This window comes from Mycoplana sp. ABR4_002, from assembly GCF_056159645.1.
In genome coordinates this window covers 2,957,406-3,014,217 of the sequence record NZ_JBSWVO010000001.1, presented here as the reverse complement: position 1 = coordinate 3,014,217, position 56,812 = coordinate 2,957,406, and the positions used below count along the sequence as shown (strand labels likewise).

Here is a 56,812-nt window from a genome sequence, read left to right as displayed (position 1 = left end):
GCGGTCGCGACGCCGGAGGCCGACGAGATCATCCCGGAGATGAGCGAGGCGATCGAGATTCAAGGCGCCGCCGTCGAAATCGCCACGATCCCGGTTCCCGACGTCCGGCCGGAAATCACCGACCAGCCGCCCGAAGTCCTGAAGCCGCTGCAGGAGGAGGCGAGAGAGCCGGTTGAGACGCCGAAGAAGAAGGTCGAGAAGAAGAGAAAGCCCAAGGCCGGCGAGAGGGGCAATAGCACGCAGGCGGCCAAGAAGGGGCAGGTCGACGGGTCCGACAAGGTGAAGACGGCGTCGCTCGGCGGCCAGAAAAAGGGCAATGCCTCGACCGCCGGCAATGCGGCGGTCAGCAACTATCCCGGCAAGGTGCGCAACAAGATCAACCGTGCCAAGCGGCGCGTGGCCGGCGCCAGCAGTGGCGTCGTCACCGTGCGCTTTGCCGTCTCGGCCTCCGGCCAGGCAAGCGGCATCCGGGTGGCGGCCAGTTCAGGTCAACCGGAACTCGACCAGGCCGCAGTCGACGCGGTGCGCCGAGCGGCGCCGTTCCCGGCGATTCCCGCGGAGGCTGGCCGCTCCTCCTGGCTGTTCAACGTTCCGATCGCCTTCAAGCGCTAGCACAGGCCGCCCATGGCATCGTCTGGCGTCCGGCGTCCGTTCCGGCGCCGCGAGCACGCGCGCTGTCGGCAAGGCGTGCGATATAAGATGACTAGAAAAGTCATGTTTATACTTTACTATAAGACTCATGTTTTGTAGGGTCGCACCGTTCCAATCACATTCGCCGAAACCGAGCACGAGGACAGTAGCATGCGGACAGCCAGGGATGGTCAGAGCGAGGTGGCACTGAGGGCGATGATCACGTCGCGCGATGCGCGCATTGCCGCGCTGGAAAAGGAAGTGGCCGCGCTCAAGGTGCGGCTGGCGACGACCGGCGCTACCGAAGCCGGACCGCACTCCGGGCGCGCGCCGGCGGCCGAAGCGCGCCCGCAGCGGCCGGTCGAGGTTGCGCGGGTGAAGCGCCGCACCATCGAGATCGACAGACGCGGCCGGCACGAACGTCCGGTGCACCGGCAGGGCGCCGAGGCGGAGTCGGGGCAGGACGCTTCGGCCAAGGCCTCGCTCGAAGGGCGCAGCTTTCTCTATGTCGGCGGGCGCGACTGCCAGGTCGCGCACCTGCGCCAGATCGCCAGCGCTTTCGGCGCCAACCTGATCCATCACGACGGCGGCCTGCGCGAGGCCGTCTCGCGCATCGACAACGTGCTTCCCTCCGTGGACTGCGTGTTCTGCCCGATCGACTGTATCAGCCATGACGCATGCCTGCGGGTGAAGTCGGGCTGCAAGAAGTGGGAAAAGGCCTTCGTGCCGCTCCGCAACGGCAGCAAATCGAGCTTCGAACGGGCCCTGCAGAGCCTCAGCGAAGGAAATCCAGTTCAATGAATGACGGCAAGCCGGATGGTTTCATGATGATCGGCCTGCACAAGCTGGCCGCGCAGAACGGGGAAGGCCTGATCCCGGAACTCCACGCTCTGCTGATGGCCGATAGCCGCCTGCGGGCGGACAACCGGAATGTCACCGAGTTTCCGGTCCGGGAGGCACGCCCCCCGGCTCGCCAGGTGCCATTCGAGGCGATCGGCGCGCCCTCGCCGCGGGCCACGGACAACGTTCTCGCCTTTCCGCAGCGCTCCGAACGGCCGCGGCTATTGAACGGCTCCCGCCAGGTAGCGGACTCATAATTTCGCATCCACAGTCTGGCCGAGGTGAGAGCGACGGCAGCAAGGAAGTTGGCGGCGCGCTTGTCGTAGCGGGTGGCAACCCTTCTGAAGTGTTTGAGTTTGCAGAAAAACGTTCGACGAGGTCGCGCGGTCGGTAGAAGCCTGGGTCGACGGGTCTCTGGACCCTCGCGGCCGCGCCGGGTCGGGATGTGGGCCTCGCCGCCACGCTCTCGGGCAAGGTCGATCAGGTGCTGCCAGTCGCAGCCACGATCGGCGATGACGACCGACGCTGAAGGAAGCCCTTCGAGCAGGCCGGGCGCGGCGGCCTTGTCGGATGCCTGCCCTAGCGTCAGCGCGAGCCGAACCGGCAATCCCCGTTCGTCTATCACGACATTGCTGGTCAGTCCTCCACGAGAGCGGCCGATGGCGCGATCCGGGCCCCCATTCTACCGCCGGCGGCGTGCTGGTGGGCGCGGACAATGGAGGAGTGGATCAATGGCATCGACTGGCGCGAAGCGGCTGCGAGCGCCTCGAAGACCCGCAGCCACACGCCCGCCTTGGCCCACCGGTGTAGCGGTTGTAGGCCGTCGTCTTAAGGGCCGTAGCGCTCCGGAAGGTCGCGCCACAGTGAACCGGTTCGCAAGATACGGAGGACCGCGTTCAGAACGTGCCGATCATCCGCCCGCGCACGCCACGGGGCTTGTTGGGCAGAAGCGGCGCCATCAGCGCCCATTGCCGATCAGCAAGGTCGAACCGTGTCATTCAAGCTCCTCCTTCGGAATTTGAACCTTGAACGGCCCTCAAAGGGTATCCCGTTCTTGAGTACAGTAGCTAGAGCCGACACAGGCTGTGCGCCGGCGGCGGCGCCAGTCCGGTTCAGCCGTCCCGGCGGTGCATCGCGGCGCCGGCGGCGACTGCAATCCAGCCCGCCATCATCAGCGCGCCGCCGGTCGGTGCGGCCATCGGGAACAGTCCGTGCCCGGCCGCGTGACGCATGGCGAGGTCGCCGGCAAACAGCAGCGTCCCCAGCGCGAGCAGCAGCGCGGCGACGGGCGCGGTGCGCATCGATGGCCAGGCCGCATAGAGGGCGACGAGGGCCGGGGCGTGCGCCAGGCACATTGCCGACGCGCTGCCCAGAAGGCGCGGGTCGGTGCCCGCATGCGAGGCGAGCGCTGCGCTTGCCACGCCGGCCAGGCCCAAAAGGCCGGCAAGGAAAAGGGTGGCGCGGCGCGCGATCGAGCCGGCCATCGACTACGCCTGTTCCCGGTTGACCATGTGGTGCGCCAGCCGCGTCACCGGCTCGAGAATGATCGCCCGCAACGGCGCGCTCGGCACGGCCTCCTCCAGCGCCCGGTTGAAGCACAGCAGCCAGCCGTCACGCTCGGCGGCGCCGATCGAGGCGACGAAATGGCGGCGTCGCAGCATCGGATGGCCACGCTTGTCGGTGTAGAGCGGCGGCCCGCCGAGCCAGCCGGTCAGGTACTCGTAGAACTTCTCTTCGCTGCCGGCGAGATCGGCGGGATGGACGGCGCGGCAGGCGGCGGCCTCCGGAAGCGTGTCCATCAAACCGTAGAACCGGCGGGTGAGGGTGCGGACGGCCGCATCTCCGCCAATCGCCTCGTATAGGCTGACCGCTTCTGTCGTTTCGCCACGCACCGTAGACTCCCGCTGTTGCCGTAGAGATAGTCGAGGTGGCGCGGCCCGGCAATGCCAACGCGGCCACTGTGACAACGGAGCGCGGATGCGGGGGTCGGCGCAGGTCGCCAGAAAAATTTGTCCGTCCAACCTTCTCGAGGCTCTTGCATTAAAACCGTCCAGACGGTATGTTTATAGACATGAGCAACGCCCATCACCGCAAGAAGCAACCCGAAGCCGTGCGCCAGCTCCTGCTGGAGGTGGCCGCAGGGCTGTGCCTGGAGAAGGGAGCGGCCGGGCTGACCCTCGACGCGGTGGCAACGGCAGCCGGCGTCAGCAAGGGCGGCCTGCTGCATCACTTCCCGAGCAAGGTGGCGCTGCTGGACGGATTGCTCGACGACCTGATCGGTCGGCTGGACGCCGCCATCCACGAGGCCATGCTGGTCGACCCCGAGCCGCACGGCCGCTTCACGCGCGCCTATCTGAAGGTGTGTTTCGTGCCGGGCGGAATGGCGGAGGTGGAGCGCTGGAAGGCAATGACGATGGCGCTCCTCGGCGAGCCGCACCTGCGCCAGCGCTGGCGCACCTGGATCGAGGAACAGTACGGCCTGCATGCCGGCACGGACGCCTCGATCGATTGCGAACTGGTGCGCTTCGCCGCCGACGGACTGTGGCTGGCCTCGCTGCTCGACAGCCACCCGACCGATCCGGAGCGAGACCGGGCGCTGATGGGTCGGCTGGTCGAACTCACCCGATCCTGACATCAACCTTGACCCGCCGCGGGCCGGAGACTGCCATGAACCTGACGCTCGTCTATTCCGTTCTCGTGATCGCGATCGTGTTCGAGGTGCTCGGCACCTCGGCGATGCAGGCGGCCCAGCATTTTTCCCGGGCGCTGCCGACGCTGATGATGGTCGTCTGCTACGCGCTTGCCTTCTATTTTCTCTCCTGGAGCCTGCGCTACGTCCCGGTTGGCATCGCCTATGCGATCTGGAGCGGGCTCGGCATCGTGCTGATCTCGGCCGTCGGCTATCTGGTCTTCGGCCAGACGCTGGACCGCGCCGCGGTCATCGGTCTCGGCCTGATCATCGCCGGCGTTCTGGTGCTGAATCTGTTCTCGAAGTCGACGTTCCATTGATCGCCTCCGGTTTGCCCTTGCCAAGTCCGGAAAACCCTGCAAGAAATGCCATCCAAAGCGGTTTGGAAAGCCTGCCGTCGCGGCGGCAGGCGCCTGTTGGGCGTTGCGGAAGGATACGGACATGGCGATACGGACGGTCGTCTGGGGCGAGAACATTCACGAGCAGACCAACGAGGTCGTGCGCTCGATCTATCCAAAGGGCATGCATCATGTGATCGCCGAGGCGCTGAACGCCGAAGCGGGGATCGAGGCGACGACCGCGACGCTGCAGCAGCCGGATCACGGCCTGCCGGCGGAGCGCCTGGACGGTGTCGACGTGCTGCTTTGGTGGGGGCACAAGGACCATGGTGCGGTGTCCGACGCTGTGGTCGAACGGGTGGCGCAGCGGGTTTGGGAGGGGATGGGGCTCATCGTCCTGCACTCCGGGCATTTTTCCAAAATATTCAAGCGGTTGATGGGAACACCCTGTGCGCTGAAGTGGCGCGAGGCAGGCGAACGCGAACGCGTCTGGGTCGTCAATCCGCGCCATCCGATCGCGGCCGGTCTGCCGGAGAACTTCGTGCTCGAGAACGAGGAGATGTACGGTGAGCCGTTCTCGGTGCCGGAGCCGCTTGAGACCGTGTTCGTGTCCTGGTTCGCCGGGGGCGAGGTGTTCCGCTCGGGCCTGACCTGGCGGCGCGGCGCCGGCAACATCTTCTATTTCCGCCCCGGCCACGAGACCTATCCGACCTATCACGACGCCACCGTGCAGCAGGTGCTGCGCAATGCGGTCAAGTGGGCCCACAATCCGCAAGGCCGCTATACCGCCGTTCACGACGCGCCGAACGTGCCGGTTGAAAGCGCTTTGGAACCGATCGTCGAGCGCGGGCCGCGACTGCATCAGGCCGGCGAAGCCGGCTATCGCTGAGGAGCGGCCATGCGACTGCTTGTTCTTGGTACCGGCGGCATGGCCAGCACCCATGCCGAGCATTTCGCCGCCATCGACGGCGTAGAGATGGTGGCCGCGGTCGACCTCGATCCCGCGCGCGCCGGCGCCTTTGCCGGGCGGCACGGGATTGCGCGGACCTTTCCGACGCTGGAGGCCGCGCTCGCCTGGGGCGAGTTCGACGCGGCCACCAATGTCACGCCCGACCGGGTCCACCACCCGACGACGCTGGCGCTGCTTGGCGCGGGCAAGCATGTCCTGTGCGAGAAGCCGCTGGCGGAGACCTTCGCGAAGGCCGACGAGATGGCGCGCGCCGCGGAAGCCTCGGGTCTGGTGGCGATGGTCAACCTGACCTACCGCAACGTGGCGCCGCTGCAGAAGGCGCGCGCGCTCGTGCTCGAGGGTGCGGTCGGCCGGGTCCGGCATGTCGAGGCCTCCTACCTGCAGAGCTGGCTGGTGTCCAGGGCCTGGGGGGACTGGCGGACACAGGACCAGTGGCTGTGGCGGCTTTCCACCCGGCACGGCTCGAACGGCGTCCTCGGCGACGTCGGCATCCACATTCTCGACTTTGCCAGCTACGGCAGCGGCAGCGCGGTCGAGACGATCTTCGCCCGCACCAAGGCCTTCGACAAGGCGCCGGACGGCCGCATCGGCGACTACGATCTCGACGCCAACGACAGCTTCACCATGACCGCGGAATTCGAGAACGGCGCGATCGGCGTCGTCCATGCGAGCCGCTGGGCCACCGGCCACCTGAACGAGCTGCGGCTGCGCATGCACGGCGACAAGGGCGCGCTGGAGGTGATCCACACGCCCGACGGATCGAGCCTGCGCGGCTGCCTCGGCGAGGATGTGGAGACCGCGACGTGGCGGCCGATCGAAGCTGGCACCGTGCCGACAAACTACGAGCGCTTCGTCGAGGCGGTCCGACAGAAGCGCGCGGTCGAGCCCGGCTTCCGTCACGCCGCCAACCTGCAGAAGGTGCTCGACCTGGCGATGGAGGCGGAACGGGCGCGGCGTGAGCTGTCCGTCTGAACGGGGTGCTTTCCGGCGTTAGCCGGTCGCGCCTTGCCCGCGCAGTACAGCGCCGAGGCCGTGCAGATACTTCATTCCGGTGTCGCACAGCATGGTGACGATCGTCGCCGCCGGGCCGAGCCGCTCGGCGAGCCGCAGCGATGCGACCACGTTTGCGCCGGTCGAGGTGCCGGCAAACAGCCCTTCCTCGCGGGCGAGCCGCAGCGCCATCGCCGTCGCGTCCCCGGTCGACACGCGCTCGATGTGGTCGGCGATGCCCGGCTGCCACAGCGGGACGACGAAACCGGCGCCGATGCCGTCGATCTTGTGGGCGCCCGGCGGCTCGCCGGACAGCACGGCGGATTCCGCCGGCTCGACGGCAACGGCGCGGATCCTGTCGTCGCGCGCCTTCAGGGCCTCGGCCGTGCCGCGCAGCGAGGCGGCGGTGCCGACGCTCTGGACGAAGGCGTCGACCCGGCCGCCCGTCTGGTCCCAGATTTCCTCGGCCAGGGCGCGATAGGCTGACAGCTGGTCGCGGTTGCGCATCTGGTCGGTCCAGTACGCTCCGCTCGCCTCGGCGACGACACGCGCGGCCTCGATCATGTCGCGCGTCAGCTTTTCGGTCATCCGGCCGCCGTCGCTCGGGAGGACCTGCAGCCGCGCGCCAAGGGCGGCCATATGGTCGAGCTTTTCGCGCGCGAAGGCGTCGGAGGTGACGATGTGAAGCGGGTGGCGCCTGACTGCGCAGACGAGCGCCAGCGAGACGCCGGTGCTGCCGCCGGTGTATTCGACGACGGTCCCGCCTTCGGGCAGCCGCCCGTCACGCTCCGCTGCCGCGATCATCGCCAGCGCCATGCGGTCCTTCATGCTGCCGGTCGGGTTCTGGCTTTCCAGCTTGAGCAGGATGCGGGCGCCGGAGGCGGGCCCGATCCGGCGGAGCGGGACCAGCGGCGTGTTGCCGACGCAGTCCAGAATGTCACGTCGTTGCGAATTCATGGTTTCCCCCGGTGTGAGTGTCGGCGACGGCCGCGGGTGCTCGCCTGGTCTGCGATGCGCGGTCAGGCCCCGTCCGGGTGCTCGCCCAGCCAGGCTTTCAGCGCCACCGCATTGTTGTGCCGCTCGTCGCGGGCGGCATAGAGGAGCGTGACGATGCCCTGCCGCGCCCAGTCGCGGAGCTGCGCCAGGGCGGCCCCGGCCAGCGGCGCCTGCAACTCGGTGGCGTAGGCGAGGCGAAACGCCTCCCAGTTTTCGGGGTGGCCGTGAAAGCGCTTGCGCAGCTCGTCGCTCGGGGACAGGTCCTTCAACCAGAGATCGATCTGCGCCTTGTCCCGGGCGAGGCCGCGCGGCCACAGGCGGTCGACCAGGATGCGGACGCCATCGCTCGCCTCGGGCGGCTCGTAGACGCGTTTCAGGCGGATGGTCACGGCTTCTCCTTCGCCTCGCTCCAGATCCTGGCCGTCGCGGCAGACTCGCGCGGAGACGCCGATCTGCGCCGCAGGGTACTTTCATTGTATCTGCATATATTGTAGATGCATATATCCATGAGCACGAGAGATCAACCGCCGAAAACGCTGCGACGCGACGCCGGGATGCTGGTGGAGGCCTGCGCCGGCTGGAACAGCCGGCTGGCGGCGCGGCGCATCTCGCAATTCCTCGACCGCGAGATCGCCGGCTGCGGACTGACGACGGCGCAACTCGGCCTTCTGGCGCAGATCGCTTCGGTGGCCGACGACACGCTCGGCAACCTCGCCCGCCGCACCGGGCTCGACCAGTCGACGCTCTCGCGCAACCTGCGCACGCTCGAGAAGGAAGGGCTGGTCGAGATCACGCTCGTGCCGACGGATCAGCGGCGCCGCTCCGCCTGGCTGACGGAGACCGGGGCGCGACGGCTGGAGGCCGCGATCCCCGTCTGGCGCGCGGCGCAGGAGAAGCTGGAGCGGCACATCTCCGCCGAACTCGCCCGCGCGTTGGCGGGGGAGACGGAGGGGCTGGCCTAGCGGCGGCTGCCGGACGGCGCTGCCATGCCGATCGCCGAAACGACCGGTGTGACAGCGCTGACCGTGCCGATGCTCCCGGCAACACCGGTTCCGTTCGGCCACTCAGCCATTGCCGATGATCTTGAACGCCTGTCGGATCTGCTCCCTAGCGTCGCCATCTGCCGGGCAGGTTCCCTTGTGCGCCAGCAGATCCGGGTCGATCTGGCGGTCGGCCAGATAGCGAACGCTGACGATGCAGATGATCGTCGCCGCGGCCTGCGCTACTTCGGTTCTGCTGGCGGTACCCGTTTGCATGCCCTGGCCGCCGGCGAGCGAGGCGATGGCGGGCTGAGCCCCCGCGCCGATCAGTGGCTTGCCGCCGGCCACCGGAGCGCCGGTGCCGATGATCTTGTTCGCCAGAAGGAGGATTTTCTCCGCAGCGTCTTGATCACGCGCCGTCGGCGCCGCGTCCGCGGTGCCGAGGCTGCCGGCCAGACAGGCGATGGCCGACGCCATCTGCCGGTTGGATGCGTTGGCGCCGTCCTTGAGATAATCCTCGGCCAGCAGGCATCCGCCGCGGGCAAGCGCCACGGTTGGGCCGAGCACGACGGTGGCAAGGGCAAGGGTGGCAGGGATCAAAAGCCCGAACATTGACGTCACTCCCTTTCAGGCATGAGTTCAGCTTGAGACTTGGGTCTGGATCGCGCGGGAGGTTGGTTCCGGTCGACAGGCCGTTGGGTATGCCCGCGACGGCATACAATCTACCACAACGCCTGCTTTATGACATGACGCATGCTGCGTGCAGGCGCTGGTCTTGCGCACCCTCCGGCTGCTCCATCCGGCGCCTGCCTTGGTTGAACCGACGCGCGCGGCAGCCGCCCGCTGCACTCCGTTGACATCGCGAACGATGGGAGGACAATGTTCAACATGCGGCACCACCACAACAGAAGGGGCGCCTACGATGACGATTGCCAAGAAGCTCCAGGACTACATCGACCGCGAGGGGATCTCCTACGATACCGTCGCCCATCACCGGACCGCCACCACCAGCCAGTCGGCGCAGGCGGCGCACGTTCCCGGCAGGCGCCTGGCCAAGAGTGTCGTCGTGCACCACGAGACGGGCTACGTTCTGGCCGTGGTTCCCAGCACGCACCGCATCGAGCTGTCCACCCTGCAGGACGTGATGGACCGGCGTCTCGGGCTGGCGTCGGAGGAGGAGGTCAGCACGCTCTTTTCCGATTGCGACGAGGGAGCTGTGCCGCCGATCGGCCAGGCCTACGACATGCCGGTGATCCTCGATGAGAGCCTCGACAATGCGAGCGACGTCTATTTCGAGGGCGGCGACCACCGGACGCTGGTGCATGTCAGCGGGCCGGCCTTCCGCACCCTGACGAAGAACGCCCGGGTTGCCCGGATCAGCCATCCCGCCTAGTCGGGAGAGTGCGCCGGCCCTGCTCGGGCAGATGCCGGCCAACGGCGACCGCAGCGGCGCTCCGCGGTCGTCGTGCGCCCGCGCACTTCCGCCCCCACCGTCGAAGACGAAGTCGCTGCTTTCCGATGGCGAATCGCGTAGGCTGCTGCCAACTCCCGCGGCGGCTTCGAGACGATGCCGCTATCGGGCGACATACGGCGAGACATGGGGAACGAAGTGAGATCGACGGGACTGTTTACCTTGGCATGGGTCTCGCTGCTGTTTGCCGGCAATGCCGTGGCCGCGGACGCCATTGTGGCGGGCGAGCCGGAGCCGATGGACTATCTGCGGCGGTGTGACGCCGCCTACGGGCTTGGCTATTTCTTCATCCCCGGGACCGAAACCTGCCTGAACGTGCATGGCTATCTGCGCGTCGACTTCGAGGGCGGCGATCCCAACGGACAGGACACCCACCCAGGCGGCGGCGGCGATTCCTGGTTCTCGCGCTCCCGCCTCAACCTGCGGGTCAGCACCGGATCGGATACCGAGTACGGGGCGCTCAAGACCTACGCCGAGATCGAGTTCAACCGCGACGACAACACCGATGCCTACGTCACGCCCAAGGCGCTGACGGTCGAGATGTCCGGCTTTCTGGTTGGCTATGCGGACACGCTGTACACCGAATTCACCGACGACGCCGGCACCACCATCAACGAGTACTACGAGATCGACTACGGCGATTTCGAACGTACCCAGATTCGCTACACCTACCGCTCGGATGCCGGCTTCAGCGTCGCGGTCGGTGTCGAGGACGACAGCAACCAGAGCAACGATCGCGTCTATGACTTCGACGTTGCCGACGACAACTACATCCCGGACCTGGTCGCCGGCGCCGGCTACCTCGGCGAGAAGTTCAAGGCGCGCCTCGTCGCCGGCTACGACGAGTCGATGGAGGAGGGGGCGATCAAATTGCGCCTCGACGGAGAGTTCGGGCCGCTGTCGCTCTTTGTCATGGGCGGCTGGAATACCGATGGCGACCGCATCAACAACTATGCCCTGTGGGACGGTGACTGGGCCGCCTGGGTCGGTGCGATCTACAAGGCGACGGACAAGGCGACGATCAACGCGTCGATGAACGTCGACCAGGGTGGCGACTTCGAAGCTGCGCTGAACCTGGCCTATGCCGTCGTGCCGGGATTCTCGATCATTCCGGAAATCGACTATCGCGAGGATGAGGTCGACGACGCGGCCAATGGCTGGGGCTGGGCCCTCCGCTTCCAGCGCAACTTCTGAAGCCCGCAGGAACTCCGGCTTTATCTGACATCGCTTCCGTGGCACCGGCGCCTTCGGTTTGAGGCGCCGGCGGTTGTTGGCCATGCCCGTCCAGCCGCCAGGCGGGGCCCTTGCGAAAGAGGCGGAGCGACCGCAACTCCGACGCAATCACGCGTAAAATACGTGTATGCCCGACTTGCCAGGGGCTCCTCGATCAAGCTGATTGACGATTGTCATGGATTCTTTGCTTGCGTCGCCTGTTGCCCGATGACTAGAATTGCCCACCTTGGCGCCGCAACGGAAACATGCATAGCATCTATCGCTTCCGCTTAGGTAGAAATCTAGCATAGACGGAGAAGTTGTACTTATTGCAATTGCATTGCTGCGATGCCGCATGGCAACCATGAAGTGAAGAAGGGAAATACGCATGAGCAGTCCTTCCCAATTTCCTCCCCAGGGCGGTTTTTCGTCACAGTTCGGCCCGATCGGCTCCGCGATGGATTATGCCTTTGATGCAGCGCAGCGAAGCGTGCTCTTCTGGGACGTCATGCGGCAGCGCGGGAACCAGTACCGCGCCCATGCCGCGAAGACCGCGCCGCACGTTTTGAACTACAAGCCGGAACTCGTCATCGACGGACGCACGCTCGAACGACCGGTCAACTACGGTCTCGTGCGCATCGTCCCTCCGGCGGGAGTGGTGGTCGACGACAGCCGGCGGCCGTTCGTGGTGGTCGATCCGAGGGCTGGGCACGGACCGGGCATCGGTGGGTTCAAGGCGGACAGCGAGATCGGTGTTGCCCTGCGCGCCGGCCACCCCTGCTACTTCATCGGCTTTTTGCCCGACCCGGTGCCGGGCCAGACCATCGAGGACGTGGCACGGGCCGAGGCAGTCTTCCTCGAGAAGGTCATCGCGTTGCATCCGAACGCCGATGCCAGGCCCTGTGTCGTCGGCAATTGCCAGGCCGGCTGGGCGGTGATGATGCTGGCGGCTCTTCGACCCGAACTGTTTGGCTCGCTCATCATCGCCGGAGCGCCGCTCTCCTATTGGGCGGGCGTTCACGGCAAGAACCCGATGCGCTACAGCGGCGGCCTGCTCGGCGGCAGCTGGCTGACGGCGCTGACCAGCGACCTCGGCGAGGGCGTGTTCGACGGCGCCTGGCTGGTGCAGAACTTCGAGAACCAGAACCCGTCCAATACCCTTTGGGCCAAGCAGTACAACCTCTACTCCCGGATCGACACCGAGGCGCCGCGCTACCTCGATTTCGAGCAATGGTGGGGCGGCCATGTCAGTCTCAACGCCGAGGAGATCCAGTTCATCGTCGACGAGCTCTTCATCGGCAACAACCTTGCCTGCGGCCGCGTCAACACGTCCGACGGAGCCATGGTCGATCTGCGCAACATCCGTGCGCCGATCGTCGTCTTTTGCTCGAAGGGCGACAACATCACCCCGCCGCAGCAGGCGCTCGACTGGATTCTCGATCTCTATGACGACGTCGACGAAATCCGTTCCTATGGGCAGACGATCGTCTACACCGTCCACGAAACGGCGGGCCATCTCGGCATCTTCGTGTCCGCCGGGGTCGCCCGCAAGGAGCACGGCGAGTTCTCCAGCAACATCGACCTGATCGACGCGCTTCCGCCGGGACTCTACGAGGCGACCTTCGAGGCCAGGACCGACGAGACGCACGGCGCCGACCTTGTCGCGGGCGACTGGATCATGCGTTGCGAGCCAAGGACGCTCGACGATATCCGGGCGCTTGGCGGAAACGATGCGGAGGACGACCGCCGCTTCGAAACGGCGGCCCGGGTCTCGGACATCAACCTGGCGCTCTACCGCACGTTCCTGCAACCCTTCGTTCGCCAGTTGCAGCCGGACGGCTCCGGCGAACTGATGCGCCAGCTCCATCCGCTGCGGCTGCAATACGAGGTCTTCTCCGATGCCAATCCGCTGATGGTGACGGTTTCCGATCTCGCGGTGGATGTGGCCAAGGATCGCCGGCCCGTCGCCGCGGACAATCCGTTTCTGGCGCTCGAGCAGGCCGCCTCGCGCCAGATCGTGGCGGCGCTCGACGGCTGGCGCGACCTGATGGAGGCCGCTTCCGAGGCGACCTTCCTTGCGGTATACGGCTCGCCGCTGCTGCAGGCGGCCGTCGGCGTAGACCCCACGGACGCGGCCCCGCGCCGGCGGGCGGGCAAGACTGGACTGCACCGCATGGTGCTGCAGGAACGCGTGGCGGAACTGAAGGCGCGCATCGGCGATGGCGGCCTGCGGGAGTGCCTGGCACGCGGGCTCATCTACGTCGGCATGGCGCGTGGCGGGGTGGATGAACGCGGCTTTGCCGCCATCCGCCGCATGCGGTCCGCCGGAGACACCATGCCGAAGATGACGCTTGGCGAATTCAAGGCGCTCATCCGCGAGCAGTTTCTGATGCTGCTCATCGATCAGGAGGCGGCGCTCGCCGCTATCCCTGCAATGCTGCCGAGTGATCCGGACCTCCGCCGCAAGGGCCTTGCCGCGCTCAGCGAGGTGCTGCTCGCGGCCGGCGAGCTCTCCGGCGAGGCGGAGGAGCGCTGGCAGCAGGTCGCCGGGTTCTTCCGGTCCGGCGGCGAGGCAGCGCCGGAGCCGATGGCCGCACCACGGCCACGGCAGGCGGTGCAGAAGACGCCGCCAATCCGGGCCGTCCGGCGTTGAGGACACCTTAGACCTGACCTCCACGACCGGGCGGCTGGTCGTGGCAGGGCAGGCGCAGACGGGCAAAAGGGGATGGCGATGCCGGATACGGAAAGCGTTGGAGAAACACGCGCGCATCAGAAATACGAACGCCTGATCGCGCGGGCGAGGGAGATACCCTCGGCCACGACCCTCATCGTTCATCCGTGTGACGAGACCTCGCTGCGCGGGGCGGTGGAGGCGGCTCAAGAGAAGCTGATCGAGCCCATCATCGTGGCGCCTGCGAACAAGATCGAGGCCTTGGCAAAGGCACACGGCATTGATGTCTCGCCCTATGAAATCATCGATGTCCCCCACAGCGACGCCGCGGCCGCCAAGGCGGTGGAACTCATTCGATCGGCGCGCGGCGAACTCCTGATGAAAGGGAGCCTGCATACTGACGAGTTGATGCGCGCGGTCACCTCGTCGGCGACCGGCCTGCGCACCGAGCGGCGTATCAGCCACGTCTTTGTCATGGACGTGCCGACCTACCCAGAACCGCTGTTCATCACCGACGCGGCCATCAACATCGCTCCCGACCTGGACGTCAAGCGCGACATCATCCAGAACGCTATCGATCTCTTCACCCAAATCGGCCTCGGAACGCCGAAGGTGGCGATCCTCTCGGCCGTCGAGACGGTGACGCCCAAGATCCCGTCGACCATCGACGCTGCCGCGCTCTGCAAGATGGCCGAGCGCGGGCAGATCACGGGGGGGCTGCTGGAGGGGCCGCTCGCCTTCGACAACGCCATCGATCCGGAGGCGGCAAGGATCAAGGGCATCGACTCGCCCGTCGCCGGCCGCGCGCAGATCCTCGTCGTGCCCAATCTTGAGGCCGGCAACATGCTGGCGAAAAACCTGACCTTCCTGGCGCGGGCGGACGCCGCGGGCATCGTGCTCGGCGCACGCGTCCCGATCATCCTGACGTCACGGGCCGATTCCGTGCGCACGCGCCTTGCCTCCTGCGCGGTCGCCGCGCTGCTGGTCGATGCGCGCCGCCGCACCGCGCCGGTCAAGGGATCGTGACGTCGATGGATACGGTCCTGGTCGTCAATGCCGGCTCGTCCAGCCTGAAATTCGAGATGTTCACCGCCGATGCCGGCCTTGAAAAGCAGTTGCGGGGGCAGATGGAGGGCGTCGGCACGTCACCGCGGCTGATCGTCAAGGACCGCGAAGGGCAGGTCCTCGCCGAGCAGACCCATGCCGCGGCGGAGGTGCCGGACTCGCTGACCGCGATGAGCATCGTCGGCGCCTGGCTGCGTGAACGGCAGGAAGGCAGGCTCGTCGCGGTCGGTCACCGGGTCGTGCATGGTGGTCCCGACTACGTCCGGCCGGTCCGCATTACCGACGATGTGCTGCGCGATCTTGAGCGCTTTGAGCCGCTCGCGCCGCTGCACCAGGCCAGCAATCTCGCGCCGATCCGCGCGGTGCTCGAACGAATGCCGGAGCTGCCTCAGGTCGCATGCTTCGACACCTCGTTCCACAGGGGCCACGATCCGGTGGCCAGCCACTACGCCATCCCCGAGCATTTCTTTGCCGAGGGGGTGCGGCGCTATGGCTTTCACGGTTTGTCGTACGAGTATGTCGCCGGCCGGCTGGCGGAGGTGGCGCCGGAGATCGCCCACGGTCGGGTGATCGTGGCGCACCTCGGCAGCGGTGCCTCCATGTGCGCGATTCTCGACGGGCGCAGCATCGAAAGCACGCTCGGCTTCACTGCGCTCGACGGCCTGCCGATGGGTACGCGCTGCGGACAGATCGACCCGGGGGTGATCCTTTACCTGCTCGAGCAGAAGGGCATGACGTCGCAGCAGGTGCAGCACCTTCTCTATACCGGCTCCGGCCTGAAGGGCCTTTCGGGCGTCAGCAACGATGTGCGCATGCTGCTGGCGAGCGACGATCCACGCGCAGGGTTTGCGCTCGACCATTTCGTCTACCGAGCCGGTCTGCATGCCGGGGCGCTGGCCGCGGCGCTCGGCGGGCTTGACGCCTTCGTCTTCACCGCCGGTATCGGCGAGAATTCGGCGGTGATCCGGGCCCGGATCGCCGAGAGGCTCGCTTGGCTCGGCGCGCGGCTGGACCCGGATCGCAATGCCCGGCGCGAGCTGGTCGTGTCGTCGGACGGCAGCAAGGTCAAGCTGCTCGTCGTGCCGACCGACGAGGAACTGATGATTGCACGTCATACGCTGGCCTTGACGGGCGGGTCGGGTCGAGGCGGGTGAGCGATGCCGGTTCGGCCGGCGCTATCCTAACAAACCAGGCGAAGGGGCGACGATGATTCCGGATTTCAAGGCAAAGCTGCTGGAGGGAAAGAAGGGCCTGGTGGTCGGCATCGCCAACGACCAGTCGATCGCCTGGGGCTGCGCCAGGGCCTTCCGCGCGCTTGGCGCCGAACTGGCGATCACCTATCTGAACGACAAGGCGCGGCCCCATGTCGCGCCCCTGGCAAAGGACCTTGCCGCGCCGATCGTGATGCCGCTTGATGTGGCGGTACCCGGCCAGATGGAGGCGGTGTTCGAGCGCATTGCGGCCGAGTGGGGTGAAATCGACTTTCTCGTGCATTCGATCGCCTTCTCGCCGAAGGATACCCTGCAGGGGCGCGTCGTCGACGTGCCGCGCGAGGGCTTCCTGACCACCATGGACATCTCCTGCTGGTCGTTCATCCGCATGGCCCATCTGGCCGAGCCGCTGATGAAGCGCGGCGGCACGCTGTTCACCATGAGCTATTACGGCAGCCAGATGGTGGTGAAGAACTACAACATCATGGGGGTCGCCAAGGCCGCGCTGGAGAGCGCCGTGCGCTACCTCGCCGCTGAACTCGGGCCGAAGGGCATCCGCGTGCACGCCATCTCGCCCGGGCCGCTGGCGACGCGTGCCGCCTCCGGCATCCCGGAGTTCGACGAGCTGTTGCACAAGGCTCAGGAAACGGCTCCGGCGCGCAGTCTCGTCAGCATCGATGACGTCGGCCTAGCGACCGCATTCCTCGCCCATGACGCGGCCCGCCTGATTACCGGCGAGACGCTTTATATCGACGGCGGCTACCATATCATCGACTAGATCGAGCAGCCTGGGAGGATCCGACGGCCGGCGCTACCACCCTCCTTGGCGTCGATGGATCGCCAATGCCCGGGACCGCTATACTGCCCAACCGCTGGAACCAAAGCGGATCGCGCCGGATTACTCCGTCACCTCGCAGGAGAGATCTGATGCCGGCCAAATCCAAAGCGCAGCAGAAGGCAGCGGGCGCCGCACTGGCTGCCAAGCGCGGTGATATGAAGAAGAGCGATCTGAAGGGCGCCTCCAAGGAAATGGAGAAGTCGATGTCCGAGGACGAACTGGAGGAACTCGCCTCGACCAAGCACAAGGGCAAACCTGACCGCGCCTGATGAACGGCGTTCGAGAACGACAATGAGCAAGGGCAAGAACAGACAGCGGGAACGGGCGGCCGAAAAGGGCGCCATCCTGAAGCAGGTGGGAGCCCTGCCTTACAGGACGGATCCCAAGGGGCGGCTCGAGGTCATGCTGATCACGACCAGGCAGACGCAGCGGTTCACGCTGCCGAAGGGCTGGCCGATGAAGGGCAAGCGCGACTATAAGGCCGCCCGCCTCGAGGCCAGGGAAGAAGCGGGCGTCGACGGCAAGGCCAGCCAGGATGCCATCGGAAGCTATTTCTACTGGAAGCGAACGGACCGTTGCTTCGTCCCGGTTCGCGTCGCGGTGTATCCCCTGAAAGCCAGCGCGACCCTTCAACGATGGAAGGAAAAGTCGCAGCGGCTGCGGAAATGGTTGCGACCCCGGGAGGCCGCGCTTCTCGTCGACGAGCCCGAGCTCGTCACGCTGCTGCGTCAGATCGACCGGGAGAAGGAACTGCTGAGCTGAGATGGCGGACGGCGGAACCTTCGACGGCCGAGGCCTGTCCATGCGGCGAAGCGAGCGGACACACACGCAACCAGGTTCAAGGCGAGCTTTGCAGGCTCAGTCGGAGCCTGTCGCAACAGGCAGAGCGCGCAGCAGGGGCTATCGCAGTGGTCAAAGACGGGGCTGCTGACTGACGGCGCGCCGCGTTCGAAAAGGTCGCCCGGTGTCAGAGGTCGGGACACCGGGCATTCAGGCTGGCTGGCAGGGATTTTGCCGCATGACTAGACAACGTGCCGATGCCGGAGTCAAAGCCCGGCCGACGCTAGTGTGACACATGATCCGATTTCGGGCCGGCCCGGCGTCCGAAGCGCAACATCCGGCTCCCCTGGTGCGAACGGGGAACGGGCAAGCCCGACGAAGCCGAAGCTTCGCCGGGCATCGCGACCGCTACGTGCGAGTGTTCGAAATCGAACACGGCAGCAATCTAATGCATTAGATATTAATGATGTTCTAATGTCCTGTCCGGGCGCAAGAGGCCTGTCGGCCACGCCACCGCCCGCACCGCCATGAGCGGACCGACGCCGCCGGACCGTAGTTGCGTCTGGTCCGGAAACCTGCCCGCTTCTACCCCAGAAGCTCGCAGCCGAAGCGTCTGGCGACTTCGGGCAGGGTGTCGAAGTCCGGCAGGCCAACCCCCTCATCCGGGATGCGCCGCTCACCGGCCGGCGCGCTCGTGGCCCGCACAAAGTTCTCGAAACCTGCGGGGGTAAGCAGAAACATCATCCGCGCCGGGCCCTTGCGAACGGTGTAGCGATGGGCAACGCCCCGCGGTCCGAACAGGACCGTTCCGGGCTTGGCGCCGATGATCGTGCCACCCACTTCGAACTCGATCTCCCCGGCGACGACGATAAACGTTTCGTCCTCGTTGTGGTGGACATGCAGGGGCGTCTCGCCCTCGTTCTCCTGCACGTCAATGAGGCAGAACTGGCCGCCGGTATCGTCCCCGGTGGCCATGATGGTTGCGAGCGAGCCAAGCCACCATCGCGCTTCGCCCTCTTCGACATGCCGTGAAAATGCGCCATGGTCCATCGCTCGCGCCTCCAGGGACCCGATATCGCCGCGCCGGTGCAGGCCGACGCCCGCGCGTTTCCGAGACTATCCGAAAACCCGGACCCAAGCTACAGGCTCCGGTGCGCACGCGCCGCGCCGCGGGGTCATAGCGGCCAGACGAGCAGGATCATCGGCACGCCGACCAGCAGCACCACGATCTCGAGCGGCACGCCGAGCTGCCAGTAGTCGCCGAAACGGAAGCCGCCGGGGCCGAGGATCAGCGTGTTGTTCTGGTGGCCGATCGGGGTCAGGAACGCGCAGGACGCCCCGACCGCCACGGCCATCAGGAAGGGATCGGTGTTGACGCCGAGCTGCGCCGCCGCGCCGAGCGCGATCGGGCACATCACCGCCGCCGTCGCCGCATTGTTCATGAAGTCCGACAGGATCATGGTGACGACGAGGATCAGCACCAGCGCAATGATAGCCGAGCCACCGGCGACGCCGTCGAGCAGCCCCTTGGCGATGACGTCGGCCGCCCCGGTCGAGGCCATGGCGCCGGCTACCGGGATGAGGGCGCCGAGCAAGACGATGACGGACCAGTCGATGGCGTCATAGAGCCGACGCGGAGACACGACGCCAGTTACTGCGAGGGCCACGATGCCGGCCGCGAACGAGATCGCCGCCGGCACCAGCCCGAGCGCTGCGCCGCCGACCGCCGCAACCATGATTGCCGAGGCAAGGATCGCCTTCTTCCGGTCCGGTATCCTCAAAGGCCGCTGCGCCAGCGGCACGCAGCCGAAACGGTTGGCGAAATCGGAAATGGCGTCCGGCGTGCCCTGCATCAGCAGCACGTCGCCCTCCATGATCGGCACCGAGCGCAGGCGCGCGGTTGAGCGGTTGCCCGCGCGCGCGATCGCCAGCAGATTGATGCCGTAGCGGCGGCGCAGGTTGATGTCCGTCGCCGACCGGCCCACCAGTTCGGCCATCGGCCTGACGGCGAGCTCCATCAAGACGACCTCGTCGCTCTGCAGCGCCGCCATCGGGTCGGGATCGCCCTCGGTACGGGCCGCTCGTTCGGCGGGGTCGGCGCCGGTATCCTCCCCTTCGTCCTTCGGCTTGATGTCCTCCACGAGCTTGAGGCGCAGGCTGGAGAGCGCTTCGGCCAGCGCGTCGGGCTCGGCCTCGATGATCAGCACGTCGCCGGCATGCACCTCGCGGAAGGGGTGGGGCGCGGCGATCGGGATGTCATTGCGGATCAGGCCGACGACCTGGGCGTCGGCCTCGTTCAATGCCGCCTCGACCTCCCGCAGCGTCATCCCGGCCGCCTTGGAATCTTCGGGGACCCGGGCCTCGGTCAGATAGGCGCCGGTCTCGAAACCCTTCGTCCCCTTGCGCTCGCGGGTGGGAACCATGCGCCAGCCGATCAGGGCGAGGAAGACGAGGCCGGCGAAGGCCACGGGAACGCCGACCGGCGAGAAGTCGAACATGGAAAAGCTCGTGCCGGACTCGCGGGCGCGGAAACCGGACACGATGAGGTTGGGCGGGGTGCCGATCAAGGTCGTCATGCCGCCGAGGATCGAGCCGAAGGCGAGCGGCATCAGGATCTTGCCCGGCGGGCATTGCAGCCGGTCGGCGACCTGAAGGGCGACCGGAATCAGCAGGGCCAGCGCCCCGACATTGTTCATGAAGCCGGAAAGGACCGCCGCCAGCCCGGTGAGGGCGGCGATGGTCAGCGCCGGGCCCGTGGTCTTCGGCAGAAGGACGCGCGTCAGCCCGTCGACCACGCCGGTCGACTGCAGGGCGCTGCTCAGGACCAGAACGCAGGCGACGGTGATGACGGCGGGGTGGCCGAACCCCGAGAACGCCGTCGCGCTCGACACCAGGCCCGTCGCCACGCAAGCCAGCAGCGCGGCGAGCGCGACGACGTCGTGGCGAAACCGCCCCCACAAAAACAGCCCGACGGTCGCCGCCAGAACGGCAAGAATGGTCATCTGCGCCTGGGTCACCGATTCGTGTCCTCCCCCGCGCCTAGCTGGACAGGCCGGTGGGCCGGCGTCAAGCGCCCGGTCGGGTTTCGGCCCGCCAGGTCATTGCGCCGGCGGCCGGCAGGGCGGGGCGACGTCGCTCCGCGTCGCTGTCGCTGCGCTCAGCGGGCTGCCGAAACCTGCGGCAAGGAGGGCCTCCAGGCCCTTCTGGCGCCCTTCGCGGGCGTACTGGTTGCGGTCCGCGATGTCGTAGGCAACCGATCGCAGTTGCCTTATCTGTTCCGTCGGCACCCCGTGCTGTATCGCCCCGGCAATGACCAGCGCAAGATACCAGTCGTAGGGCCTCAGGCCGGGCGTCGTTCGCTTTCCCATGTAGGTCGCCGCCCCGGCCTGGTTGCCGCTGCCCGTGGGCAGGACCGCGAAGGCGTCGATGCGGCTGTAGCCGCTGCCTTCGGCCGCATCGAGGGCCGGCAGGTCCCGGTCGTCGATCTCGAACAGCACGCCATACCGGTTGACGCCGTCGCGACGGACAAGCGTGGCCTTGCCGGACCGGTCGACGCTCTCCTTCAGGAAGTCCAGTGCGTGATTGGCTGCAAGCGCCGTGCCGACGGGCCGGGCGGACGGGCAGCGCGCCCGCAGCCGTTCCGTCAGCATGTTCGATCCGTAGGCAAAATAGAGAAAGGTCCCCATGGCGCGATCATGCCCGGGCGCGGTGCGGCATGGCAAGTCTTGGCTCAGGCTGCGAAGGCGAGTGCCCTCGAGCTCTACGCGGTCTTCGCCGTCCTTCATCGCGCAATTCGGTCGGGCGGTCGCCAGGGATCACCGCTTCCTTGGCGTGACAGGCGGCCGAATGCGTGCCCGCCCTGGAGCGTAACGACCGAGATCAGGGCCGGAAGATCCGCCCGCGCGCGTTGCGGATGGCTGATGGTGATCAGCCATTCGCGTGCCGTCAAACATCGTCAGCGGACCGCCGAGAACGCCTGCGCCAGTTCGGCAGAGAAACGTTCGGGTTGCTCCCAGGCCGCGAAATGGCCGCCGTGGTCAACGTCGTTCCAATAGAAGCTGCATCAGCACGCCCCAGGCATCGGCAGTGCGCTCCGCGTTACAGCCCGGACCGGTGGGCCGATCGGAAAAGCCGTAGCCGGGAATGCAGGGAATGATGACATGAATGGGCGACGGGGCGGTGGTCGCTTGCGGCCGGTCAGCCCGGGCTTCCGGCAGGGGGCGCCAGGCCGACGGCTGCCTTGCCATGTTTCTGGAGGCGACGAGATGTCGGTCGTCGTGTCGACTTGGTGCCTCCTTCACGACCGCCTAGGGTTGGATCCAGACCTTGGCAGAAGACTCCTGTGTCCGCGTCTGTGTTGAGATTTCTGGCTGCGGGCGGTCGGCCATCGGCTCCTGATCGGTCACCCGATCCAAGCCGAAAAGACCTCCTCAGGGGGCAACCATCGTGGACTGGTCCGACACGGGAAGGCCAGCCTTGTGAAGTGACGCAACGAAGCGCCTTCGGTCGTCGGGCGCAGCATAGCGCACCGCTGTCCATGTCCAGATCCAGGACATAAACGGTTGGGGGTACACCACCAAGACAGGCGTCTACGGGACGGAGTATCTGCAACGGGCCCTCATCACCGCGATTGGGCTCGGCGCCAACCGCCCGCAGGACGCAGTCTATCCGACATCGCTGAAGATGAAGGAGGGGCTGTTCGGGCGTGCCTATGAGGGGTCGAACAAATATGTCCTGACCTTCCCCAAGGGACAGTTGCCGCCGGTGCGGGGCTTCTGGTCGATCACGATGTACAACGATCAGTACTTCTTCGTCGAGAATCCGCTCAACCGCTACTCGATCAGCGCGCGTCAGGACCTGAAGACCAACCCCGACGGTTCGACCGACATATCCAGAACGAGTCTCCGGGGGCCGACAAGGAATCGAACTGGCTGCCGGCGCCGAAGGACAGATTCTTGCTGATGATGCGGCTGTACTGGCCTGACGACAGCCCGCCGTCAATCCTGGACGGATCGTGGGTCATACCCGCCGTTCGAAAGGCCTAGGCGCAGCCTGTTCCCCGCGGGCCATGGCTCGACGCTGTCGCCCACCCGACCCCTAACCGGGATCTGCGCGCGACCGCTTGATTCCAAGCAGCCTCTAACCAACCAGGCGCGTGATCACCCTGCGCGCAACGGAGCCGGCGCTAATCTGTTCTATCGTCGAGCGGAAGCTACCTGAATAGACGTGCCGGACCATGGTGGTGCGCATCTGCTGTGTCTCGTCGAACGCGACAGCGAAATCGGATTCGGAGCGGCGCACGATCGTCCCGCCGAAATCAGCATTGTCGAACTGCACGGAAACGCGCGTTCCGACCGGCTCCCGCACATTGCCCAGAAGGCGCATCCCGCCGACGGAAATGTCCGCGGTCAGGTAGACCTGCTGGATCGCGCCTGCCGAGACGATCACCGTCTCGGCTCCCTGCAGCCGCTCATGCCGGCGCAGTCGCGGCCGCTCGACGCAAACCGCGATCGCCGAGATCAGGATGACCATGTTGTACCAGGACCAGTAGAGCGCCACGACGCTGGAATCCTGCAGCGTCGGCGACATGCCGAAAGAAAGCAGCACGCCGAGAACCGTCAGTCCAAGCAGGAAGCCGAACTGGCCGATCATCTGCCACTGGACAACGGTTCTGCTCCGGTCGCCGCCCTTGGCCGTGACCTTGAATTTCTGTCCCCTGGGTTTGAACAGGCCGATCGCGACAGCCTTCAGGATTTCGCGGGCCGCGAGCAGCTGCGACACGTCCGTCATGATCGGCAGCACACGCTGCCCGGACAGCCACGCCATGACGGCGATCTGCGCCAGGTAGTAGGGGAGGAAGTGGGCGATGCCGTCGGCCGTGTCAACGTTCACGGCGCTAATGCCGAACAGAAGATAGAGGATCGGGACCGCGATGCCGGCGATGCGGAAGAGGTAAGCCATGCTCCAGTAGAGGAGACTTTCCACGAGGCTGACGCGGTCGATGAAGCGAAGCCCGTTCTTGAGCTTGAACGGGCCGTCCGCGCCGCGGATGATCTGGATGAAGCCCAGGCACCAGCGGCTGCGCTGGGTCATGTATTCGTTGAGGCCTTCCGGCGCCAGGCCGAGCGACAGCCGTTCATTGAGGTAGACCGTGGCGAAGCCGTTGCGCTTCAATCGCAGCGTCAGCAGGTAGTCTTCCGTCACGGACTCGGTCGGAAAGCCGCCGCTGCGCAGCAGCGCTTCCATGCGGATCACCGACGAGGTGCCGCAGCAGAATGCGGTACCCCAGGCATCCTTTGCCGGCATCAGCACATCAAAGAAATAACGCTGTTCGTCCGGCCAGGCATCCGACGCCTGAAGGTTGGCCTGGATGGGATCGGGATTGATGAAATGCTGCGGCGTCTGGACGATCCCGACGTTGTCTTCCTTGAACAGCGTCAGAGCGCGCGACAGGAAAACGGGAATCGGCACGAAATCGGCGTCGAGCACCGAAATGAAATCCGGCGGCGACGGCAATGCGGCGACATGGCGCAGCGCATGGTTTATGTTGCCGGCCTTGGCATGCTTGTTGTCCGGCCGCGCCAGGTAGTTGACGCCAAGCTCCCCGGCGAGCTCGGCCAGCCATTGGCGCCGGCCGTCATCGAGGACCCAGACGCGGTAGTTGGCATAGGTCATCGCCGTCGCGCCCAAGATCGTCCGTTCGAGGATTTCACGCTCCTCGTTGTAGGTACAGATAAAGACGTCGACGAGGGGCGGGGCCGGAAGGCTCGCCAACCAGTCAGCGTTGCGCTCAACCTCACCGGAGCGGTCGCTGGTGCGCGTGAGCGTGACGTAGGAGATCACCGACCCCGTCACCGCACCGAGCTCGATCAGGAAGAACAGCCACCCTGCCGCCCAATCGACCGGATCGCTGATCGGCGGGATGGTGACGGTGACACGCCAGTACAAGTAATTGACGGTCAGCATCAGCACCAGCACGATCGGCAGCACGCGAACTCTGCTGCTGCGGTCGATCCATGGCAGCACCGCCAGCAGCAGGCCGGCGATCAACAGGCCGGGGATCGATCCCTCGATCAGGACGGACAGGGTCGGGTTCATGGCCGGCCCCATCAGGAGTCGGCTTTACCGAACACGACGCGGCCGGTCCTGCCGACCGGGCACGTGCCATTCCCGCCAAGATTGTCGACCGCTACGGTGGCGCGATACGATTCCTTGGTCAGCGCCGACGGCATGATGGCGAAGTTTGAGCCCGCCGCGGCGATGCCGCTCAGCTGCACGACACGCCCGGCAAAGGCTGGCCCGCCTTCGTGGAAGTTGAAAGATGCCGGCATGCCGAGGGAAAGCGTGTTGTAGACGGATTCGCTCACCGCGGCCGTCACCATCAGTTTCGAACAGTCGAGTACGCTGACCAAAGGTTGGCCAGCGACGACCTGCTCGCCGGGAGACGTCAGGATTTCCCAGATCTGCCCACCTGCGGGCGCGGCAATGGTGGCCCGGCTTGCCAGGTCAAAGCGGGCCTGCTCTGCCTGCAGTTCCGACGTCAGCCGACCTACGCGGGCTTCGAGTTTGCCCTTTTCGCTCTCGAGCAAGGCGAAGCTCTCGTCGATCCAGTCCAGCCGCTGCATCGATTGCGGCACATCATCATAGCCGTCACCGAAAAAGCGCCCTGCCTCCAGAGCCTCCGCCTCGACCGCGAGCGCGGCCCTGCGCGCCCTGGCTTGGTCGAGCGAAGCGCGGGCAACGGCGAGATCACGCTCTGCGGTCTGTCGTGTCGTCTGCGCACTGAACCCGGTGGTCGCAAGCGTGGACTGCCGGGCGACTTCCGCCTCAGCCCGGTCCATCACCGCCTGGGCGGATGTGATCTGGGCATCTGCCACCACAAGATCGGCACCGACCCGGCGGACCCTGTCTGCCCGATAGTCCTCGACACGGGCGGCGATCGCGGCACGCAGGGTCGTCAGGCGCTCAATGCGGGCGATCACCGCGACCAGGTCCTCATCCGCGGACCGCAAGTTCTCCTTCACGCGCTCGATCCCTGCATGGTCGGCGCGCGCGTTCTGCACTGTCATGAGGACATTGCCTGACACGACGGCCGAGCCGACGCGCAGCGGGTCAGCCGCCTCCGACACCACGCCGCCGACAGGCGCGCGCAAGGTGACGACCTGTGCATTGACCACAGCCTCGACGCTCGATACCTGAAATAGACGCTGTAGGGGCATCCACCCGACCGAAACCAGAATGACCAGGCCGGCCACAGACTTCAGGATCCGCGAATGCGTCGGTGACAGCGGCCGGGTCGTGCGCGCCGGTTTGTCGACCGTTGTCTCAGCCTCTGCCGGGTGAGTGAACTGCCTGGCCAGCAGGCCCTGCAGCGCGGAGGCGTCCTGCCGCGGCGCCTCTGCGGCCGGTGTCAAGCCATCAGTGTGGACCGGCTGCGAGACGCACTGTGCTTCGCCAGTCGCGCTATCGGCGGTTTGGTCCTGTTTGGGCTGGATTTCCAGAGTCGATTTCATCTGCCGCTCCACCGAGGTGGGTCCCCGTTTAGTGTCCATCATGGACGTTTCTTTTGCCGGCACGCGTTTCGATGGGACCCATCTTCGGGTGGAGACGTTTCGAGAAACTAAATTTTGAATCAATCCTTAGGCGATGACTAACACTCTATGAATGTCGCTCGCTCAGCAGGCTGTTGCGCTCGGATTGGAAGCAAGTCCGCACTTACGCGGTGAGGCAGAAGAGAGGAAATTCGCGCGCCCGACATGCGTATCGGTGAACCATTGCCTTCCAGCGTTGTCTTATATAATCTAGCGTTTTCAACGACCTAGAAGCAAGCTATAGTTGGTCGACTTGTAGTCTGTGTACCCTTGGGGGTCAATGCTGTGTGCCCGCTGCTCTCAAGGAAGAAGCCCCAGTGGTGGGCCATTAGGAGGGCCGCAAGTCGATTGCGCTCAAGAACTACTCGGGGGGCATCGGAAACCCAGAAGCGTAGGTGCGTGGAGGCCGTAAAGCTGCCATCGCAGGCTTCCGAGTACGATGGCGTTGCTGGCAGGTGAGTAACACGATCGATTGTCTGCCTTGACCGCTAAGGGCCCCAAAGCGGCCATTGACCGAAATGTCAGTAACAGCCCTGTGGTGAAAACCTCGCAATGTGTTGCTGATCCCTACAAGAAGGATGCAACTACGGCGACACCGGCGATGACAACCGCAGCTTTTGTTGCAGCGTCGCGTGAACTCCACCACTGTAAAAACCACCCTGGCGCTGGCGTCTCGTTGGCGGCGTTGTAGTGTCTCAGGCAGAACTTCCAGACAGCAAGCGCAAACATTGCGCCTGCTCCGGCGCAACCGCCGACCATGATCCAGTCGCCTGCCTGTTCGAGCATACGACCTAGCGCAACCGGCGTACCTATGAGCGCGCCTAAGACAGTTCCGGCAAAGAGCGTACCGGTTCTGCCAGCGCGCAGGGCCAAGGCTGTGATCGCCGCAACCGGGAGCGTCGTGAGTACAGGCAAAGCGGCAAGGAATAGGCCAAACAGAAACGACCAAATGACCAGATGAGGGAGAGTAAGGAGAAATCCGGCGATACCCCAGAAGGTGCCTTCGGGTGGGTAGCGCATCATCGTCGAGACAGTTCCCAACAACGAGAACGTCACGGAAAACCCGAAGACGGCATAGACGTACCCAACAGCAGACGCGACCGCGAAGCGCTTCCAGAAGAGGACATCTCCCGCCCTTTCTCCCATCTTCAAAAGGCTGATCATGGTAATCCCATTGGCAAGCGTCTTAGTGGCCAACTAAGCTTTGGAATATTTGTTAAGCTTTCTTGAACGTTGGGCACCTTCAATGATTTTTTCTGAAGCTGACTTTTTTCCAAGGCTTCCCGATTGTCCCGTTGCGACATGTCAACATTCCCCGAAGGCCGAATACCGCAAGCCGGGGGCTCTGTCAGTTGGTTGACGAAGAACTCGCGGACAGGGATTCGATGTGCACCGCGTCCAGCGACACAAGTGCGAATGACTCTTGGCGAAGAGCATGTTGGGAGCAAGTCGCCAGGCGGGTCGGCTGACACAGTTGATGCCCGCAGATGCGCGGGGCAATGGGCCGATGGAAATCACCGCTAGATTGATTTCATTAGGGAATTCTGATTTCGAGTCCGCCCTTGTGCTGTCACGCATCCGAAGATAACGTAACCAAACCGGCCTTATGTGTCGCTCTAAAAGAAATGGCGCACCCGACAGGATTCGAACCTGTGACCTTTGGAATCGGAATCCAACACTCTATCCAGCTGAGCTACGGGTGCCTGCCGCAGGGGCGATGACTCGCCCCGTCCGATGCACGGTTCTTAACCCAGGATCGGGCGGGCTTCAATCGGCAAAATGCGGAAATCCATCGCCATTCGCTCGATCCTCGGCGGACGGCGCGGTCGCGGGCGCGAAAAGGCCCGCCGGGCTGTGGCCGGCGGGCCTGTCGTGGCGGTGGTGACGGAGGCGACCGAGGCGTCTCAGGCCATCTGCATCGCGCCGGGACCGGGCACCGCCTTGGGCGGGCACTTGCCGAGGATGATCATGCCGAGCACCTCGTCCTTGGTGACGTCCTCGGTGCGGGCGTGGCCGACGACCTGGCCGTTCTTCATCACCGAGACGCGGTCGGCGAGGTCGAACACGTCGTGGATGTCATGGCTGATCAGGAAGATGCCGATGCCTTCCCGCTTCAGTTGCTTGATCAGTTCGCCGACCTGCGCCGTCTCCTGCGGCCCGAGGGCGGCGGTCGGCTCGTCCATGATCAGGATGCGGGCGTCGAACAGGATCGCGCGCGCGATCGCGACCGACTGGCGCTGGCCGCCGGACAGCGCCTTGACCGGCTCCTTGAAGCGCTGGAAGTTGGGATTCAGGCGTCCCATCACCTCGCGGGCCTTGGCCTCCATCGCCACGTCGTCGAGCGTGCCCCACGGCGTGCGCAGCTCGCGGCCGAGATAGAGGTTGGCGGCGGCGTCGACATTGTCGGCGACGGCGAGCGTCTGGTAGATCGTCTCGATCCCGTACTTCTTGGCGTCGCGCGGGTTGTTGATCTCGGCCGGCGCGCCGTTGATCAGGATCTCGCCGGCGTCGCGGCGGTAGGCGCCCGACAGGATCTTGATCAGCGTCGACTTGCCGGCGCCGTTGTGGCCGAGCAGGGCGACGACCTCGCCCGGATAGAGATCGACCGAGGCGTTGTCGACGGCATGGATGCCACCGAAGGAGATGGAGATGTTCTTCATCTCGACCAGCGGCGTGCGTTGTTCTGACATGGTCGAACTCCTTCTTACTTGGCGCGGGCGCGGTAGATCGTGTCGAGCCAGACGGCGACGACGAGGACCACACCGACGACGATGCGCTGGAACGGCGAGTCGATGCCGAGCAGCACCATGCCCGACTGCAGCGACTGCATGACGAGGGCACCGATCATGGCGCCGGCGATCGTGCCGACGCCGCCGGCAAGCGAGGTGCCGCCGATGACCGCGGCGGCGATCGTGTAGAGTTCGTCGAGTTCGCCCTGGGCATTGGTGGCGGCGTTCAGGCGGGCGGTCGAGATCGCGGCGGCGACGGCGCAGAGCGCGCCCATCAGCATGAAGATCTTGACGGTGACCCAGCGCGTCTTGATGCCGGCCAGTTCCGCGGCCTCCGGGTTGCCGCCGATGGCAAAGACGTAGCGGCCGAAGCGCAGGCGCGTGGCGACGAAGGTGACGACGATGCCGACCGCGATCGCCATCAGCACCGGGATGGCGATGCCGTGCGAGATCTGCAGGCCGCCCTCCGGCCAGGCGATGGCGTTGGCCTCGGCATAGCGGCGGGCGATGTTGGTCGGCCAGTAGTAGGCGTTGGCGACGGCGACGGCGCCGAGCACGAGCACGCAGCCGAGGACCGACAGGAAGTACTCGGCCCAGACCGGGCGCAAGGGGAAGCCGAAGCGCTTGCGCTGCTTGCGCGAGTTCAGGATCGCGCCGACGATGGCGAGGCAGGCGAGGACGCCGACGATCCAGCTGGCGGCGGCGCCGATCGAGCCCTCCGTGCCGCCGCCCATCAGGCGGAAGGTAGAGTCCATCGGCGCGACCGTCTGGCCGCTGGTGACGAACCAGGTGGCGCCGCGCCAGACCAGCAGCCCGCCGAGCGTGACGATGAAGGCCGGTACGTTGAGAAAGGCGACGATCGAGCCCTGCAGCGCTCCGATCACGGCGCCGACGACGATGCCGCTGGCCAGCGTGATGATCCAGATCGCCGGGTGCTCGAGGCCGAGGTACTGCGGCAGGATCTTGGCCTGCATGACACCCATGATCATGCCGCAGAAGCCGAGCACCGAGCCGACCGAGAGGTCGATGTTGCGGGTAACGATGATCAGCACCATGCCCGCCGCCATGACGGCGATCGATGAGGTCTGGACGGTCAGGTTCCAGAGATTGCGCGGCGTCAGGAACAGGCCGTCGGTCAAGAGATGAAAGCCGATCCAGATGATGACGAGCGCGCCCACCATGCCGAGCAGCCGGGTGTCGATCTCGGTGGCGCGGATGAAACGCCTGACCGGATGCTCCGCGGCGGTCCGGGCGCGGTTGGCCTGGGTCGTGTGTGTGATGTCGGCCATGGATGTGCCTTCCCCCACTGATTGGTTGGTATCGTCGCGCCGGCCGGCACGGCAGCCGGGTGCAACGACAAGTCTGATGGTGGCGAGCGTCGACGGGTTCCGGCAGCGCCGGCATTGTCCGCCCCGGGCCAACCTTGCGCAAGCGCCGCAACGGGGTGCCGCTGCGGCGCTTGGAGGCTCGGGATACCCGTCGGGGTCGTTTACTTGCAGGCGGAGACGTCGCCCTTCACGCCCTGGCAAGCCTCTTCCTTGGAGATCCAGCCGGCGTCGATGACGACGTTCAGGTTGTCCTTGGTGATCGGCAGCGGGGCGAGGAAGACCGACTGCATCGCCACGCCCTTCGGTCCGCCTTCGAAGGTGGTGACGCCTGCAACCTCTTCCATCTTCTTGCCGCCGGCGAGTTCGGCGGCGATCTCGGCGGCGCGCTTGCCGAGTTCACGCGAGTCCTTCCAGACCGAGACCGTCTGGGTGCCGAGGGCAACGCGATTCAGCGCCGCCTTGTCGGCATCCTGGCCGGAAACCGGAACCGAGCCGGCCAGCCCCTGCGCGTCGAGGGCGGCGACGGCGCCGCCGGCGGTGCCGTCGTTGGAGGCGACGACCGCATCGACCTTGTTGTCGTTGGCGGTCAGGAACTGCTCCATGTTCTTCTGCGCTATCTCGGGCTTCCAGCCGTCGGTGTAGGCCTCGCCGACGTTCTTGATCTTGCCGGCGTCGATCGCTTCCTGCAGCACTTCCATCTGGCCGGAGAACAGGAAGTCTGCGTTCGGGTCGGCGGAGTTGCCCTTGATGAAGACGTAGTTGCCTTCCGGCTTCACCTTTAACACCTCGCGCGCCTGCATGCGGCCGACTTCCTTGTTATCGAAGGTGATGTAGAAGGCGGCCGGGTTCTCGATCAGGCGGTCATAGCCGACAACCGGGATGCCCTCGGCGGCGGCCTTCTCGATCGCCGGGCCGATCGCGTCGGAATCCTGTGCCAGAACGATCAGGGCGTTTGCACCCTGGGCGATCAGCGACTCGATGTCGGTCAATTGCTTGGCGGCGGACGACTGGGCATCTGCGGAAATGTACTTGTCGCCCGAGGCTTCGAGCGCGGCCTTGATGGCAGCCTCGTCGGTCTTCCAGCGTTCTTCCTGGAAATTCGACCAGGACACGCCGACGACCAGGTCCTGCGCCTGGGCAACCGAGTGCAGTGACACGATGACGGCAACACCTGCCATCAACTTCAGAACGGACTTCATTTTAACCCTCCCAAGTGGATGCCGGCCGTCCGGACGAACCCTCCCGTCCAATCAACGACCGACCACAAACGCTGCCGGAAATCCTCATCCCTGGCTTCCGGGAATTTTTCTCGACAGTCGAGAAAATAAATGTCAGAACTTCACAGGGCTGTCAACAAGGGCTGTGGAGGGCTTGTCGGGAGCCGCGACAGATGCTTTGGGAGGAGCATTCGTTGACGTCGCCATTCGAGAACGGAGTTCGTTGATGCTGACGCGATCGAGCACCGAGCAGGTGCGTCAGCACAACAGCGCAGTGGTGCTTTCCGCCCTGCGGCTCCGGGGCGCGCTTTCCCATACGGAGCTCTCGGCGCAGACCGGCCTGGCCTCGGCGACGGTTTCGGCGATCACCGCCGAGTTGGAGAAGGCCCGGATCATCGAGAAGCGCGAGCAACAGAGCGCCGGTGGACGCGGCCGGCCACGGGTGCTGTTCAGTCAGCGGCGTGACTGCGGCTATGTCATCGCCGTGCGGATCTCCTCCGATGCCGTGCAGTACTCGCTTGCCGACTACGGGGGCACGCTGATCGACCGGTTCGATGAACCGCGCCAGCACGCCGATCCGTCTACGGCGCGCTTCGTCGAGGGCTTGCGTGCGGCGCTGGACAAGGTGGTGCAGCGGTCCGGCCTCACGCGTTCGAAGGTGCTGGCCATTTCCATCTCCAGCAAGGGCATTGTCGATCCGCAGGGCGCGCGATTGATCTGGTCCCCCGTCTTCGGCGATGCCGTGATCGACTTTGCCGAGGCGCTGGCGGCGGAGTGGAGGGCGAACGTCACCCTCAGCAACCAGTCGCTGCTGGTGGCCCATGCGCTCGGCCGGCGGATGGACGAGGCCGCGGAACCGGGGCGACCGATCGCGGCGCTGTCGCTGGGGCACAGCGTCGGACTCGGCATCGCACGGCGGAGCGAGGCCGGGGAACTGCAGGTCTCGGCCCCGAATTTCGGCCACATGCTGCATGCCGACGACGGCAAGCTCTGCCGCTGCGGTTCGCAGGGCTGTATCGAGGCCTCGGCCGGCTTCTACGGTATCCTGCGCACCGCCTTCGAGGTGCCGCCGGACACGATCCCCGCGAAATTCGTGCCGATCGCGGAGATGGACAAGATTGCCGTCCAGGCGCGCCAGGGCCACCGCATGTCGGAGTATGCCTTTCGCCAGGCCGGACTCGCGCTCGGCCAGGGATTGTCGCGGGTCTACAGCCTGCATGAGAGCATGCCGATCATCATCACCGGTCCCGGCACGCGCTTCATGGACCTGCTGTCGCGCGGCCTTGAGGAGGGATTGCGGCAATCGCAACAGGTTCGCCTGCAGGGTATGCCGCCGATCACGGTTGCGACGGAGGAGGCGGTGCTGGTGTTCGAGGGGCATCTCGACAGGGCGCTGACGCGGATCGATCGGATGCTGGCGGGTGATCGACCAGGGGGCGCGGAAGTATAGATCCGGATCTTCTTCGGGAAGTTTCGTAATTGCGTGCTTGAGCAGTGAAAAATACGCGGAGGTTACGAAATATTAGCGAGTTTCCTTGCAGCCTCGACTGATCCAAGGGGGCACGCATGAATTCTGTTCTTGCATCTGTCGGCTCGGACCACGGTTGGCACCTGGTTCTGGTGGCCGCCCTCGCGTCCGTCGCCGGAGCCGTCGCGACGCTGACGATGCTGGGGTTTGTGCGCATGCGCCGGCGGGCGCAGTCCGGACGCGAATGCGCGAACCACGCCGATCTCGACGTCCTGACGGCCCTGCCGAACCGGCTCTACTTCGAAAAGCGGATTGCCGAGGTCACGGCCCTGGCGGAAGCGCGCGGCGAGGCGGCGGCGCTCCTCTATGTCGACCTCGACCGCCTCAAGGCCATCAACGACCTGTTCGGCCACGCCGAGGGCGACCGCGTGCTGCGCAGGGTTGCCGAACTCCTCTGTGCGGTCGCGACCGCGGAAACGGTGGTGACGCGGCTTGGCGCCGACGAGTTCGCGCTCATCCAGCACGGTGTCGCCCAGCCGGAGGGGGCACGGGACCTGGCGGAACGCATCCTGGCATATGTGGCCCAGGAAATGGATATGGCGCGCGATCCGACCGCTGTCGGGCTCAGCATCGGCGTGGCGCTGTTTCCGACGGACGGACGAACGGCGGACCGTCTGTGTGCCAATGCCGACATCGCGCTGCGCCGCGCCAAGCAAAGCGGCAAGGGGACGGTCCGCTTCTTTGACCGCGAGGTCGACCAGGGTGTCCGCGCCAGACGCCGCATCGAAGGCGACCTGCGCCAGGCGGTGCTCGGCCAGCAACTCTTCCTCGAGTACCAGCCGCTGTTCGACGCCAACTGCAACCGCGTCGTCGGCTACGAGGCGCTGGTGCGCTGGCGGCACCCGGTCCACGGCGCGATCTCGCCGGGCGTGTTCATTCCGATCGCCGAGGAAAGCGGGTCGATCGGCCAGATCGGCGAGTGGGCGCTGGCCCAGGCCTGCGCGGAAGCGGCCAACTGGGATCCGTCGGTCTATGTGGCCGTCAACGTCTCGCCGGTGCAGTTCCTGCGGCCAAATCTGGTGGAGCGCATCATGACCACGCTGGCGCGCACGGGGCTTGATCCGCGACGGCTGGAGATCGAGATCACCGAAGCGGCGCTGATCCACAACGGCCCGGAAGTATTCGCCGCCTTGACGCGGCTGCGCAACCTCGGCATCCGCGTCGTCATGGACGACTTCGGCACCGGGCATTCCTCGCTCAGCAATCTGCGGCTGTTCCCGTTCGACAAGATCAAGCTCGATGCCAGCTTCACCGCTGCGCTCGAAAGCGATCCGGCCTCGCACTCGATCGTCCGCGCCGTGATGGCGTTGGGCCGCAGCCTGAACCTGCCGGTCGTCATCGAGGGGGTCGAGACGGAGCGGCAGAAGCAGATCGTGCTGGAGGAAGGGGGCGCGCTGATCCAGGGCTTCCTGTTCGGCCGGCCGGGCGCGGCCCCGACGAGCGCGGCCGCGCCGGAGCTGACGCTGCCGATCTCGGCCTGATCCCGCCAAAAAAAAGCCGGGCGCAAGGCCCGGCCAGTTGCTGGGAGGGACGGCGTCGCTCAGCCGATGGCGACTTCGCGCTTCTCCTGGACCGACCTGAGTGCGGCGTCGGCGAGCACCAGCGCGGCAAGGCCGTCGGCGCCGGAGGGCGACAAGGTCGAGCCCTTTTCGATCGAGGCGATGAAGCCGGCAATCTCGTTGGCATAGGCTTCTGTGTAGCGCGTCATGAAAAAGTCGTGCAGGGGCGGGCGGGTGTAGCCTTCGCCGCTGGCGACCTCGATCGACACCGGTCGCTGGTTTTCCGCCGAGACCATGCCCTTCGAGCCGTGCACCTCGATGCGCTGGTCGTAGCCGTAGGTCGCGCGACGGGAATTGGAAATGACCGCCTGCCTGCCCGACGCCGTCCGCAGGATCACCGAGGCGCTGTCGTAGTCGCCGGCGTCGCCGATGGCCTTGTCGACCAGAACCGCCGCGGTGGCCAGCACGGCAACCGGCTCCTCGCCCAACAGGAAGCGGGCCATGTCGAAGTCATGGATCGTCATGTCGCGGAAGATGCCGCCGGAGCGCTTGATGTAGTCGACCGGCGGAGCGCCGGGGTCCCGGGAGGTGATCGTCACCATCTCGACATCGCCGATCCGGCCGTCGTCGATCGCCTGGCGCACGGCCATGAAATGCGGGTCGAAGCGGCGGTTGAAGCCGACCATCAGCTTGCCCTTCGTTTCGTCGACGACCTTGAGACAGGCGCGCACGCGATCGGCGTCGAGGTCGACCGGCTTTTCGCAGAAGATCGCCTTGCCGGCCCGAGAAAAGCGTTCGATCAGGTCGGCATGGGTGTCGGTCGGGGTGCAGATGACGACGGCGTCGATATCGGTTGCGGCCTCGATCGCCTCGATCGAGCGGACCTCGCAGCCGTACTGCGCGGCGATCGCTTCGGCGGCCGCGGGGAAGGCGTCGGCGACCGCGACGAGCACGGCATCGCGATTGCCGGTGACTGCCTTGGCGTGAACCTTGCCGATGCGGCCTGCGCCGAGAACACCAAATCTGACGGTCATTTTCCTAACTCTCATGGGGCCGGGCCGGTCGGCCGGGCGAGGGGGCGGGGCGATGCGCTTCCCCGGATCGCGCCCGCATCATTGCGGGTCGGGAGCCCGGCAGGACAGGCGTCCAATCCGATTCGGAATGTTTGAGTTAAAAATGTCCTCCGGTGGAATTTTTATTCCACGGGTTGCCGCGGTCGTCAAGCGCTTTTCGTTTTCCGCCATCGCCTGTTGGCGTAACCTCGATTTCTTGGCAGAAGGAGGCGGTGGTGGCGACGCTCGGGCGATTTGCAGGATGCGCGCCGCCTTACACACTGCCGGCTGGGAGGCGCGCCATGAAATTCATCGACCCCGATCATCCCTTCTACCGCCCGCTCTGGGTGCGGTTGCTGCTCGTCGGGCTTTGCGCCGCCTGGACTGCAGTCGAATACTATAACGGTCAGCAGGGCTGGGGCCTGATCTTTCTGATCGTCACGGCCTACGCATTCGCACAGCTTCTGCTGTTCTACAGGCCCAAGGACCCGTGAAACCGGCACCAGATGACAGCCCCGCCGACCAGTAGCGCCTACGGCTTCGCTCCGAGCGCGTCCTTTACCTTCATGCGCCGGAGCGTCTCGTCGATCAGCATGTTGGCGATCATCATCCTCCGGTCGGCGTTGCTCCTGAGTTCGGGCGGCGCGCCGTCGGGGTGGTTGAGGCGGGCAAAGGCGCGGCGGATGTCGCCAAGTTCAGCCTTCGTTTCCGTTCCCGTCAGACCGAGATCGGCCGCCACCTCTTCCGGTGCCGTGCGCAGGTAATGCGGCGGCGGCGCGGTCGGCGCGGTCTCGGCCCGGTCCCCGGCATCGTCCTCGAGCACGGCTCGATAGGCGTTGGCTGCGCCAGCCGTGGAGGCCGCGGGACCGGTGGCGCCCAGCACCGCAAAGGCCGGCTGGGGCTTGAAATACGGCCCGGGTGCGGTGTCGGGGGCCGGCCCGGGCTCCTCGGCCTCCATCCGCAGCCGTTCCAGCACGCTTTCGAAAACACTTCGGCCGAGCACGTTCTTCCCTCAGGTTTCGGCGCGATCCGGCAGCATCGTCCGGGCGCGCTGGAGAATCAGATCATAGAACAGCTTCGCGCTCGGCGGCAGCGCCCGACCCTGCACGGTGATCAGGCTGTAGGGCTTGATGTCGATGTCGAAGTCGGTCTGCAGGATGCGTACCTCGCTCGGCCCGCCGCCAATCGCCGTGACGAATTCGGCCATGTCGCGGGCGATCGGCGCGATCGCGTTCGAGGAGCAGACCAGGGCCACGGTCAGGAGCAGCGAAGCGGTGTTGACCACCGTCGCGGGGAGCGGCACGCCGCCGGCGATGAAGATTTCCTCGACCCTGCGCCGCAAGAGCGTGCCCGGCGGCTGGAACACCCAGTCGTAGGCTGGCAGGTCCGCGAGCGATGCGACCGGCCTTTCCATCAGCGGATGTCCGCTGCGGGCGATCAGGCAGGCCTTCTCGATGCCGATCTCATGCACGTTGAAGAGCCGCGGATCGAGGTCGTCGGGCACGCGGGCGATGATGAAGTCGTGCTTGGCCGCCAGCAACTCGCGGGCCAGAACGTTGCTCGTCTCGATGCGGACATTGACCTCGATGCCCGGATAGGCGGCGCTGACCTGCTGGATGGCCGGCACCGCGAGACTGATCGCCGGTGCGGTCACGGTTCCGAGATAGACGGTGCCACCGGCGCCGGACTTCAGCGCGGCGATCTCGCGGTCGACCTCGTGCAGTTCGTGCAGGATGGTGCGGGCGCGGCGCGCGAAGGCCCGGCCGAACTGCGTCAATTCCACCCCGCGCGAGGCACGTTCGCACAGTTGCGCCTTGAGTATGACCTCCATTTCGGTCAGCATCCGCGAGGCGGCCGGCTGGGAGATGTGGAGCGCGGCCGCCGCGGCGCTGATCTGCTTGTGACGGTCGAGGGCAACGATCAGGCGCAGGTGGTTGAGCTTGAGGCCGGAGCGGAGCAGGCCGATCCCGAGTTGCTCCTCGTTCACTGTCCCTGGAAGCGGTGTCTCGGGGGCGTCGACGTCGCGCATGCACGCAATCCTACTAAAAATCATATCATTTGGTTTGTTTATACCAATTTTGGTATGTTAATAGAAGCTTATTGTATTTGACAGTTATGGTCATTCGGTGGAATTTGCCCGACAGGTGCGCTCGTACCCAGGGAGTGTGAGGCCGGGAGGGGTTTTCCTTTTCCACCATTGGAGACCGTCGTCTGCGACAGCGGGCTACGAAGCACTGAACACGGTCTGTCGGGCCGGACAATAATTGGGAGAGACCTGATAATGAAATTGATCACCTCGCTTCTCGCCGCTGCTGCCATCAGCGTGGCGTCGTTCGCCGTGCCTGCCGTCGCGCAGGACAAGGGCACCGTCGGCATCTCGATGCCGACCAAGACCTCGACCCGCTGGATCTCCGACGGCGAGACCATGGAAAAGCTGTTCCAGGATGCTGGCTACACGCCGGACCTGCAGTTCGCTGACGACGACATTCCGAACCAGCTCGCACAGATCGAGAACATGGTCACCAAGGGCGCCAAGGTTCTCGTCATCGGCGCCATCGACGGAACCACCCTGTCGGACATCCTCGCCCGTGCCCATGAGGCCGGCGTCAAGGTCATCGCCTACGACCGCCTGATCCGCGATTCCGGCAATGTCGACTACTACTCCACCTTCGACAACTTCCAGGTCGGCGTGCTGCAGGCCACCAGCCTCGTCGACGGCCTCAAGGCGAAATTCCCGGATGCCAAGCCGTGGAACGTCGAGCTGTTCGGTGGTTCGCCGGACGACAACAACGCCTTCTTCTTCTACGACGGCGCCATGTCCGTGCTCCAGCCGCTGATCGACAGCGGCGACATCGTCGTCAAGTCGGGCCAGGAGGGCATGGAACAGGTCGGCACGCTGCGCTGGGACGGTGCGGTCGCCCAGGCACGCATGGAAAACCTGCTGTCCTCGACTTACACCGATGCCCAGGTACACGGCGTCCTGTCGCCCTATGACGGCCTGTCGATCGGCATCCTTTCCGCCCTCAAGGGCGTCGGCTACGGTTCCGGCGACCTGAAGATGGCGGTGGTCACCGGCCAGGATGCGGAATTGCCGTCGGTCAAGTCGATTCTCGCCGACGAACAGTACTCCACCGTGTTCAAGGACACCCGCGAACTCGCCAAGGTCACCGTCGGCATGGTCGATGCCATCATGGGAGGCAACGAACCGGAAGTGAACGACACCAAGACCTATGACAACGGTGTCAAGGTCGTTCCCTCCTACCTGCTGAAGCCGGTTGCCGCCGACAAGTCCAACGTCAAGGACATCCTGGTCGGCTCGGGCTACTACACCGAAGATCAGATCAACAACTGATCCTGCCGTTCAATCGGGGTCCGCGATCCGTCGCGGGCCCCTGTCTTCTGCACGAGGAAGCCTGTAGGTTGGCCTGATCGCCGCTTGCCCTCGTCGACTGCCGCTGGAATGCCTGACTATGGACAACATCATCCTTGAAATGCGGAGCATCACCAAGACGTTCCCGGGCGTACGGGCCCTGGACAACGTCAGCTTCAAGGTCCGGGAGGGCGAAATTCACGCGCTCGTCGGGGAAAACGGGGCCGGAAAGTCGACCCTGATGAAGGTGCTGAGCGGCGTCTATCCGGCCGGCACCTACGACGGCGAGATCCACTACGACGGAAAGCTGCGCAAGTTCGGCACGATTTCCGACAGCGAGGAACTCGGCATCATCATCATCCACCAGGAACTGGCGCTCGTGCCGCTCCTGTCGATCGCCGAGAACATCTTCCTCGGCAATGAGATCGCCGACAAGGGTGTGATCCACTGGCCGCAGACCTTCGCCCGCACCAAGGAACTCTTGCGGAAGGTCGGTCTCAGCGAATCCCCGTCGACCCTGATCACCGACATCGGCGTCGGCAAACAGCAGTTGGTCGAGATCGCAAAGGCGCTGTCGAAAAAGGTGCGGCTGCTGATCCTCGACGAGCCGACCGCCTCGCTCAACGAAACGGACTCCGACGCGCTTCTGAAGCTGCTCATGGAGTTCCGTACCCAAGGCATGACCTCGATCATCATCTCGCACAAGCTGAACGAGATCAAAAAGGTCGCCGACAAGATCACCATCCTGCGCGATGGCGGCACGGTCGAGACGCTTGACTGTCACAAGGAGGACATCAGCGAGGACCGGATCATCAAGGGCATGGTCGGTCGCGACCTGGAAGACCGCTACCCGCCGCGCGAGGCGACGATCGGCGAGACCTTGCTGGAGGTGAAGAACTGGAACGTCTTCCACCAGCACCACCGCGACCGCCAGTTCCTGCATGACGTCAACTTCAACGTGCGCGCCGGAGAGGTCGTCGGCATCGCCGGACTGATGGGCGCCGGGCGCACCGAAACCGCCATGAGCGTGTTCGGCAAGTCCTGGGGCCACAAGATCACCGGCGCGGTCACCATGCGCGGCAAGCCGGTCGACGTCAGCACGATCCCGAAGGCGATCGACGCCGGCCTTGCCTACGTCACCGAAGACCGCAAGCATCTCGGCCTCGTGCTGATCAACAACATCAAGCAGAACACGACGCTGTCGAACCTGTCCGCCGTCTCGAGCAACGGCGTGATCGACGATCACAAGGAAACGAAGGTCGCTTCCGACTATCGTACCAAGCTGCGCATTCGCTCCCATTCGATCTACCAGGAAACCGTCAACCTGTCGGGCGGCAACCAGCAGAAGGTCGTGCTGTCGAAATGGCTGTTCACCAATCCGGACGTGTTGATCCTCGATGAGCCGACGCGCGGCATCGACGTCGGCGCCAAGTTCGAGATCTATACCATCATCAACCAGCTTGCAGCCGAGGGCAAAGGCATCCTGATGATCTCTTCGGAGATGCCGGAGCTGCTTGGAACCTGCGATCGCATCTATGTCATGAACGAAGGACGTATCGTCGCGGAGCTCTCCAAGGAGGAGGCAAGCCAGGAATCCATCATGCGCGCCATCATGCGCTCCGGGGAGAAACACTAATGGTCGCCGATACCAGCGCTCATACCACCAAACCGTCCATCGGGGACTATCTGAGGAACAACATCCGCGAATACGGCCTTCTGGTCGCGCTCGTCGTCATCATGCTGTTCTTCCAGTTCGTGACCGACGGCGTTCTGTTCCGCCCGGTCAACATCACCAACCTGGTGCTGCAGAACTCGTTCATCGTCATCATGGCGCTGGGCATGCTGCTGATCATCGTCGCCGGCCACATCGACCTGTCGGTCGGCTCGATCGTCGCCTTTATCGGGGCGATATCGGCGATCATGCTGGTCAAGTGGGGGTTGCCCGCCTTCGTCGTTATTCCCGCCTGCCTGCTCGTCGGCGGCATCATGGGGGCGGCCCAGGGCTATTGGGTGGCCTACCAGAAGATTCCGGCCTTCATCGTGACGCTGGCCGGCATGCTCGTCTTCCGCGGGCTGACCTACGTCGTGCTCGGCGGTCGCCCGATCGGCCCGTTCCCGAAGGAGTTCCAGCTGCTCTCCACCGGGTTCGTGCCTGACTTCCTCTACGTCCTCAATCCGGCGCCGGAGACGATCAAGAACATGGTGGCGCTCGTCGCGGTGCTGGCGATCGTCGCCTATGCCATCCATGCCGGCCTTCGCAACCGCCGCATCAACGAGGAGCATGGCACGGAGAATGAGCCGTTCGTGTTCTTCGCCATCCAGATGGCGATCATCAGCATCGTGGCGCTGTTCCTCGGTTACCAGCTGTCGACCTATCGCGGCCTGCCGAACGTGCTGGTCGTCATGGGCGTTTTGATCGCGCTCTACTCCTTCATCACTTCGCGCACGACGGTCGGCCGCCGCATCTACGCGATGGGCGGGAACGAGAAGGCGGCGAAGCTTTCGGGCATCAACACCGAAAGGCTGACCTTCTATACGTTCGCCAACATGGGCGTGCTGGCGGCCCTGGCCGGCATGATCATCACCGCGCGCCTCAACTCGGCGACGCCGAAGGCGGGCGTCGGCTTCGAACTGGACGTGATCGCGGCCTGCTTCATCGGCGGCGCCTCGGCCTCCGGCGGCGTCGGCAAGATCACCGGCGCGGTGATCGGCGCGTTTATCATGGGCGTCATGAACAACGGCATGTCGATCATGGGCATCGGCATTGACTATCAGCAGCTGATCAAGGGCCTGGTGCTGCTCGCTGCGGTGTTCTTCGACGTCTACAACAAGAACAAGGGCTGATCCGGCCACGGGCCGGCGCGACCTGGAGACGTCTTCAACCGACAGGCCGCGTTGCGGTCGGGCGGCGCGGCTTGAACCGCGCCCCGACGGCGACGGCTGGCGTCAGGAAACGGTGTATTGCAAGGAATTGGGACCATGCTGCTATCACAGGTAAGGAATGCCGACGGCGCGATCACCGTGGTCGTGCGCGAGGACGGCCAGCGCGGCCGTGAGGTCAACGGCGCCACCAGCCTCCATGCGCTGGCGATGGAGGCCGCCGACGGCGGCAAGAGCCTGAAGGACGTGATTGCCGCACACGGGCTCGGCGCCGAGGTCGACCTCGAAACGGCCTATGCGGAGGGGCGGCTGCTGCCGCCGATCACGCACCCCGATCCGGCGCACCTGCATATGACCGGCACCGGGCTGACCCATCTCGGCTCGGCCGCGACGCGCGACGCCATGCACAAGAAGACGAGCGAAGCGGCGGAAGAAACGCTGACCGACTCGATGAAGATGTTCAGGATGGGCCTGGAGGGCGGCAAGCCGCAAACCGGTGAGACGGGCGTGCAGCCGGAGTGGTTCTACAAGGGCAACGGCACCCAGACCGTGGCGCCCGGCGCCGCCCTGACTTCGCCTGCCTTCGCCGAGGACGGTGGCGAGGAGCCGGAAATGGCCGGCATCTACGTGATCTCCTCGAAGGGCATTCCGTTTCGAGTCGGCTTTGCCGTGGCCAACGAGTTCTCCGATCACGTCACCGAGCGGGTGAACTATCTCTGGCTCGCCCATTCGAAGCTGCGGCAGGCGAGTTTCGGCCCCGAAATCCGCGTCGGCACGGCGCCGGACGACATCCGCGGCTTCTCACGCATCCTGCGTGACGGACAGGTTCTTTGGGAAAAGCCGTTCCTCTCGGGTGAGGCGAACATGTCGCACAGCTTCGCCAACCTCGAGCACCATCATTTCAAGTACGGCCTGTTCCGCCAGCCGGGCGAGGTGCACGTGCACATGTTCGGGACGGCAACGCTCTCGTTCGGCGACGGCATCCGTACCCGCGAAGGTGACGTGTTCGAGATCGGCGCGGACGGGTTCGGACTGCCGCTGCGCAATCCGCTGGCTGTCGCCCCCGACGAAACGATCGAGATCCGCCAGTTGTAATGAAAAGGGCCGCGTGCGCAGCGCCGGCCCGGTTTGAGACAGGAGGGCAGCGCCCATGACCATCCACCAGAACCTGATCGCCGGCGAATGGGTCGGCGCGGACGCGGTGAAGAACATCAACCCGTCCAACACCAATGAGGTGGTCGGCGAGTATGCGCGCGCGTCCGCCGACGACGCGAAGGCGGCGATCGCCGCGGCCAAGGCGGCCTTTCCGGCCTGGTCTCGGTCCGGCGTTCTCGAGCGCCATGCGATCCTGAAGAAGACGGCCGATGAGATCACCGCCCGCAAGGACGAACTCGGCACACTGCTCGCGCGCGAGGAGGGCAAGACGCTGCCCGAGGCGATCGGCGAGACCGTCCGTGCCGCCCAGATCTTCGACTTCTTCGCCGGCGAGTGCCTGCGCCTGGCCGGTGAGGTTCTGCCGTCGGTGCGGCCGAACATCGGCGTCGAGATCACCCGCGAGCCGGTCGGCGTCGTCGGCATCATTACACCCTGGAACTTCCCGATCGCGATCCCGGCCTGGAAAATCGCCCCGGCGCTCGCCTACGGCAACACCGTCGTCTTCAAGCCGGCCGAGCTGGTCCCCGGCTGCGCCTGGGCGATCGTCGACATCCTTCACCGCGCCGGCCTGCCGAAGGGCGTGCTCAACCTCGTCATGGGCAAGGGCTCGGTCGTCGGCCAGGCGATGCTCGACAGCCCGGATGTGACCGCCATTACATTCACCGGCTCGACCGGCACCGGCAAGCGCGTCGCGGCCGCATCGATCGAGCACAATCGCAAGTTCCAGCTGGAGATGGGCGGCAAGAACCCGTTCGTGGTGCTGGACGATGCAGACCTTTCGGTCGCCGTCGAGGCTGCGGCCAATTCCGGCTTTTACTCCACCGGCCAGCGCTGCACGGCGTCGTCGCGGCTGATCGTCACCGAGGGGATCCACGACAGGTTCGTCGCCGCGCTGACGGAGAAACTGAAGGGCCTCGTCGTCGACGACGCGCTCAAGGCCGGTACTCATATCGGCCCGGTCGTCGACCAGACGCAGTTGAAGCAGGACACCGACTATATCGAGATCGGCCGGAAGGAGGGCGCAAGGCTCGCCTTCGGCGGCGACGTTTTGACGCGTGACAATCCGGGATTCTACCTGCAGCCGGCGCTGTTCACCGAGGCGACGAACGACATGCGCATCAGCCGGGAAGAAATTTTCGGTCCGGTGGCGGCGGTGATCCGGGTGAAGGACTACGAGGAAGCGCTGGCGCTCGCCAACGATACCCCGTTCGGGCTGTCGTCGGGCATCGCCACGACCAGCCTGAAGTACGCAACCCACTTCAAGCGCAACGCGGAGGCCGGCATGGTGATGGTGAACCTGCCGACCGCCGGCGTCGACTTCCACGTCCCGTTCGGCGGGCGCAAGGGGTCGTCCTATGGGCCGCGCGAGCAGGGCAAGTACGCCAACGAGTTCTACACGACGGTCAAGACCGCCTACACGCTGGCATGACCACGGTGCCCGGCACTGGCGCCGGGGCGTATCTCTCAAGGAACGAGACATGAAGAAGAAAGCGGAATGGCCGCGCAGGCTGAGGTCGCAGGAATGGTACGGCGGCACGAGCCGTGACGTGATCTACCATCGCGGCTGGCTGAAGAACCAGGGGTATCCGCACGACCTGTTCGACGGCCGCCCGGTCATCGGCATCCTTAACACCTGGTCGGACATGACGCCGTGCAACGGGCATCTGCGCGAACTCGCCGAGAAGGTGAAGGCGGGTGTCTGGGAAGCCGGCGGTTTCCCGCTCGAGGTGCCGGTGTTCTCGGCATCCGAAAACACCTTCCGCCCGACCGCAATGATGTACCGCAACCTCGCCGCGCTCGCGGTGGAGGAGGCGATCCGTGGCCAGCCGATGGATGGCTGCGTGCTGATGGTCGGCTGCGACAAGACCACCCCGTCGCTGCTGATGGGCGCCGCGTCCGTCGACCTGCCGTCGATCGTCGTCACCGGCGGGCCGATGCTGAACGGGTATTTCCGCGGCGAACGTGTCGGCTCCGGCACGCATCTGTGGAAGTTCTCCGAAATGGTGAAGGCCGGCGAGATGACGCAGGCCGAGTTCCTCGAGGCAGAAGCTTCGATGAGCCGGTCGTCCGGCACCTGCAACACCATGGGCACCGCCTCCACCATGGCCTCCATGGCCGAGGCGCTCGGCATGGCGCTTTCCGGCAATGCCGCGATCCCGGGCGTCGATTCCCGCCGCAAGGCGATGGCGCAGCTGACCGGCCGGCGGATCGTGCAGATGGTCAAGGACGACCTGAAGCCCTCCGACATCATGACCAAGCAGGCCTTCGAGAACGCCATTCGCACCAATGCGGCGATCGGCGGCTCGACCAACGCGGTGATCCACCTGCTGGCGATCGCCGGGCGCGTCGGCATCGATCTTTCGCTGGATGACTGGGACCGCTGCGGCCGCGACGTGCCGACCATCGTCAACCTGATGCCGTCGGGCAAGTACCTGATGGAGGAGTTCTTCTATGCCGGCGGCCTGCCGGTGGTGCTCAAGCGCCTCGGCGAGGCCGGGGTGCTGCACAAGGACGCGCTGACGGTGTCCGGAGAGACCGTCTGGGACGAGGTCAAGGACGTCGTCAACTGGAACGAGGACGTGATCCTGCCGGCCGAGAAGGCGTTGACGCAGTCGGGCGGCATCGTCGTCGTGCGCGGCAACCTCGCGCCGAAGGGAGCGGTGTTGAAGCCGTCGGCGGCCTCTCCGCATCTTTTGACGCATCGCGGCCGCGCCGTCGTGTTCGAGGACATCGACGACTACAAGGCCAAGATCAACGACGACAATCTCGACATCGACGAGACCTGCGTCATGGTCATGAAGAACTGCGGGCCGAAGGGGTATCCGGGCATGGCCGAAGTCGGCAACATGGGCCTACCGCCGAAGGTGCTGAAGAAGGGGATCACCGACATGGTGCGCATCTCTGACGCCCGCATGTCCGGCACCGCCTACGGTACCGTCGTGCTGCACACCTCGCCGGAAGCGGCGGTCGGCGGGCCGTTGGCCGTGGTCAGGAACGGTGACATGATCGAGCTGGACGTGCCGAACCGGCGCCTGCATCTCGACATTTCCGAGGAAGAACTGGCGCGGCGGCTTGCCGAGTGGAAGCCGCAGCATGAGCTACCGGCCTCCGGCTATGCCTGGTTGCACCAGCAGCACGTCGAAGGAGCCGATACCGGAGCCGACCTCGACTTCCTCAAGGGTTGTCGCGGCAGCGCCGTCGGCCGGGACAGCCACTAGCGGCGTCCGGAAGAGCCGAGCGAACGAAAGAGGCGGGGCAGGGCCCCGCCTTTTCATGTTGGTCCGGTTCGCCGGCGTTGCCACTGCATGCGCGACGAAACGGCTGCCAAGGCGATGCCCGGATGCCGGCGCAGTAGCGGTGCCCGATGCCGGCGTTGGCCGACCGACGTCTCAGCTCTGGCTTTGGCTTTGGCCTTTGGGCTCGACCGTGACGGAAACGCTCATCGTCTCCGCGGTGCTTCCGTGCACCAGGCCGGAAATCGGCGCGGCGTCGTTGTAGCAGAGACCGGTCGACAGACGCACGTAGCGGTCGTCCGGGCAGACGTTGTTGGCCGGGTCGAAGCCGACCCAGCCGAGCCCCTGGATATGCGTCTCGATCCAGGCGTGGCTGGCGGTCTGGTGTGTCTCGCCCTCCATCATCAGGTAGCCGGAGACATAGCGGGCGGGCAGCCCGAGCACGCGGGCGGCGGCAACAAAGGCGTGGGCGTGGTCCTGGCAGACCCCGGAGCCCGTTTCCAGGGCGCGCTCGGCGGTCGTCTCGGCGCCGGTTTCACCCGGCCTGTAGGCGATCGCCTTGTGAACCGCCGCCATCAGCGCGTGCATCCGCGCCAGGTCGTTGTCGCCTTCGGCCGTCCGTGCCAGCTCGCGCACGAGCTTGCCGGGCTTCGTCAACGGCGTTTCGCGCAGGTACAGCCACAGCGGCACGAAACCCTGGTGCGGGCCGAAGATGCCGGACCGGTCCTCCGTCTCGACTTCGCCCTCGGCGACGATGCGAATGGTGTGCTGCTCGGCATTGGTGCTGACGAGGTCGACGTGGTTGCCGAACTGGTCGTTGTAGCCCACCTCGACATGGGCGCCGTGCACCGTGGTCTTCCAGGCAATCACGGTCTGGCCGGGCTGGCTGCGCGGCGTCAGCCGCAGCCGCTGGAGCGAATACTGCACCGGTTCGTCATAGGTGTAGACGGTCGTGTGGCTGATCTTCAGATGCATCGCGCGCTCGTCGCCTTTCCTTTTCGCCCTACTGGTAGAACCGGTAGCCGTCGGAGATTTCCTGCCCCAGCCGGTTGTTGTGGGCGATGAACTCCTCGATGAACTCGTGCAGGCCCTGGTCCATGATGTCCTCCATCGTTCCGTTCTGCAGGAGGGTCAGCGTCGCCGAGGCCGTCTCGTGCGCGGCGTGGGTCTCGCCGTAGAGCTGGGCAAGATAGCCGAGATTGCTGACGATCTTGTCGTAGCTGAAGGCGAGCGAGCGCGGCATGCGGGGATTGAGAATAAGGAAGTCGGCGATGTTGCCCGCCTTGTACTCGCCCTCGTAGACCCAGCCGTAGGAGCGGTGCGCCGACACCGAGCGCAGGATCGACTCCCACTGCATGTTGTCGAGCGACGACCCCACCTGGGCGATTGCCGGCAGCAGCACGTAGTACTTCACGTCGAGGATGCGGGCGGTATTGTCCGCGCGCTCGATGAAGGTGCCGATGCGGGCGAAATTGTAGATGTCGTCGCGCAGCATCGTGCCGTGGAAGGCGCCGCGGATCAGGCCGGTGCGGCGCTTGATCGATTCGATGATCTCCGGCATGTCGGTCGGACGGGCCTTGCGCGCGAGCGCCTGCTTCAGGTCGATCCAGCACTCGTTGACGGCTTCCCAGGTTTCCCGCGTCAGCGCCGTCCGCACCATGCGGGCGTTGTTGCGCGCCGCCTCGATGCTGGACATGACGCATGACGCGTTGGTGCGGTCGCGCAGCAGGTAGTCGACGGCGTCCACGCTCGTCAGCTGGTCATGCACCTGGTCATAGTCGTCGCGCACGCCCGCGCTCTGCAACACGCCGTCCCAGTCGTCCTCGCGCGAATCGCTGCGGGTCAGCGACATGCGCAGGCCGGCATCGATCAGGCGCGCGGTGTTCTCGGCCCGCTCGATGTAGCGGAACATCCAGTAGAGGCCATTTGCGGTTCTGCCCAGCATCGCGTCTCAGTCCTCCAGAACCCAGGTGTCCTTGGTGCCGCCGCCCTGGCTGGAATTGACCACCAGCGATCCGGCCTTCAGCGCCACGCGGGTCAACCCGCCGGGGATGATCTGCACCCTGTCGGAGACGAGCACGTAGGGGCGCAGGTCGACATGGCGCGGCGCCACGCCCTTGTTGACGAGGATCGGGACGGTGGAAAGCGACAGGGTCGGCTGGGCGATGTAGTTGCCGGGCTTGGCCCTGAGCTTGTCGGCGAAGAGCGACCGCTCCTTCTTCGTCGCGGTCGGGCCGACCAGCATGCCGTAGCCGCCGGAGCCGTGAACCTCCTTGACCACGAGCTCGTGCAGGTTCTCGAGCACGTATTTCAAGCTGTCCGGTTCGGAGCAGCGCCAGGTCGGGACGTTCTCCAGCATCGCCTTGCGGCCGGTATAGAACTCGACGATCTCCGGCATGTAGGAGTAGATCGCCTTGTCGTCGGAGATGCCGGTGCCGGGGGCGTTGGCGATCGTGATATGACCGGCACGGTAGACGTCCATGATGCCGGGGATGCCTAGCGCGGAATCGGGGCGGAAGGTCAGAGGATCCAGGAAGTCGTCATCCACACGCCGGTAGAGCACGTCGATCGCCTCGTAGCCGCGCGTCGTCCGCATCTTCACCTTGCCGTCGATGACGCGCAGGTCCGACCCCTCGACCAGTTCGACGCCCATCATGTCGGCGAGGAAGGCGTGCTCGTAGAAGGCCGAGTTGTAGATGCCCGGCGTCAGCACGGCGACGCGGGGCTTGCCCGAGCAGCGCGTCGGGGCCAGCGAGGCGAGGCTCTGGCGCAGCAGGTTGGGATAGTTCTGGACCGGGAGCACCTTGTTCTGTTGGAACAGTTCCGGGAACATCTGCATCATCGTTTCCCGGTTCTCCAGCATGTAGCTGACGCCGGAGGGCGTTCGGGCATTGTCCTCCAGCACGTAGAACTGGTCCTCGCCGGTGCGCACGATGTCGGTGCCGACGATGTGGGTGTAGACGCCGCCCGGCGGCTTGAAGCCGATCATCTGCGGCAGGAACGCTTCGTTGCGCTCGATCAGTTCGCGCGGGATGCGTCCGGCCCTGATGATCTCCTGCTTGTGGTAGATGTCGTCGAGGAAGGCGTTCAGGGCGATCACCCGCTGCTCGATGCCCTGCGCCAGCCGGCGCCATTCGCGGCCGGAGATGATGCGCGGGATGATATCGAAGGGGATCAGCTTTTCGGAAGAGTCCGCGTGCCCGTAGACGGCGAAAGTGATGCCGGTCCTGCGGAAAATGTTTTCGGCATCCCTCGATTTGGCGATCAGGCGGGCCCGATCCTGAGCGGAATACCACCCGTAGTAGTCTTCGTAGGGCTGGCGCGGGATGGAGTCCGCATTCATCATTTCGTCAAATGCCAAAGGCCTGTTCCCCTTTTTTGTCATTTGAGTACAACGCAGGGAGCAATGCAAGAACCGTGCTCAATCGTTTGGCAAAATCGCGTGAGCCCATTTATGAGGCGTCGGCAGCGCGAGGGTGACCTGATCGGTTACCGCTGCATTGCCCCGGTCGCCCGCGCGCTGCCCACCGAAGGTGCAGATGCCGCCGGCGTGCGCATTGATCCTAGTCATCAACATTATTGTTTTGACCACCGCCGGGCAGGAGCCTATCGGTTCGCTGGAATCGCATGCCTTCCGGAGTTTTCATGTCGCTCGAACGTCTGGCGCCGGCCCTCTTCGTCCTGCTCTGGTCCACGGGGTGGGTCGCCGCCAAGTTCGGCGGGATCTATTCCGACCCGCTGACCTTCCTCAGCGTGCGCTACGCGACGGCGGCGGTCCTGTTCGCGGGGCTGTGCGGCCTGTCCGGCGTGCGCTGGCCCAGTGACGGCGCGACGACCGGCCACGCGGTCGTGTCCGGGATGTTCCTGCACGGCCTCTACCTCGCCGCGGTCTGGTGGGCGGTGGGGCAGGGCGTGCCGGCGGCGCTCTCCGGCATTATCGCGGCGCTGCAGCCACTGATGACGGCGCTCGCGGCTCCGCATTTCATCGGCGAGCGGCTGTCATCGGCGCAGAAGTTGGGGCTCTGCCTCGGCTTTGCCGGGGTTGCGATCGCGATCCTGCCGAAACTCGCCGGTGCCGGGCACGCCGACATTCCCGCCTTCGCGACCGCCGTCAACGTGCTCGGCATGGTCTCCGTCACCTACGGCACGATCTACCAGAAGCAGCACCTGCACAGCGGCGACATCCGCGCCATCGCAACCTTGCAGTATGTCGGTGCGCTGATCGTCACCCTGCCGCTCGCGCTCTTGCTCGAGCCGATGCAACTGCACCTGTCCTGGCAGTTCTGGGCGCTGCTCGCCTGGTCGGTACTCGGCATTTCGATGGGGGCGGTGCTGCTGCTGCTCTATCTTCTGCGCCGGGGGCAGGTGTCGCGGGCGGCCTCCCTGATCTACCTCGTTCCGCCGCTGGCGGCGATCGAGGCGGCCATCGCCTTCGGCGAGGAACTGACATTGCCGATGATCGCCGGGACGGTCATCGTCGTGATCGGGGTCTATCTGGCCAACCGCAAGGTGCCGCGCGCGGCGCCCGCGGAGTAGGCCGCCGGCAAACGGAAAATGGCGGGCCCAGGCCCGCCATCCGAAATTCTCGCCAACAAGCTGGTTCAGGCCTGCTCGCGCCGCTGGCCGTTCTGCCGTCGGCTCTGACCGTGGCGGCCGCCATTGCCGCTGGCGTGCCGGCCACCGCCGCCGTGATTGCGGTTGCGGCCTTCGCCGTGCTTCTGGTCGGGCCGGCCCGGTGCGTGACGGTTCTGAGCGCCATCATGGGCGTCCGGGCGCGCCTCCTTGCGCTTCTGCGGGCGATCGGAAAAGCCGCGATCGACGATCTGGCCATCGGGGCGCCCGCCGGCGGCGTGCTGTTCGGGGCGGCCCTGGCCACCGCGTGCACCCTGGCCCTGCGGCCGGGGCTGGCGCTGCTGGCCGCCATTGCGCTGGCCACCATTGCCGCCACGCCCCTTGCGCGACTTGCCGCCCGGTCCGGGAAGCGCCACCGGCGCGTCGCCGCTGGCGACAGCGATCGAGATGCCCATCAGCTTCTCGATGTCGCGCAGCAACCGGATGTCGTCGGGCGCGCAGAAGGCGATCGCGACGCCGTCGCGGCCGTTGCGGGCGGTGCGGCCGATGCGGTGGACATAGGCGTCCGGCACTTCCGGCAGGTCATAGTTGTAGACATGGGTGACACCGGGAATGTCGATGCCACGCGCGGCGACGTCTGTTGCCACCAGCACGCGGATCTCGCCGTCGCGGAACGCCTTCAACGCGCGTTCGCGCTGGCCCTGGCTCTTGTTGCCGTGGATCGACGCTGCCTTGAAGCCGACGTGGTCGAGGTGCTTCATCAGCTTTTCGGCGCCGTGCTTGGTGCGCGAGAAGATCAGCGAGAGCCCGTCCGGGTTGTCGGTGAGCGACTGTTTCAGGATCTGGGTCTTCTGGTCCTTACCGGGGACGAAGTGGACATACTGCTCCACCTTGTCGGCGGCCTTGCCCGGCGGGGTCACCTCCACCTTCATCGGATTGGTGAGATATTCGCCGGCAAGCTCGGCGATCAGTTTCGGCATGGTGGCCGAGAACAGCAGCGTCTGGCGGTTCTTCGGCACGAGCTTAGAAATCTTGCGCAGGTCGTGGATGAAGCCGAGGTCGAGCATCTGGTCGGCTTCGTCGAGGACGAGGTAGCGGCCCTGCGTCAGCGTCACCGCCTTGCGGGCCACGAGGTCAAGCAGACGGCCGGGGGTGGCGACGAGGATGTCGGTGCCGCGCTCCAGCATCTGCGACTGCTTGTTGATCGAGGCGCCGCCGACCACGGTGACGACGCGCAGCGGCGTCTTCTTCACGAAGTCGCGCAGGTTGTCGGCGATCTGGTTCACCAGCTCCCGCGTCGGTGCGAGCACGAGGGCGCGAATGTTGCGGGGGTCCGGGCGGCGGGCCTCGGCCAGCAGCCTTTCGATCATCGGCAGGCCAAAGGCAGCGGTCTTGCCGGTGCCGGTCTGGGCCAGGCCGATCAGGTCGTTGCCGGCCAGCACCAGCGGAATCGCCTTTTGCTGGATCGGAGTCGGTTTGTCGAAGCCGAGGGCTGCGAGCGCAGAGAGAACGTTCTTCGACAGCCCGAGGTCGTGAAAAGTGGTCAAATGAATAGCCTTTCGGGGCGCCAGACGCATCGACCGGACGGGCACCATGCCGATCCGGTTTCGTCTGGCGTCAAGAACCCCGCGTGAATTGGGAACTTGTGGGTTGGTAGCGGCGTCTGGCGCAGTTCTCCGCGCATTGGCGGAACGATTTCGCTTGCGCTGATCCTTCTTCCGCGATCCAATTGGGGTTTCGCAGGGCTCGCTCACGCGGCGGCCGGAAGGTGACGCGCGTTCCATGTCGTGGTTTTGAGCACGAAAGTCAAGCGATAGTTTCGCAGGTGCAGCATGCCACTCCTGCACCTCACCCGCGCCGGGAACATCGCTTTGCGCCTGGCGTTGGGCACAGAGACGGTTGCAGCCGCACGTGCGGCTCCGGCAATCGCATGCCGATGCCAGTTGTCCCCAAGGAGTAACGGACCATGACGAAGACTTGGATTCTCGCCGCTGACGGTAACCAGGCTCGCCTGCTGAAGGGCGTCAATTTTCTCAAGGGCGACGACCACAAAAGCCCGGAACAGGAAATCTTTCGCACCGAGCCGAAGAAGATGCAGGACATCATGAGCGATCGGCCGGGCCGGGCCTATGCCTCGAACGGCAAGGGACGCTCGGCGATGGAATACTCGAGTGACCCCGTGCGGGACGAGCAGCAGCGGTTCACGGCCGAGGTGGCCGAGAAGCTCGAGGACTATGCCGGCGCTGACGCCTTCGATCGCCTCATCGTCTGCGCCGCCCCGCAGACACTCGGCGCGCTGCGCCACATGCTGGGGGCCAAGTCGCGCGAGCGAATGACCGCGGAGATCGACAAGGACTACACCAACCTGCCGACCGACAAGCTCGTCTCGACGGTACGGTCGATCATGTTCGAATAGGTTGCCACCGACGCTGGCGTTTGCCGTGCTCGTTCGGCGCCACCGTTACCACCATTGCCTGAGTTGTCGCGCCCTGGCGGCGCTTGGTATCGTCTGACCATGACATAAGGGGGAGCCGCGATGCGTACGGGTAGAGTCTTGTTCCTGGCGTTGCTCAGCCTCTGTGCGGCCGCTCCCGTAGTGGCGGAGACGCCTGTCGAGCGCGGCGCGTATCTCGTACAGTTCGGCGGCTGCAATGATTGCCATTCGCCGGGCTATTTCTTCGGCAAGATGTCGCCGGAAACCGCCCTGTCCGGCTCGGACGTCGGTTTCCAGCTGCCGCAGGGAACCTTCGTTGCCCCCAACCTGACGCCAGACCCGGAGATGGGACTGGGAACCTGGTCGGAGGAGCAGATCGTCGCCGCCTTGCAGACGGGGGTGCGGCCGGATGGCCGCATGTTGGCCGACATCATGCCCTGGCGTGCGCTTGCCAATCTGACGAAGGACGACGCCACCGCGATCGCGGTCTATCTGAAGTCGCTGACGCCGGTGCAGAACCGGGTCCCGGGCCCGCTTGCGCCGGGAACGAAGGCGGACTTCCCGGTGATGACCATCATCTTCCCGGAAGGCATGGCGCCGCCTGGGAAATGACGGGTTCCGTCGCCTCTGGGTGGAAAAATCGTGCGCCTGTGCACAACCTCCCGGAGAGCGAAACGAAAGCTTAACCATCTGTTCAAATCCGCCATGCTAGTCACCTGGGGCGAGGAGCGCCATTTGCTCCCCGTTCGGGAAGCGTTTTCGTGGTTGAAGTGCAGGACGATTTGTTGGCTACCGCCTGCGAGCAAGTTTGCTCGCAGAACGTGCCTGCCTACATCAAGGGCAGCGATCTGCGATATCTCGCCGTCAACGCGGCGTTCTGCGCGCTGTTCGGCGTGGAGGCGGATGCCGTTGTCGGCCGCGCCGCGGAAGCGCTCGGCGAGATTGCGGGGCACGAGGACAGGAGCGAGCACGAGCGTCGGTGTCTCGTGTTCGGCCGCGAGGAGACCGCGCGCTATCATCATGTCTCGAGCCGCGCCGATTTCGTCATCTCGTTGCGGCGGCAACGGATCTCCGCGGAAGTGTCGATCCTGATCGGAACTTTCGAGCCGGCCGACGGGTCGCGTCAGCCAGTCCCTCCGGGACGAGAAGGCGAGCCGCGGTCAGCGGGAGAAACGGCGGCCGCCGCCGGACAAGCAGCCATTCGAGTCTTGCTGCCGGCGACGCAAGGCGCGACGGGCGGTTTGTCGCCGGTGGAACATGTCCTTGACGCCGCCGGCACGGGCGTTGCCATCTTCGCCACGGATGGCCGCCTGATGCACGCCAACCGTGTCATGCGGGATTTCTACCGGGCCGTGGTTGGCGACGTGCAGGACGGCCAGCTCACACTTGCCAGGATCCTGGCGGCGATTCACGACGTCGAGACGCCGGCCGACGAACAGACCGGGCGGGAGGCCTGGATCGCGCAGCGGCTCGACGAATGCGAACTGCCCCTTTTCGAGCGGGTGACCCGCACGGTCGCCGGCGGATGGATGCGGGTTGTGACCCAACGTCGCCCCGACGGGACACTCGTCGTGTTGCGTTCCGACGTGACAGCACTGAAGGAGAACGAGGGCCGGTTGCGCCAGCAGGGCGAGGAGATCGCCCTTTACCGAGCGCTGCTCGACCAGTTGCCGGTCGCCACCTATGTGCGTGACGAGGCGCAGCGGCTGGTGTTCGCAAACCGGGCGTTTCTCGACCTGACCGGCGCGACGGCCACGGACATCCTCGGCAAGACCACGAAGGAGATGTTTCCCCGCCAGGGCGAACTCTTCCACGCCAAGAACCAGAGGGTTCTCGACAGCGGCGAACTGATCGAGGCTGAAATCGACTGCGTACGGCCCGACGGGTCTGTGGTCCCGACGATCTCCCGCGCTTACCGCGTGACCTCGGCGGACGATCGCAACTACCTGATCGGTTCGATCACCGACACGACGCCGCTCAAGCGCCGGGAGGACCTGCTGATCGAGGCGCGACGTCAGGCTGAGGCGAACCGGTCGGACCTCGAAAGCATTGTCGCCTCGCTCTACGTCGGTATTGTCGTCGTCGACGAGACTTCGACGATCGAACTCGTGAATGGTGCCTTCGAGAGCCTCTGGGACGGGGAACTGCCGCTTTTGCAGGGCAAGCCGCTGGCCGACCTGCTGCGCTTCAAGCATGAGCGAGGGGAGAGGATCGGGTCGCAGGGGGACCTTTGCGACACCGACCACGAGACGTGGCTCCAGCGGGTCCGTGACGGCTGCTTCCCCTCTCGCGAGGTCAGCTATGTCAATGGCCGGACCCTGATCGAGTCCGGCCAGCCGATCTCGGACGGGCGATGCCTGCTGACCTATCTCGACATCACCGAGCGCCGCGAGCACGAGCGCGAGGTGCTGGAGACGCGCACCGCGCTGGAGGAGATCGGCAGCCTTGTCAAGGACGCGATGGCGGCAATGGGCCAGGGGCTGCTGATCATCGACAACGACCGCATCGAGCTGGCCAACGAGGCGCTGATCGCGATGGCCGGTGCGTCGCCGGATCTGCTGCAGCCGGGCGCGCTGCTGCAGGACCTCGTCGAAGACTGCGCGCGGCGCGGCATGTTCGGCGTCGCCGACGGCCGGCGGGTCGAGGTGCGCGACTTCCTGTCGACCCTTTTGCGCGACCGCCACGCCTCGATCGTCTACCAGAGCGCCAAGGGTCGCTGGCTGCAGCTCGAGGCGCGGCCGACCGAGCACGGGCGCATCGTCCTGGTGTTCTCCGACATCAGCGAATTGAAGGCGCGTGAGGACGAGTTGCGCCAGCTCGTGGTGCGCGCCGAGACGGCCGACAAGGCAAAGTCGGAGTTTCTGGCCAACATGAGCCACGAGATCCGCACACCGATGAACGGCGTTCTCGGCATGGCCGAACTGCTGGCGAAGTCCAATCTCGACACCCGCCAGAAGACCTTCATCGACATCATCGTGAAATCGGGCAACGCCCTGCTGACGATCATCAATGACATCCTCGACTTCTCCAAGATCGACGCCGGGCAGATGAGCCTGCGCGCGGCGCCGTTCAATCCGGTGGAGGCGGTTGAGGACGTGGCGACGCTGCTGGCGGCAAAGGCGGACGAAAAGGACATCGAACTGATCGTGCGCGGCACCGTCGATATTCCGGCGGTCGTGCTGGGCGATGCGGGGCGGTTCCGCCAGATCGTTACCAACCTTGTCGGCAATGCGGTGAAGTTCACCGACCATGGCCATGTGCGGATCGACATGGCGGCGATGGCAATCGAGGACGGCAAGATCGAGCTTTGCGTGCGCGTCGAGGATACCGGCGTCGGCATTCCGGACGACAAGTTGGCCTCGGTATTCGAGCAGTTCTCGCAGGTCGACTCCTCTTCCACCCGTCGACACGAGGGAACGGGCCTCGGCCTCGCAATCACCGACGGTCTGGTGTCGCTGTTCGGCGGCAAGCTGTCCGCGGAGAGCGCCGTTGGCAAGGGCTCGGTCTTCACCGTGTCATTGCCGATGGCGGTGGAGGCATCGA

Annotated in this window: 49 protein-coding genes, 1 tRNA gene and 3 pseudogenes (2 of these 53 only partly in view); 30 read left to right on the top strand and 23 right to left on the bottom strand. The window is 65.5% G+C overall.

The genetic code is table 11. From position 1 onward, the window contains the following. The 3 genes from ACXAGF_RS14420 to ACXAGF_RS14410 form a co-directional block, all read left to right on the top strand. Positions 1-612, top strand: partial view of an energy transducer TonB family protein gene (locus ACXAGF_RS14420; protein ID WP_475018084.1) — the 3' portion only. It extends 300 nt beyond the left edge of the window; only the last 612 of its 912 coding nucleotides appear in the window; its start codon lies beyond the left edge, outside the window; its stop codon occupies positions 610-612. Positions 613-1,056: 444 nt separating this feature from the next. Further along, positions 1,057-1,431 (top strand): DUF2325 domain-containing protein, encoded by a 375-nt coding sequence (locus tag ACXAGF_RS14415; protein WP_475019301.1) that lies wholly within the window; start codon positions 1,057-1,059, stop codon positions 1,429-1,431. Then, positions 1,428-1,727: a hypothetical protein gene (locus tag ACXAGF_RS14410; protein ID WP_475019300.1), complete on the top strand. Its 300-nt coding sequence runs from the start codon at positions 1,428-1,430 to the stop codon at positions 1,725-1,727. Before ACXAGF_RS14415 ends, ACXAGF_RS14410 begins: the two co-directional genes overlap by 4 nt. Here ACXAGF_RS14410 and ACXAGF_RS14405 read toward each other — a convergent pair. The 3 genes and pseudogenes from ACXAGF_RS14405 to ACXAGF_RS14395 form a co-directional block, all read right to left on the bottom strand. Further along, positions 1,718-2,468 (bottom strand): annotated as a pseudogene (locus ACXAGF_RS14405) (IS5 family transposase); the annotation flags it as partial. The gene ACXAGF_RS14410 and the pseudogene ACXAGF_RS14405 sit on opposite strands and share 10 nt — an antisense overlap. 114 nt (positions 2,469-2,582) lie before the next feature. Further along, the gene (locus ACXAGF_RS14400; RefSeq protein WP_475018083.1) at positions 2,583-2,954 is read right to left on the bottom strand and encodes a DUF423 domain-containing protein; all 372 of its coding nucleotides are present in this window, start codon (positions 2,952-2,954) and stop codon (positions 2,583-2,585) included. Between the two features lie 3 nt (positions 2,955-2,957). Beyond that, positions 2,958-3,362, bottom strand: coding sequence for a group II truncated hemoglobin (locus tag ACXAGF_RS14395; RefSeq protein WP_475018082.1), 405 nt, complete (start codon positions 3,360-3,362; stop codon positions 2,958-2,960). 179 nt (positions 3,363-3,541) lie between these two features. Between ACXAGF_RS14395 and ACXAGF_RS14390 the strand changes: the two genes are divergently transcribed. From ACXAGF_RS14390 to ACXAGF_RS14375, 4 genes are all read left to right on the top strand, one after another. Beyond that, on the top strand, positions 3,542-4,102 hold the full coding sequence (locus ACXAGF_RS14390) for a TetR/AcrR family transcriptional regulator (protein ID WP_475018081.1): 561 nt from the start codon (positions 3,542-3,544) through the stop codon (positions 4,100-4,102). 35 nt (positions 4,103-4,137) lie between these two features. Then, positions 4,138-4,479, top strand: coding sequence for a DMT family transporter (locus ACXAGF_RS14385; protein ID WP_475018080.1), 342 nt, complete (start codon positions 4,138-4,140; stop codon positions 4,477-4,479). A 121-nt stretch (positions 4,480-4,600) separates the two neighbouring features. After that, positions 4,601-5,386, top strand: a complete 786-nt coding sequence (locus ACXAGF_RS14380) for a ThuA domain-containing protein (protein ID WP_475018079.1) — start codon at positions 4,601-4,603, stop codon at positions 5,384-5,386. Between the two features lie 9 nt (positions 5,387-5,395). Next, the gene (locus ACXAGF_RS14375; protein ID WP_475018078.1) at positions 5,396-6,439 is read left to right on the top strand and encodes a Gfo/Idh/MocA family protein; all 1,044 of its coding nucleotides are present in this window, start codon (positions 5,396-5,398) and stop codon (positions 6,437-6,439) included. Positions 6,440-6,457: 18 nt separating this feature from the next. On the opposite strand, the gene ACXAGF_RS14370 is transcribed toward ACXAGF_RS14375, so the two are convergent. Together ACXAGF_RS14370 and ACXAGF_RS14365 are read right to left on the bottom strand one after the other, a co-directional pair. After that, complete coding sequence (locus ACXAGF_RS14370) at positions 6,458-7,414, bottom strand: PLP-dependent cysteine synthase family protein (protein ID WP_475018077.1); 957 nt, start codon at positions 7,412-7,414, stop codon at positions 6,458-6,460. A 62-nt stretch (positions 7,415-7,476) separates the two neighbouring features. After that, complete coding sequence (locus ACXAGF_RS14365) at positions 7,477-7,842, bottom strand: DUF488 domain-containing protein (protein WP_475018076.1); 366 nt, start codon at positions 7,840-7,842, stop codon at positions 7,477-7,479. Positions 7,843-7,959: 117 nt separating this feature from the next. On the opposite strand from ACXAGF_RS14365, the gene ACXAGF_RS14360 reads away from it, so the two are divergent. After that, positions 7,960-8,415, top strand: a complete 456-nt coding sequence (locus tag ACXAGF_RS14360) for a MarR family winged helix-turn-helix transcriptional regulator (protein WP_475018075.1) — start codon at positions 7,960-7,962, stop codon at positions 8,413-8,415. Between the two features lie 102 nt (positions 8,416-8,517). On the opposite strand, the gene ACXAGF_RS14355 is transcribed toward ACXAGF_RS14360, so the two are convergent. Continuing rightward, entirely contained in the window at positions 8,518-9,045 is a 528-nt protein-coding gene (locus ACXAGF_RS14355; RefSeq protein WP_475018074.1) for a hypothetical protein, read from the bottom strand. Positions 9,046-9,355: 310 nt separating this feature from the next. Between ACXAGF_RS14355 and ACXAGF_RS14350 the strand changes: the two genes are divergently transcribed. The 8 genes from ACXAGF_RS14350 (at position 9,356) to ACXAGF_RS14315 (ending at position 17,663) form a co-directional block, all read left to right on the top strand. Beyond that, on the top strand, positions 9,356-9,826 hold the full coding sequence (locus tag ACXAGF_RS14350; RefSeq protein WP_475018073.1) for an aminoacyl-tRNA deacylase: 471 nt from the start codon (positions 9,356-9,358) through the stop codon (positions 9,824-9,826). 240 nt (positions 9,827-10,066) lie between these two features. Further along, a complete protein-coding gene (locus ACXAGF_RS14345) occupies positions 10,067-11,098 on the top strand; it encodes a porin (RefSeq protein ID WP_475018072.1) in 1,032 nt (343 codons plus the stop codon). Between the two features lie 406 nt (positions 11,099-11,504). Continuing rightward, entirely contained in the window at positions 11,505-13,769 is a 2,265-nt protein-coding gene (locus ACXAGF_RS14340; RefSeq protein ID WP_475018071.1) for a DUF3141 domain-containing protein, read from the top strand. A gap of 78 nt (positions 13,770-13,847) precedes the next feature. Then, positions 13,848-14,813, top strand: a complete 966-nt coding sequence (locus tag ACXAGF_RS14335) for a phosphate acetyltransferase (protein ID WP_475018070.1) — start codon at positions 13,848-13,850, stop codon at positions 14,811-14,813. A 5-nt stretch (positions 14,814-14,818) separates the two neighbouring features. Further along, positions 14,819-16,006, top strand: coding sequence for an acetate/propionate family kinase (locus ACXAGF_RS14330; RefSeq protein ID WP_475018069.1), 1,188 nt, complete (start codon positions 14,819-14,821; stop codon positions 16,004-16,006). 52 nt (positions 16,007-16,058) lie between these two features. Further along, entirely contained in the window at positions 16,059-16,841 is a 783-nt protein-coding gene (gene fabI, locus ACXAGF_RS14325; protein WP_475018068.1) for an enoyl-ACP reductase FabI, read from the top strand. A 149-nt stretch (positions 16,842-16,990) separates the two neighbouring features. Continuing rightward, complete coding sequence (locus tag ACXAGF_RS14320; protein WP_475018067.1) at positions 16,991-17,170, top strand: DUF3008 family protein; 180 nt, start codon at positions 16,991-16,993, stop codon at positions 17,168-17,170. Between the two features lie 22 nt (positions 17,171-17,192). Continuing rightward, the gene (locus tag ACXAGF_RS14315) at positions 17,193-17,663 is read left to right on the top strand and encodes an NUDIX hydrolase (protein WP_475018066.1); all 471 of its coding nucleotides are present in this window, start codon (positions 17,193-17,195) and stop codon (positions 17,661-17,663) included. A gap of 603 nt (positions 17,664-18,266) precedes the next feature. On the opposite strand, the gene ACXAGF_RS14310 is transcribed toward ACXAGF_RS14315, so the two are convergent. The 3 genes from ACXAGF_RS14310 to ACXAGF_RS14300 all read right to left on the bottom strand — a co-directional run bounded on the left by ACXAGF_RS14310 (position 18,267) and on the right by ACXAGF_RS14300 (position 21,367). Continuing rightward, positions 18,267-18,731 carry a cupin domain-containing protein gene (locus tag ACXAGF_RS14310; protein ID WP_475018065.1) on the bottom strand — a complete coding sequence of 155 codons (465 nt, stop codon included), beginning with the start codon at positions 18,729-18,731 and terminating at the stop codon, positions 18,267-18,269. Positions 18,732-18,856: 125 nt separating this feature from the next. Beyond that, on the bottom strand, positions 18,857-20,698 hold the full coding sequence (locus ACXAGF_RS14305; RefSeq protein WP_475018064.1) for an SLC13 family permease: 1,842 nt from the start codon (positions 20,696-20,698) through the stop codon (positions 18,857-18,859). A gap of 81 nt (positions 20,699-20,779) precedes the next feature. Then, positions 20,780-21,367, bottom strand: a complete 588-nt coding sequence (locus ACXAGF_RS14300; protein WP_475018063.1) for a gamma-glutamylcyclotransferase family protein — start codon at positions 21,365-21,367, stop codon at positions 20,780-20,782. 859 nt (positions 21,368-22,226) lie between these two features. On the opposite strand from ACXAGF_RS14300, the pseudogene ACXAGF_RS14295 reads away from it, so the two are divergent. Continuing rightward, positions 22,227-22,726, top strand: a pseudogene (locus tag ACXAGF_RS14295) (DUF1214 domain-containing protein); the annotation flags it as partial. Between the two features lie 94 nt (positions 22,727-22,820). Here the strand turns inward: ACXAGF_RS14295 and ACXAGF_RS14290 are convergent. The 7 genes from ACXAGF_RS14290 to xylF all read right to left on the bottom strand — a co-directional run bounded on the left by ACXAGF_RS14290 (position 22,821) and on the right by xylF (position 31,528). Continuing rightward, positions 22,821-24,779: a glycosyltransferase gene (locus ACXAGF_RS14290; RefSeq protein WP_475018062.1), complete on the bottom strand. Its 1,959-nt coding sequence runs from the start codon at positions 24,777-24,779 to the stop codon at positions 22,821-22,823. Between the two features lie 11 nt (positions 24,780-24,790). Beyond that, positions 24,791-26,194, bottom strand: a complete 1,404-nt coding sequence (locus tag ACXAGF_RS14285) for an HlyD family secretion protein (protein ID WP_475018061.1) — start codon at positions 26,192-26,194, stop codon at positions 24,791-24,793. Positions 26,195-26,839: 645 nt separating this feature from the next. Next, positions 26,840-27,436 carry a hypothetical protein gene (locus ACXAGF_RS14280; protein ID WP_475018060.1) on the bottom strand — a complete coding sequence of 199 codons (597 nt, stop codon included), beginning with the start codon at positions 27,434-27,436 and terminating at the stop codon, positions 26,840-26,842. A 462-nt stretch (positions 27,437-27,898) separates the two neighbouring features. After that, a tRNA-Arg gene (locus tag ACXAGF_RS14275) sits at positions 27,899-27,975 on the bottom strand. Between the two features lie 201 nt (positions 27,976-28,176). After that, positions 28,177-28,962 carry an ATP-binding cassette domain-containing protein gene (locus tag ACXAGF_RS14270; RefSeq protein ID WP_475018059.1) on the bottom strand — a complete coding sequence of 262 codons (786 nt, stop codon included), beginning with the start codon at positions 28,960-28,962 and terminating at the stop codon, positions 28,177-28,179. A gap of 14 nt (positions 28,963-28,976) precedes the next feature. Continuing rightward, positions 28,977-30,290 (bottom strand): sugar ABC transporter permease, encoded by a 1,314-nt coding sequence (locus ACXAGF_RS14265; protein ID WP_475018058.1) that lies wholly within the window; start codon positions 30,288-30,290, stop codon positions 28,977-28,979. A 200-nt stretch (positions 30,291-30,490) separates the two neighbouring features. Then, on the bottom strand, positions 30,491-31,528 hold the full coding sequence (gene xylF / locus ACXAGF_RS14260) for a D-xylose ABC transporter substrate-binding protein (protein WP_475018057.1): 1,038 nt from the start codon (positions 31,526-31,528) through the stop codon (positions 30,491-30,493). 244 nt (positions 31,529-31,772) lie between these two features. Between xylF and ACXAGF_RS14255 the strand changes: the two genes are divergently transcribed. Both ACXAGF_RS14255 and ACXAGF_RS14250 read left to right on the top strand, forming a co-directional pair. Beyond that, the gene (locus ACXAGF_RS14255) at positions 31,773-32,996 is read left to right on the top strand and encodes an ROK family transcriptional regulator (RefSeq protein WP_475018056.1); all 1,224 of its coding nucleotides are present in this window, start codon (positions 31,773-31,775) and stop codon (positions 32,994-32,996) included. Between the two features lie 224 nt (positions 32,997-33,220). After that, positions 33,221-34,555: pseudogene (locus tag ACXAGF_RS14250) on the top strand (putative bifunctional diguanylate cyclase/phosphodiesterase); the annotation flags it as partial. A gap of 59 nt (positions 34,556-34,614) precedes the next feature. Here ACXAGF_RS14250 and iolG read toward each other — a convergent pair. Continuing rightward, positions 34,615-35,607: an inositol 2-dehydrogenase gene (gene iolG, locus ACXAGF_RS14245; RefSeq protein WP_475018055.1), complete on the bottom strand. Its 993-nt coding sequence runs from the start codon at positions 35,605-35,607 to the stop codon at positions 34,615-34,617. Positions 35,608-35,927: 320 nt separating this feature from the next. On the opposite strand from iolG, the gene ACXAGF_RS14240 reads away from it, so the two are divergent. Then, positions 35,928-36,119 (top strand): hypothetical protein, encoded by a 192-nt coding sequence (locus tag ACXAGF_RS14240; RefSeq protein WP_475018054.1) that lies wholly within the window; start codon positions 35,928-35,930, stop codon positions 36,117-36,119. A gap of 38 nt (positions 36,120-36,157) precedes the next feature. On the opposite strand, the gene ACXAGF_RS14235 is transcribed toward ACXAGF_RS14240, so the two are convergent. Continuing rightward, positions 36,158-36,628, bottom strand: a complete 471-nt coding sequence (locus tag ACXAGF_RS14235) for a hypothetical protein (protein ID WP_475018053.1) — start codon at positions 36,626-36,628, stop codon at positions 36,158-36,160. A gap of 9 nt (positions 36,629-36,637) precedes the next feature. Continuing rightward, entirely contained in the window at positions 36,638-37,654 is a 1,017-nt protein-coding gene (locus tag ACXAGF_RS14230) for a LysR family transcriptional regulator (protein ID WP_475018052.1), read from the bottom strand. Between the two features lie 252 nt (positions 37,655-37,906). Here ACXAGF_RS14230 and chvE point away from each other — a divergent pair, with 252 nt between their 5' ends. The 6 genes from chvE to araD all read left to right on the top strand — a co-directional run bounded on the left by chvE (position 37,907) and on the right by araD (position 46,248). After that, positions 37,907-38,977 (top strand): multiple monosaccharide ABC transporter substrate-binding protein, encoded by a 1,071-nt coding sequence (chvE, locus tag ACXAGF_RS14225; RefSeq protein WP_475018051.1) that lies wholly within the window; start codon positions 37,907-37,909, stop codon positions 38,975-38,977. A gap of 118 nt (positions 38,978-39,095) precedes the next feature. After that, on the top strand, positions 39,096-40,631 hold the full coding sequence (gene mmsA / locus ACXAGF_RS14220) for a multiple monosaccharide ABC transporter ATP-binding protein (RefSeq protein ID WP_475018050.1): 1,536 nt from the start codon (positions 39,096-39,098) through the stop codon (positions 40,629-40,631). Then, positions 40,631-41,839, top strand: coding sequence for a multiple monosaccharide ABC transporter permease (gene mmsB / locus ACXAGF_RS14215; protein WP_475018049.1), 1,209 nt, complete (start codon positions 40,631-40,633; stop codon positions 41,837-41,839). The genes mmsA and mmsB overlap by 1 nt, the downstream gene beginning before the upstream one ends. Before the next feature lie 135 nt (positions 41,840-41,974). Next, complete coding sequence (gene araD1, locus ACXAGF_RS14210) at positions 41,975-42,970, top strand: AraD1 family protein (protein ID WP_475018048.1); 996 nt, start codon at positions 41,975-41,977, stop codon at positions 42,968-42,970. Positions 42,971-43,025: 55 nt separating this feature from the next. Beyond that, positions 43,026-44,459: an aldehyde dehydrogenase family protein gene (locus tag ACXAGF_RS14205; protein WP_475018047.1), complete on the top strand. Its 1,434-nt coding sequence runs from the start codon at positions 43,026-43,028 to the stop codon at positions 44,457-44,459. A gap of 49 nt (positions 44,460-44,508) precedes the next feature. After that, positions 44,509-46,248, top strand: coding sequence for an L-arabinonate dehydratase (araD, locus tag ACXAGF_RS14200; RefSeq protein ID WP_475018046.1), 1,740 nt, complete (start codon positions 44,509-44,511; stop codon positions 46,246-46,248). 171 nt (positions 46,249-46,419) lie between these two features. Here araD and ACXAGF_RS14195 read toward each other — a convergent pair whose 3' ends face one another. The 3 genes from ACXAGF_RS14195 to ACXAGF_RS14185 are packed head-to-tail and all read right to left on the bottom strand — an operon-like array spanning position 46,420 to position 49,609. Next, positions 46,420-47,238: a transglutaminase family protein gene (locus ACXAGF_RS14195; protein WP_475018045.1), complete on the bottom strand. Its 819-nt coding sequence runs from the start codon at positions 47,236-47,238 to the stop codon at positions 46,420-46,422. Between the two features lie 28 nt (positions 47,239-47,266). After that, on the bottom strand, positions 47,267-48,208 hold the full coding sequence (locus ACXAGF_RS14190) for an alpha-E domain-containing protein (RefSeq protein WP_475018044.1): 942 nt from the start codon (positions 48,206-48,208) through the stop codon (positions 47,267-47,269). 6 nt (positions 48,209-48,214) lie between these two features. Further along, on the bottom strand, positions 48,215-49,609 hold the full coding sequence (locus ACXAGF_RS14185; protein WP_475019299.1) for a circularly permuted type 2 ATP-grasp protein: 1,395 nt from the start codon (positions 49,607-49,609) through the stop codon (positions 48,215-48,217). A gap of 299 nt (positions 49,610-49,908) precedes the next feature. On the opposite strand from ACXAGF_RS14185, the gene ACXAGF_RS14180 reads away from it, so the two are divergent. After that, positions 49,909-50,799 (top strand): DMT family transporter, encoded by an 891-nt coding sequence (locus tag ACXAGF_RS14180; RefSeq protein WP_475018043.1) that lies wholly within the window; start codon positions 49,909-49,911, stop codon positions 50,797-50,799. 65 nt (positions 50,800-50,864) lie between these two features. On the opposite strand, the gene ACXAGF_RS14175 is transcribed toward ACXAGF_RS14180, so the two are convergent. Then, positions 50,865-52,382 carry a DEAD/DEAH box helicase gene (locus ACXAGF_RS14175; protein ID WP_475018042.1) on the bottom strand — a complete coding sequence of 506 codons (1,518 nt, stop codon included), beginning with the start codon at positions 52,380-52,382 and terminating at the stop codon, positions 50,865-50,867. 419 nt (positions 52,383-52,801) lie between these two features. Here ACXAGF_RS14175 and ACXAGF_RS14170 point away from each other — a divergent pair, with 419 nt between their 5' ends. The 3 genes from ACXAGF_RS14170 to ACXAGF_RS14160 form a co-directional block, all read left to right on the top strand. Next, on the top strand, positions 52,802-53,251 hold the full coding sequence (locus ACXAGF_RS14170; protein WP_475018041.1) for a host attachment protein: 450 nt from the start codon (positions 52,802-52,804) through the stop codon (positions 53,249-53,251). A 120-nt stretch (positions 53,252-53,371) separates the two neighbouring features. After that, positions 53,372-53,881 (top strand): c-type cytochrome, encoded by a 510-nt coding sequence (locus ACXAGF_RS14165; RefSeq protein ID WP_475018040.1) that lies wholly within the window; start codon positions 53,372-53,374, stop codon positions 53,879-53,881. A gap of 173 nt (positions 53,882-54,054) precedes the next feature. Further along, positions 54,055-56,812 carry the 5' portion of a PAS-domain containing protein gene (locus ACXAGF_RS14160; protein WP_475018039.1) on the top strand. Its footprint extends 911 nt past the window's final position, so 2,758 of the gene's 3,669 nt are visible here — the first part of the coding sequence; its start codon is at positions 54,055-54,057; its stop codon lies off the right edge, out of view.

What these genes read in the sequence shown, in the direction of transcription:
- ACXAGF_RS14355 (WP_475018074.1), bottom strand. Translation starts at nt 9,045, where the DNA reads ATGTTCGGGCTTTTGATCCCTGCCACCCTTGCCCTTGCCACCGTCGTG.
- ACXAGF_RS14400 (WP_475018083.1), bottom strand. Translation starts at nt 2,954, where the DNA reads ATGGCCGGCTCGATCGCGCGCCGCGCCACCCTTTTCCTTGCCGGCCTT.
- mmsA (WP_475018050.1), top strand. Translation starts at nt 39,096, where the DNA reads ATGGACAACATCATCCTTGAAATGCGGAGCATCACCAAGACGTTCCCG.
- ACXAGF_RS14165 (WP_475018040.1), top strand. Translation starts at nt 53,372, where the DNA reads ATGCGTACGGGTAGAGTCTTGTTCCTGGCGTTGCTCAGCCTCTGTGCG.
- ACXAGF_RS14360 (WP_475018075.1), top strand. Translation starts at nt 7,960, where the DNA reads ATGAGCACGAGAGATCAACCGCCGAAAACGCTGCGACGCGACGCCGGG.
- ACXAGF_RS14330 (WP_475018069.1), top strand. Translation starts at nt 14,819, where the DNA reads ATGGATACGGTCCTGGTCGTCAATGCCGGCTCGTCCAGCCTGAAATTC.
- ACXAGF_RS14315 (WP_475018066.1), top strand. Translation starts at nt 17,193, where the DNA reads ATGAGCAAGGGCAAGAACAGACAGCGGGAACGGGCGGCCGAAAAGGGC.
- ACXAGF_RS14185 (WP_475019299.1), bottom strand. Translation starts at nt 49,609, where the DNA reads ATGATGAATGCGGACTCCATCCCGCGCCAGCCCTACGAAGACTACTAC.
- ACXAGF_RS14265 (WP_475018058.1), bottom strand. Translation starts at nt 30,290, where the DNA reads ATGGCCGACATCACACACACGACCCAGGCCAACCGCGCCCGGACCGCC.
- ACXAGF_RS14280 (WP_475018060.1), bottom strand. Translation starts at nt 27,436, where the DNA reads ATGATCAGCCTTTTGAAGATGGGAGAAAGGGCGGGAGATGTCCTCTTC.
- ACXAGF_RS14180 (WP_475018043.1), top strand. Translation starts at nt 49,909, where the DNA reads ATGTCGCTCGAACGTCTGGCGCCGGCCCTCTTCGTCCTGCTCTGGTCC.
- araD1 (WP_475018048.1), top strand. Translation starts at nt 41,975, where the DNA reads ATGCTGCTATCACAGGTAAGGAATGCCGACGGCGCGATCACCGTGGTC.
- ACXAGF_RS14170 (WP_475018041.1), top strand. Translation starts at nt 52,802, where the DNA reads ATGACGAAGACTTGGATTCTCGCCGCTGACGGTAACCAGGCTCGCCTG.
- ACXAGF_RS14310 (WP_475018065.1), bottom strand. Translation starts at nt 18,731, where the DNA reads ATGGACCATGGCGCATTTTCACGGCATGTCGAAGAGGGCGAAGCGCGA.
- xylF (WP_475018057.1), bottom strand. Translation starts at nt 31,528, where the DNA reads ATGAAGTCCGTTCTGAAGTTGATGGCAGGTGTTGCCGTCATCGTGTCA.
- iolG (WP_475018055.1), bottom strand. Translation starts at nt 35,607, where the DNA reads ATGACCGTCAGATTTGGTGTTCTCGGCGCAGGCCGCATCGGCAAGGTT.
- ACXAGF_RS14375 (WP_475018078.1), top strand. Translation starts at nt 5,396, where the DNA reads ATGCGACTGCTTGTTCTTGGTACCGGCGGCATGGCCAGCACCCATGCC.
- ACXAGF_RS14350 (WP_475018073.1), top strand. Translation starts at nt 9,356, where the DNA reads ATGACGATTGCCAAGAAGCTCCAGGACTACATCGACCGCGAGGGGATC.
- ACXAGF_RS14380 (WP_475018079.1), top strand. Translation starts at nt 4,601, where the DNA reads ATGGCGATACGGACGGTCGTCTGGGGCGAGAACATTCACGAGCAGACC.
- ACXAGF_RS14240 (WP_475018054.1), top strand. Translation starts at nt 35,928, where the DNA reads ATGAAATTCATCGACCCCGATCATCCCTTCTACCGCCCGCTCTGGGTG.
- mmsB (WP_475018049.1), top strand. Translation starts at nt 40,631, where the DNA reads ATGGTCGCCGATACCAGCGCTCATACCACCAAACCGTCCATCGGGGAC.
- chvE (WP_475018051.1), top strand. Translation starts at nt 37,907, where the DNA reads ATGAAATTGATCACCTCGCTTCTCGCCGCTGCTGCCATCAGCGTGGCG.
- ACXAGF_RS14410 (WP_475019300.1), top strand. Translation starts at nt 1,428, where the DNA reads ATGAATGACGGCAAGCCGGATGGTTTCATGATGATCGGCCTGCACAAG.
- ACXAGF_RS14335 (WP_475018070.1), top strand. Translation starts at nt 13,848, where the DNA reads ATGCCGGATACGGAAAGCGTTGGAGAAACACGCGCGCATCAGAAATAC.
- ACXAGF_RS14290 (WP_475018062.1), bottom strand. Translation starts at nt 24,779, where the DNA reads ATGAACCCGACCCTGTCCGTCCTGATCGAGGGATCGATCCCCGGCCTG.
- ACXAGF_RS14270 (WP_475018059.1), bottom strand. Translation starts at nt 28,962, where the DNA reads ATGTCAGAACAACGCACGCCGCTGGTCGAGATGAAGAACATCTCCATC.
- araD (WP_475018046.1), top strand. Translation starts at nt 44,509, where the DNA reads ATGAAGAAGAAAGCGGAATGGCCGCGCAGGCTGAGGTCGCAGGAATGG.
- ACXAGF_RS14340 (WP_475018071.1), top strand. Translation starts at nt 11,505, where the DNA reads ATGAGCAGTCCTTCCCAATTTCCTCCCCAGGGCGGTTTTTCGTCACAG.
- ACXAGF_RS14205 (WP_475018047.1), top strand. Translation starts at nt 43,026, where the DNA reads ATGACCATCCACCAGAACCTGATCGCCGGCGAATGGGTCGGCGCGGAC.
- ACXAGF_RS14190 (WP_475018044.1), bottom strand. Translation starts at nt 48,208, where the DNA reads ATGCTGGGCAGAACCGCAAATGGCCTCTACTGGATGTTCCGCTACATC.
- ACXAGF_RS14285 (WP_475018061.1), bottom strand. Translation starts at nt 26,194, where the DNA reads ATGAAATCGACTCTGGAAATCCAGCCCAAACAGGACCAAACCGCCGAT.
- ACXAGF_RS14320 (WP_475018067.1), top strand. Translation starts at nt 16,991, where the DNA reads ATGCCGGCCAAATCCAAAGCGCAGCAGAAGGCAGCGGGCGCCGCACTG.
- ACXAGF_RS14390 (WP_475018081.1), top strand. Translation starts at nt 3,542, where the DNA reads ATGAGCAACGCCCATCACCGCAAGAAGCAACCCGAAGCCGTGCGCCAG.
- ACXAGF_RS14300 (WP_475018063.1), bottom strand. Translation starts at nt 21,367, where the DNA reads ATGGGGACCTTTCTCTATTTTGCCTACGGATCGAACATGCTGACGGAA.
- ACXAGF_RS14370 (WP_475018077.1), bottom strand. Translation starts at nt 7,414, where the DNA reads ATGAATTCGCAACGACGTGACATTCTGGACTGCGTCGGCAACACGCCG.
- fabI (WP_475018068.1), top strand. Translation starts at nt 16,059, where the DNA reads ATGATTCCGGATTTCAAGGCAAAGCTGCTGGAGGGAAAGAAGGGCCTG.
- ACXAGF_RS14385 (WP_475018080.1), top strand. Translation starts at nt 4,138, where the DNA reads ATGAACCTGACGCTCGTCTATTCCGTTCTCGTGATCGCGATCGTGTTC.
- ACXAGF_RS14195 (WP_475018045.1), bottom strand. Translation starts at nt 47,238, where the DNA reads ATGCATCTGAAGATCAGCCACACGACCGTCTACACCTATGACGAACCG.
- ACXAGF_RS14230 (WP_475018052.1), bottom strand. Translation starts at nt 37,654, where the DNA reads ATGCGCGACGTCGACGCCCCCGAGACACCGCTTCCAGGGACAGTGAAC.
- ACXAGF_RS14255 (WP_475018056.1), top strand. Translation starts at nt 31,773, where the DNA reads ATGCTGACGCGATCGAGCACCGAGCAGGTGCGTCAGCACAACAGCGCA.